The sequence below is a fragment of the Microbulbifer sp. genome (genome assembly GCF_036563125.1).
GTDB lineage: Bacteria > Pseudomonadota > Gammaproteobacteria > Pseudomonadales > Cellvibrionaceae > Microbulbifer.
The window spans coordinates 1-57,671 of record NZ_DATCMV010000009.1 but is presented as its reverse complement, the minus strand read 5'-3'; the positions used below and the strand labels follow the sequence as shown (position 1 = coordinate 57,671).

The 57,671-nt window shown below is 59.5% G+C and carries 45 protein-coding genes (1 of these 45 running past the window's edge); 35 read left to right on the top strand and 10 right to left on the bottom strand.

The genetic code is table 11. The annotated features are described in order from the left end of the window. A protein-coding gene (locus VIL80_RS00775) for a TrkH family potassium uptake protein (RefSeq protein ID WP_332034261.1) crosses the window boundary here: on the top strand, positions 1-648 show its 3' end. 804 nt of this gene lie to the left of the window's left edge; the window shows 648 of its 1,452 coding nt (coding positions 805-1,452); its start codon lies beyond the left edge, outside the window; its stop codon occupies positions 646-648. A 6-nt stretch (positions 649-654) separates the two neighbouring features. On the opposite strand, the gene VIL80_RS00770 is transcribed toward VIL80_RS00775, so the two are convergent. Together VIL80_RS00770 and VIL80_RS00765 are read right to left on the bottom strand one after the other, a co-directional pair. Then, positions 655-1,296: a CDP-alcohol phosphatidyltransferase family protein gene (locus VIL80_RS00770; RefSeq protein ID WP_332034260.1), complete on the bottom strand. Its 642-nt coding sequence runs from the start codon at positions 1,294-1,296 to the stop codon at positions 655-657. Positions 1,297-1,393: 97 nt separating this feature from the next. Beyond that, a complete protein-coding gene (locus VIL80_RS00765) occupies positions 1,394-2,278 on the bottom strand; it encodes a lysophospholipid acyltransferase family protein (protein ID WP_332034259.1) in 885 nt (294 codons plus the stop codon). Positions 2,279-2,439: 161 nt separating this feature from the next. Between VIL80_RS00765 and glyQ the strand changes: the two genes are divergently transcribed. The 4 genes from glyQ (at position 2,440) to VIL80_RS00745 (ending at position 9,531) form a co-directional block, all read left to right on the top strand. After that, positions 2,440-3,432, top strand: coding sequence for a glycine--tRNA ligase subunit alpha (gene glyQ, locus VIL80_RS00760; RefSeq protein ID WP_332034258.1), 993 nt, complete (start codon positions 2,440-2,442; stop codon positions 3,430-3,432). After that, the gene (gene glyS / locus VIL80_RS00755; RefSeq protein WP_332034257.1) at positions 3,432-5,513 is read left to right on the top strand and encodes a glycine--tRNA ligase subunit beta; all 2,082 of its coding nucleotides are present in this window, start codon (positions 3,432-3,434) and stop codon (positions 5,511-5,513) included. The genes glyQ and glyS overlap by 1 nt, the downstream gene beginning before the upstream one ends. A gap of 21 nt (positions 5,514-5,534) precedes the next feature. Next, entirely contained in the window at positions 5,535-6,095 is a 561-nt protein-coding gene (gene gmhB, locus VIL80_RS00750) for a D-glycero-beta-D-manno-heptose 1,7-bisphosphate 7-phosphatase (RefSeq protein ID WP_332034256.1), read from the top strand. A 490-nt stretch (positions 6,096-6,585) separates the two neighbouring features. Further along, positions 6,586-9,531, top strand: a complete 2,946-nt coding sequence (locus VIL80_RS00745; protein WP_332034255.1) for a S8 family serine peptidase — start codon at positions 6,586-6,588, stop codon at positions 9,529-9,531. Between the two features lie 81 nt (positions 9,532-9,612). Here VIL80_RS00745 and rimO read toward each other — a convergent pair whose 3' ends face one another. Continuing rightward, positions 9,613-10,986: a 30S ribosomal protein S12 methylthiotransferase RimO gene (gene rimO / locus VIL80_RS00740; RefSeq protein ID WP_332034254.1), complete on the bottom strand. Its 1,374-nt coding sequence runs from the start codon at positions 10,984-10,986 to the stop codon at positions 9,613-9,615. A 227-nt stretch (positions 10,987-11,213) separates the two neighbouring features. Here rimO and VIL80_RS00735 point away from each other — a divergent pair, with 227 nt between their 5' ends. Then, on the top strand, positions 11,214-12,437 hold the full coding sequence (locus VIL80_RS00735) for a class I SAM-dependent rRNA methyltransferase (RefSeq protein WP_332034253.1): 1,224 nt from the start codon (positions 11,214-11,216) through the stop codon (positions 12,435-12,437). Between the two features lie 69 nt (positions 12,438-12,506). On the opposite strand, the gene VIL80_RS00730 is transcribed toward VIL80_RS00735, so the two are convergent. Then, positions 12,507-14,669 (bottom strand): TonB-dependent receptor family protein, encoded by a 2,163-nt coding sequence (locus VIL80_RS00730; protein ID WP_332034252.1) that lies wholly within the window; start codon positions 14,667-14,669, stop codon positions 12,507-12,509. Positions 14,670-14,888: 219 nt separating this feature from the next. On the opposite strand from VIL80_RS00730, the gene VIL80_RS00725 reads away from it, so the two are divergent. Further along, complete coding sequence (locus tag VIL80_RS00725; protein WP_332034251.1) at positions 14,889-15,365, top strand: GNAT family N-acetyltransferase; 477 nt, start codon at positions 14,889-14,891, stop codon at positions 15,363-15,365. A 112-nt stretch (positions 15,366-15,477) separates the two neighbouring features. Here VIL80_RS00725 and gyrB read toward each other — a convergent pair whose 3' ends face one another. The 4 genes from gyrB to dnaA form a co-directional block, all read right to left on the bottom strand. Then, positions 15,478-17,901: a DNA topoisomerase (ATP-hydrolyzing) subunit B gene (gyrB, locus tag VIL80_RS00720; protein WP_332034250.1), complete on the bottom strand. Its 2,424-nt coding sequence runs from the start codon at positions 17,899-17,901 to the stop codon at positions 15,478-15,480. 127 nt (positions 17,902-18,028) lie between these two features. Further along, positions 18,029-19,135, bottom strand: coding sequence for a DNA replication/repair protein RecF (gene recF, locus VIL80_RS00715; protein WP_332034249.1), 1,107 nt, complete (start codon positions 19,133-19,135; stop codon positions 18,029-18,031). A gap of 144 nt (positions 19,136-19,279) precedes the next feature. Next, positions 19,280-20,389 (bottom strand): DNA polymerase III subunit beta, encoded by a 1,110-nt coding sequence (gene dnaN, locus VIL80_RS00710; protein WP_332034248.1) that lies wholly within the window; start codon positions 20,387-20,389, stop codon positions 19,280-19,282. 77 nt (positions 20,390-20,466) lie between these two features. Further along, the gene (gene dnaA, locus VIL80_RS00705; protein WP_414684507.1) at positions 20,467-22,140 is read right to left on the bottom strand and encodes a chromosomal replication initiator protein DnaA; all 1,674 of its coding nucleotides are present in this window, start codon (positions 22,138-22,140) and stop codon (positions 20,467-20,469) included. Between the two features lie 729 nt (positions 22,141-22,869). On the opposite strand from dnaA, the gene rpmH reads away from it, so the two are divergent. The 22 genes from rpmH to VIL80_RS00595 all read left to right on the top strand — a co-directional run bounded on the left by rpmH (position 22,870) and on the right by VIL80_RS00595 (position 46,098). Beyond that, a complete protein-coding gene (gene rpmH, locus VIL80_RS00700; protein ID WP_105102590.1) occupies positions 22,870-23,004 on the top strand; it encodes a 50S ribosomal protein L34 in 135 nt (44 codons plus the stop codon). Positions 23,005-23,049: 45 nt separating this feature from the next. Next, positions 23,050-23,565, top strand: coding sequence for a ribonuclease P protein component (gene rnpA / locus VIL80_RS00695; RefSeq protein ID WP_332034246.1), 516 nt, complete (start codon positions 23,050-23,052; stop codon positions 23,563-23,565). Next, the gene (gene yidD / locus VIL80_RS00690) at positions 23,562-23,828 is read left to right on the top strand and encodes a membrane protein insertion efficiency factor YidD (protein WP_332034245.1); all 267 of its coding nucleotides are present in this window, start codon (positions 23,562-23,564) and stop codon (positions 23,826-23,828) included. Before rnpA ends, yidD begins: the two co-directional genes overlap by 4 nt. Before the next feature lie 7 nt (positions 23,829-23,835). Then, the gene (gene yidC / locus VIL80_RS00685; RefSeq protein ID WP_332034244.1) at positions 23,836-25,491 is read left to right on the top strand and encodes a membrane protein insertase YidC; all 1,656 of its coding nucleotides are present in this window, start codon (positions 23,836-23,838) and stop codon (positions 25,489-25,491) included. 166 nt (positions 25,492-25,657) lie between these two features. After that, positions 25,658-27,031, top strand: coding sequence for a tRNA uridine-5-carboxymethylaminomethyl(34) synthesis GTPase MnmE (gene mnmE / locus VIL80_RS00680; protein WP_332034243.1), 1,374 nt, complete (start codon positions 25,658-25,660; stop codon positions 27,029-27,031). 781 nt (positions 27,032-27,812) lie between these two features. Next, positions 27,813-29,702, top strand: a complete 1,890-nt coding sequence (mnmG, locus tag VIL80_RS00675; protein WP_332034242.1) for a tRNA uridine-5-carboxymethylaminomethyl(34) synthesis enzyme MnmG — start codon at positions 27,813-27,815, stop codon at positions 29,700-29,702. A 78-nt stretch (positions 29,703-29,780) separates the two neighbouring features. Next, entirely contained in the window at positions 29,781-30,425 is a 645-nt protein-coding gene (gene rsmG / locus VIL80_RS00670) for a 16S rRNA (guanine(527)-N(7))-methyltransferase RsmG (protein ID WP_332034241.1), read from the top strand. Between the two features lie 207 nt (positions 30,426-30,632). Continuing rightward, positions 30,633-31,448, top strand: coding sequence for a ParA family protein (locus VIL80_RS00665; protein WP_332034240.1), 816 nt, complete (start codon positions 30,633-30,635; stop codon positions 31,446-31,448). A gap of 18 nt (positions 31,449-31,466) precedes the next feature. Beyond that, positions 31,467-32,375, top strand: a complete 909-nt coding sequence (locus VIL80_RS00660; protein WP_332034239.1) for a ParB/RepB/Spo0J family partition protein — start codon at positions 31,467-31,469, stop codon at positions 32,373-32,375. Positions 32,376-32,665: 290 nt separating this feature from the next. Continuing rightward, complete coding sequence (locus VIL80_RS00655; RefSeq protein ID WP_332034238.1) at positions 32,666-33,076, top strand: ATP synthase subunit I; 411 nt, start codon at positions 32,666-32,668, stop codon at positions 33,074-33,076. A gap of 113 nt (positions 33,077-33,189) precedes the next feature. Continuing rightward, entirely contained in the window at positions 33,190-34,113 is a 924-nt protein-coding gene (gene atpB / locus VIL80_RS00650; protein WP_332034237.1) for a F0F1 ATP synthase subunit A, read from the top strand. A gap of 100 nt (positions 34,114-34,213) precedes the next feature. Continuing rightward, positions 34,214-34,462, top strand: a complete 249-nt coding sequence (gene atpE, locus VIL80_RS00645; RefSeq protein WP_010131056.1) for a F0F1 ATP synthase subunit C — start codon at positions 34,214-34,216, stop codon at positions 34,460-34,462. Between the two features lie 54 nt (positions 34,463-34,516). Further along, complete coding sequence (locus tag VIL80_RS00640) at positions 34,517-34,987, top strand: F0F1 ATP synthase subunit B (RefSeq protein ID WP_332034236.1); 471 nt, start codon at positions 34,517-34,519, stop codon at positions 34,985-34,987. 11 nt (positions 34,988-34,998) lie between these two features. Further along, positions 34,999-35,532, top strand: coding sequence for a F0F1 ATP synthase subunit delta (locus tag VIL80_RS00635; RefSeq protein ID WP_332034235.1), 534 nt, complete (start codon positions 34,999-35,001; stop codon positions 35,530-35,532). 48 nt (positions 35,533-35,580) lie between these two features. Next, positions 35,581-37,125 (top strand): F0F1 ATP synthase subunit alpha, encoded by a 1,545-nt coding sequence (gene atpA, locus VIL80_RS00630; protein ID WP_332034234.1) that lies wholly within the window; start codon positions 35,581-35,583, stop codon positions 37,123-37,125. Between the two features lie 65 nt (positions 37,126-37,190). Beyond that, positions 37,191-38,048: a F0F1 ATP synthase subunit gamma gene (gene atpG, locus VIL80_RS00625; protein ID WP_332034233.1), complete on the top strand. Its 858-nt coding sequence runs from the start codon at positions 37,191-37,193 to the stop codon at positions 38,046-38,048. A gap of 38 nt (positions 38,049-38,086) precedes the next feature. Beyond that, positions 38,087-39,484 (top strand): F0F1 ATP synthase subunit beta, encoded by a 1,398-nt coding sequence (gene atpD / locus VIL80_RS00620; RefSeq protein ID WP_332034232.1) that lies wholly within the window; start codon positions 38,087-38,089, stop codon positions 39,482-39,484. A 71-nt stretch (positions 39,485-39,555) separates the two neighbouring features. Then, complete coding sequence (locus VIL80_RS00615) at positions 39,556-39,975, top strand: F0F1 ATP synthase subunit epsilon (protein WP_332034231.1); 420 nt, start codon at positions 39,556-39,558, stop codon at positions 39,973-39,975. 367 nt (positions 39,976-40,342) lie between these two features. Beyond that, on the top strand, positions 40,343-40,948 hold the full coding sequence (locus VIL80_RS00610) for a hypothetical protein (RefSeq protein ID WP_332034230.1): 606 nt from the start codon (positions 40,343-40,345) through the stop codon (positions 40,946-40,948). Further along, the gene (locus tag VIL80_RS00605; RefSeq protein ID WP_332034229.1) at positions 40,948-43,401 is read left to right on the top strand and encodes a hypothetical protein; all 2,454 of its coding nucleotides are present in this window, start codon (positions 40,948-40,950) and stop codon (positions 43,399-43,401) included. Before VIL80_RS00610 ends, VIL80_RS00605 begins: the two co-directional genes overlap by 1 nt. A 167-nt stretch (positions 43,402-43,568) precedes the next feature. Continuing rightward, on the top strand, positions 43,569-44,588 hold the full coding sequence (locus VIL80_RS00600; protein WP_332034228.1) for a patatin-like phospholipase family protein: 1,020 nt from the start codon (positions 43,569-43,571) through the stop codon (positions 44,586-44,588). 55 nt (positions 44,589-44,643) lie between these two features. Further along, positions 44,644-46,098 carry a tetratricopeptide repeat protein gene (locus VIL80_RS00595; protein ID WP_332034227.1) on the top strand — a complete coding sequence of 485 codons (1,455 nt, stop codon included), beginning with the start codon at positions 44,644-44,646 and terminating at the stop codon, positions 46,096-46,098. 72 nt (positions 46,099-46,170) lie between these two features. Here VIL80_RS00595 and VIL80_RS00590 read toward each other — a convergent pair whose 3' ends face one another. Both VIL80_RS00590 and VIL80_RS00585 read right to left on the bottom strand, forming a co-directional pair. Beyond that, positions 46,171-49,500, bottom strand: coding sequence for an amidohydrolase family protein (locus tag VIL80_RS00590; protein WP_332034226.1), 3,330 nt, complete (start codon positions 49,498-49,500; stop codon positions 46,171-46,173). Positions 49,501-49,777: 277 nt separating this feature from the next. Then, positions 49,778-50,671 carry a cation diffusion facilitator family transporter gene (locus tag VIL80_RS00585; protein ID WP_332034225.1) on the bottom strand — a complete coding sequence of 298 codons (894 nt, stop codon included), beginning with the start codon at positions 50,669-50,671 and terminating at the stop codon, positions 49,778-49,780. A 159-nt stretch (positions 50,672-50,830) separates the two neighbouring features. On the opposite strand from VIL80_RS00585, the gene glmU reads away from it, so the two are divergent. From glmU to glmS, 6 genes are all read left to right on the top strand, one after another. Then, positions 50,831-52,192, top strand: coding sequence for a bifunctional UDP-N-acetylglucosamine diphosphorylase/glucosamine-1-phosphate N-acetyltransferase GlmU (gene glmU, locus VIL80_RS00580; protein WP_332034224.1), 1,362 nt, complete (start codon positions 50,831-50,833; stop codon positions 52,190-52,192). A 137-nt stretch (positions 52,193-52,329) separates the two neighbouring features. Beyond that, positions 52,330-53,439, top strand: a complete 1,110-nt coding sequence (pdhA, locus tag VIL80_RS00575) for a pyruvate dehydrogenase (acetyl-transferring) E1 component subunit alpha (RefSeq protein WP_332034223.1) — start codon at positions 52,330-52,332, stop codon at positions 53,437-53,439. Continuing rightward, the gene (locus VIL80_RS00570) at positions 53,440-54,447 is read left to right on the top strand and encodes an alpha-ketoacid dehydrogenase subunit beta (protein ID WP_332034222.1); all 1,008 of its coding nucleotides are present in this window, start codon (positions 53,440-53,442) and stop codon (positions 54,445-54,447) included. Next, positions 54,444-55,595 (top strand): dihydrolipoamide acetyltransferase family protein, encoded by a 1,152-nt coding sequence (locus VIL80_RS00565; RefSeq protein ID WP_332034221.1) that lies wholly within the window; start codon positions 54,444-54,446, stop codon positions 55,593-55,595. Before VIL80_RS00570 ends, VIL80_RS00565 begins: the two co-directional genes overlap by 4 nt. Before the next feature lie 76 nt (positions 55,596-55,671). Beyond that, positions 55,672-56,433: a DeoR/GlpR family DNA-binding transcription regulator gene (locus tag VIL80_RS00560; protein WP_332034220.1), complete on the top strand. Its 762-nt coding sequence runs from the start codon at positions 55,672-55,674 to the stop codon at positions 56,431-56,433. A 24-nt stretch (positions 56,434-56,457) separates the two neighbouring features. Continuing rightward, positions 56,458-57,671, top strand: a 1,214-nt coding sequence (gene glmS / locus VIL80_RS00555) for a glutamine--fructose-6-phosphate transaminase (isomerizing) (protein ID WP_332034219.1), incomplete at its 3' end; no start/stop codon positions are given.

Genomic DNA, 57,671 nt, shown 5'->3' with positions numbered 1-57,671 from the left:
TACTGGAAGGATTCCGAGTTCCGTTTTTATGTCCTGATCACCCTCGCTGCATGTGCGATCATCGTCGGCTACCTGTATGTATCCGGCACTTTTGATATGCGCGGCAGCTTCCTGCACGGAGTATTCCAGGTAGTATCCATTGGCACCACCGCCGGTTTCGGTTCGGAAAGTTTTGCGACCTGGCCCGCGTTTCTCCCATATATCCTGCTGATGGTGGGCATCATGGGCGCCTGTGCCGGTTCCACCTCCGGCGGCATCAAGGCGGTGCGCGTGATGCTGATCATGAAGTCCGGCCTGCGTGAGCTGGACCGCCTGGTACACCCGAATGCGGTGGTGCCAATCAAGGTTAACCGCAAAATCGTACCGCCGCGGGTTACCGATGCTGTGTGGGGATTTTTCGCGATTTATATCCTGTCGTTTTTCGTGCTCACCATTGTGGTAATGGCAACCGGCGAGGATTTCGTTACTTCCTTTTCCACGGTGGCCTCCTGCCTGAGCAATATCGGCCCCGCGCTGGGCGATGCGGCGGCACACTATGGCGAGGTAAACGAGGTAGCGAAGGTTTTCCTGATTCTGGCGATGCTCGCCGGGCGACTCGAGATCTTTACGCTGCTGGTTCTGCTGACGCCCGCCTTCTGGCGGCACTGATTATCTTTACTCCAGGGTATCGTGGCGCGCGCGGATGATCTGCCAGTAGCGCGGCACAAACCGGTACAACACCCAGATTTCCAGCAGGCTGCCGATGACGGTCAGCGCCTCCAGGGTGTGGTCAAAAATATTTTCCGCGCCCGATCCCTCGTCAAACAGTTCAATCGCCAGCAGTTCGGCAAACCCCATCCCCAGCACCGCATACACCACCAGCGCCGCCAGTTTCGAAATCCAGTCCGGGGCGATATTGAACGGTTTTTTCAGCCACCCCATCAGCACCGGCATCACGCTCAGCTGTATCGCATAGCGCACCACCACCAGTGCGGTGTACAGGGGACCAATGGCATCGAAATACCACAACAGGGGAATCAGGCAGAGTACGAAAATGCGGTCGACGATGGGATCGAGAAAGGAACCGAAGCGGGTGACCCAGCCATAGCGCCGCGCCAGCTGACCATCCACCAGATCCGTCAGCGCGGCCACGCAGTAGATTACCAGCGCCCACTGGTGCTCGTGAGTCAGCGTCAGCCAGATAATCACGGGAATCAGAGCGATCCGCGAATAGGACAGCAGATTGGGCAAGTGACGCCAGCGCGACGGCGACGGGTCTCTGCCGGCGCCACCTGGGGCGCCCTTGCTTGTGGTCATCGGGGAGGCCGGGGATCTCTCGGTTTACCGCACTCCTACTACGATAGACCATCCGCATCGGATGCGATTGCCGCCACCCGAATCCGACCGTTTCAATCTATTTGCGGTAGATCCCGCTCTTGCCCTCGGGAACCCGGCGGAAGCGTTTGTACTCCCACTGGTATTGCTCCGGCGCCTCGGCGATACAGGATTCGACGCCGCGATTGAGTGCCGCCAGCGAGACCTTCACTTCCTCGCTGAAAATCGCTTGTTCTGCCGGCAGCAGCACCAGCTCGAAGCCGTCTTGCAGCCGTTTGGCAAAGCCGAATACCACCTTGCAGCCGGTGCGCTGGATCAGGTTGTAGGCCAGGGTCATGGTCAGGGTGGGATGGCCGAAGAAGGGCGCGAAGTCGCCGCCGGACAGATCCGGTTCCTGGTCCGGCAGTACGCCGACGATGCCGCCGTCCTTCAGAGCCTTTAACAGCGCGCGCACTCCGCGCACGTTGGTGGGTACCAGATGGGCGCCGGTTTTCTCGCGGCCCTCGCGAATCAACGGGTCCAGCGCGGCGATCTTGGGGGGTGCATACAGGCTGGTGGTGGGGCCGACGGTGGCCAGGAACTGGCCGAAGATTTCCCAGTTACCGATGTGCGGCGCCAGTACCAGTACCCCGCGGCCCTCTTCCACGCCGCTGGTCAGCAGCTGCTGGTTGCGCACCCGCACAATGACATCTTCTGCCCGGCTCCAGGGCTGGCGCCACAGGCTGGCGACTTCGAATCCGGTGATGGCGGTATTGATCACGCTGTCGCGGGCAAGTTTTTCCCGTTCGACTTCCGGCATTTCCGGGTAGCAGCGCAGCAGATTAATACGGCTGATGCGCAGGTTGTTGCCGCGGCTCCATACCACCACGCGTCCCACGGCACCACCTAGGCGGCGCGACCAGCGCAGCGGCAGCCTGCCCACCAGTTTCAGTGCGCCCGCTGCCAATTGGCCTTTGATATCCAAAATCGGTACTTCCTTCTCAAATCCATCGTCGCATCTCGACCCACGGTGGCTGCGACTTTTCAGCATATGCCGGTTTTGTCGCGCCCGCTGTTTAGTGCGCAACCAGCTACCGCTATACTTGCGCCCCTTGTCTTTTCACCCAGCTGAAACCGGAGAGTGTGGTGTCCGAGCAACAAACCAGCGGTTCTGCCCCTGCGCAGGATCTGAGCACCTTTCAGGGACTGATTTTTACCCTGCAGGAATACTGGGCGCGCCAAGGGTGCGTCATTCTACAGCCTCTGGATATGGAAGTGGGCGCCGGTACCTTCCACCCCGCCACCTTCCTGCGCGCCATCGGCCCGGAAACCTGGAATGCCGCCTACGTGCAGCCCTGCCGCCGCCCCACCGACGGCCGCTACGGTGAAAACCCCAACCGCCTGCAGCACTACTACCAGTACCAGGTGGTGATGAAGCCGTCGCCCGCGAACATCCAGGACCTGTACCTGGACAGCCTGCGCGCCCTGGGCATCGACCCGGCGGTACACGACATCCGCTTTGTGGAAGACAACTGGGAATCCCCCACCCTAGGCGCCTGGGGCCTCGGTTGGGAAGTGTGGCTAAACGGCATGGAGGTAACCCAGTTCACCTACTTCCAGCAGGTGGGCGGCCTCGAATGCTACCCGGTCACCGGTGAGATCACCTACGGTATCGAGCGCATTGCCATGTACCTGCAGGGCGTGGAGTCCATCTACGACCTGGTGTGGACCCGCCGCGCCGACGGCACCGCCGTGACCTACGGCGATGTGTTCCACCAGAATGAAGTGGAGATGTCCCACTACAACTTCGAGCAGGCGGACGTGGACTATCTGTTCCACACTTTCGACCACTGCGAACGCGAGAGCCAGCGCCTGATCGAGCTGGGCCTGCCGCTGCCGGCCTACGAGCAGGTAATGAAGGCGTCCCACGCGTTCAACCTGCTGGATGCGCGCCATGCGATTTCCGTAACCGAGCGCCAACGTTTCATCCTGCGTGTGCGCACCCTGGCCCGCGCCGTGGCCCAGGCCTATTTCGACGCGCGCCACGCCCTCGGCTTCCCGCTGGCCACCGAGGAGGCCCGCAATGATGTTCTCGCCCACTTACATGAAAAGCAGGACGCGCAGAAGGAGAAGAAGTAATGGCTCAGGATTTTCTGGTTGAGCTGGGCACCGAAGAGCTGCCCCCGAAAGCGCTTTCTACCCTGATGCAGGCTTTTGCCGATGGTATCGAGCAGGGCCTGAAAGACGCCGAGCTTTCCTACGGCGCGATCAAAGCCTTCGCCAGCCCGCGCCGCCTCGCGGTCGCCGTGAGCGACCTCGCCGAGCAGCAGCAGGACAAACAGATTGAGAAACACGGCCCCGCAGTGGCCGCTGCCTTCGATAAAGACGGCAAGCCGTCCAAGGCCGCAGAAGGTTTTGCCCGTGGCAACGGCGTGACCGTTGACCAGCTGGCGCGGGTGCAGACCGACAAAGGTGAGCGCCTGGCGTTTATCAGCGAGCAGAAAGGTGAGGCCACCGAAAAGCTGCTCGGCGACATCGTCAGCAAATCCCTCGCGCAACTGCCGATTCCGAAGCGCATGCGCTGGGGCGCGCGCAAGGAAGAATTCGTGCGTCCGGTGCACTGGCTGGTGATGCTGTTTGGCAACAAGGTGGTCGACGCGGAAGTGCTGGGCCTCAAGGCCGGCAACACCACCCGCGGCCACCGCTTCCACTGCAACCGCGAACTGGCAGTGGCCTCCGCCAACGACTATGTGCAACAGCTGCGCGAGCCGGGTTTTGTGGTGGTGGACTTTGCCGAGCGCCGCGAGATGATCCGCGAGCAGGTGCAGGCGGAAGCCAACAATGTAAATGGCGAGGCGGTGATCGATGACGCTCTGCTGGACGAAGTGACCGCACTGGTGGAGTGGCCGGTGGCGCTTACCGGCCGTTTTGAAAAACGCTTCCTCGACGTGCCGGCGGAAGCGCTGATCTCCTCCATGAAGGAGCACCAGAAATATTTCCACGTGGTGGACGAAGACGGCAACCTGCTGCCGTTCTTTATTACCGTCGCCAATATCGAGAGCACCGATGCCAAGCAGGTGATCCAGGGCAACGAACGGGTTATCCGCCCGCGTCTCTCCGATGCCGCGTTCTTCTTCGAGACCGACAAGAAAATCAGCCTCGAAGCGCGTAGGGAAAAACTCAAGACCATCGTGTTCCAGCAGAAACTCGGCACCGTCTACGACAAGACCGAGCGCCTCGCCAAACTGGCGGCGGCGATTGCGGAAAAAATCGGTGGCGACTCTGCTCTGGCGCAGCGCGCGGCACAACTGTGCAAATCCGATCTGGTCACCGAAATGGTGTTCGAGTTTGCGGACATGCAGGGCATCGCCGGTTACTACTACGCGGAGAACGACGGTGAGCCACTGGATGTGGCCAAGGCCATGTACGAACAGTACATGCCGAAATTCGCCGGTGACGAACTGCCGGCCACCGAGACCGGCACTATCGTCGCCCTTGCCGACCGTATCGACACCTTGGTAGGTATTTTCGGTATCGGCCAGCCGCCGAGCGGTTCCCGCGACCCGTTCGCGCTGCGCCGCGCCAGCCTGGGCGTACTGCGCCTGTTGGTGGAAAAAAATGTCGACCTGGACCTGCGCGAACTGCTGACGCTGGCCCGCGACGGCTACCCGCGCACAGCTCTGGCCGAGCACGACAATGTGGTCGAACAGACCCTGGCGTACATGATCGAGCGCTTCCGCGCACGTTATGAAGACGCCGGCATCAAGGCAGAAGTCTTCCTCGCCGTTTCCGCGCGCAAACTGTCGCGCCCGCTGGATATCGACAACCGCGTAAAGGCCGTACACAGCTTCAGCCAACTGCCGGAAGCGGAAGCCCTGGCCGCGGCCAACAAGCGCGTATCGAATATTCTCGCCAAGTTGGAAGGTCCGACGCCGAACCAGATCGAGCAATCGCTGCTGCAGGAAGACGCGGAAAAGGCACTGTATGTCGCCCTGAAAGACGCACAGGACGCGGTTGCGCCGCTGTATGCCGAAGCGCGTTTCGAGGAAGGCCTCGCCGGCCTCTCCGGCCTGCGCGAAACCGTCGACAATTTTTTCGACGGCGTGATGGTGATGGCCGACGACGAGCAGCTGCGCAACAACCGCCTGGCCCTGCTGGCGCAACTGCGCGGGCTGTTCCTGGAAGTGGCGGACATTTCCCTGCTGGCACCCGCCAAGTAAGCGCAGAGCGGTAACTGCACCATGGCCATAATCGTGCTCGACCGGGACGGCGTGATCAATCAGCACAGCGATGATCACGTCAGGTCCGCCGACGAATGGGTTCCCATTCCCGGCAGCATCGAGGCCATGGCGCAGTTGAGCCAGGCGGGCCACCAGCTGGTGATCGCCACTAACCAGAGCGGTCTCGCCCTCGGCCATTTCGATCTCGACGACCTGGAAGCCATGCACGCAAAAATGCGTGCGCTGGTGGAAGATGCCGGTGGTGAGATCGCCGCTATTTTTTACTGTCCGCACCGCGATGAAGACAATTGCCGCTGCCGCAAACCCAACACCGGGTTACTCGATGCCATCGAGGCGGAGTTCGATACCAGCCTGCACGACTGCTATTTTGTCGGTGACCGTTTGGCAGATCTGCGCTGTGCGGTGACAAAAGGCTGTAAACCGGTGCTGGTAAAATCCGGTTGCGGCGAGCAAACGCTGCAGACACTGATACAAAATCCCGATCCAGCCCTGATCGAAACCTCGGTTTTCGACAACCTCGAACAATTTTCCGATTTCTTCCTGAATTCCCCCGGCAATTAATTTTGCGACCGGTACTCCGGTACCAGTTACTCTCCTGGTTTCACGATCAGAATTGCGACAAGTTTGTGAAGCGCTCTGTTTTTTTCTGTTGAAAGAAAGCGATTGACGCCAGGCTATTGCCCGCCACTTTTGGTTACCGTAGAAACGATCCAGAGGGATCTGGTGCCGCGCTGTTTAAGGAAAGATAAAAACACGCGCGACACGCTCCACTCTGGATCAGAGGTTGACGGATCGACCGATATCGATGTTTTGCGTAGGAAGGAATCACGCTGAAATTATTGCTGCATTTTTTAGCCCGCCTCGCCGCCGCCGTTCGCTCCGTCGGATTCTCTTCCGCTTATCTCACGGAACCACCTGTTACCACTCGCCACAAGCGGGAGCGGTGCAGGTTTTTTATTTTTTTACGGGGCAAAACTTCATGAATTTTTTGTACACGACTCGCACCCGCTTAAGCGCGTGCAAGTTTTTGGGGGGGATTTTCGCTGGCCTTGTGTTCACTTCACAGGTGCTGGCCGAAGACACCAGTGCGGTTCCCGCACCAGCGGAAAAGCAGAAAAAAACCTACATAGTGCAGCTGGCCGATAAGCCGCTGATTGCCTATGAGGGCGGAATCCAGGGTTACGCGGCCACCAAACCCCAGGCCAGCCGCAAGCTGGATTTTTCCAGCAGCGCCATCAAAGGTTATAAGCAGCATCTCGCCGAACGGCGCCAACAGGCGCTGGAAACAATCCCCGGTGCGCGCAAGGTGCACGACTACCAGGTGGCATTTAACGGCTTCGCCGCACAGATGACCGCCAAGCAGGCGGAGCTGCTGCGCAATCACAAGGATGTGCTCGGGGTTTGGGAGGATCGCCTGCTGAAACCGCAGACCAATTCCACCTACAGCTATCTCGGGTTGAGCGGCACCCCCGGACCCTGGCTGCTCGGCGCCACTGGTGAGGATGTGGTGGTGGGTATTATCGATTCCGGTATTCACCCGGAACATCCAAGCCTGGAAGATACACGCACGCCCAAGCGCGGGCATATTGGTCACCCGATCCTCTATGGGCCTGCACCCGAGCACTTCACCGGTACCGGTTGCGATTTCGGCAACAGCGATTTCAACGCTGCCGATATGCCCTTTGCGTGCAACAACAAGCTGCTCAAGGCCCAGGCGTTTTCCGCCGGGTTTCTGTCGGTCAATGCGCTCGCGGATTACGAGTTTCTCTCGGCGCGCGACGCCGATGGACACGGTACCCACACCGCCACGACTGCCGCGGGTAATTTCGGCGTGGAGGGTATGATGTACGGCAATGCTACCGGTACCCTCAGCGGTGTCGCGCCGCGCGCGCGGGTTGCGGTGTACAAGGTGTGCTGGGATGCGCCCAATCCCGATAACAGCGGTTGCTTCTCCTCGGACTCCATGGCCGCGATCGACCAGGCGGTAGCTGACGGCGTCGACGTCATCAACTTTTCCATTGGCGGCTCTGGTACCAACTTCAACGGGCCAGATGATATTGCCTTCCTGTTTGCCGCTAACGCCGGTGTCTTCGTGGCGGTATCCGCCGGCAATTCCGGGCCCGGCAACGGAACCATCGGCACCCCATCCGGCGTACCCTGGGTGACCTCGGTGGGGGCCGCGGAAGATAACCAGAGCTTTGGCACCGGGCTCGAACTCAGCGTGCCGGGAGAACTTGCCGGTATTTTCGAAGGCCTGCAGGGCTCAGGTCCGGTGGGGCTGGCAGACGCCGGTGCGATTTCTGCGGATATCGTCAACGCGGAGCCGCTGCATGGTTGTAATCCGTTCAGCAACGCCGAAGCGATGAATGGCAAAATCGCGCTGGTGGTACGCGGCACCTGTTCGTTCAGTATCAAGTACAACGAGGCAGCTGCCGCGGGCGCCCGCGCGATCGTGGTGTATAACGATGGCCTGACGCCTGACCGTATGGATCCCATCACCATGTCGGCACCGGGCACAACCATTCCCGGTATCATGATCCGCCATCCTGATGGTGTTGCGCTGGCGGCAGTTGCGGAAAAGGCAGGCACCCTGAGCCCGGAAATTCAGGTATCTCGCGACAATCGCATCGCCGGGTTTTCCTCGCGCGGCGCCAACGGCGGCGCACCCGACATCATCAAGCCGGATATTACAGCACCCGGTGTGAGCATTGTTGCCGGTATTTCCCCGGTCGGCTCCGGCGAAATTTTCGGTGCCCTGAGCGGAACGTCCATGGCGAGCCCGCACATTGCCGGTGTATTCGCTCTGCTGAAACAGGCTCATCCGGACTGGACCGCTGCAATGGCGCGCTCCGCGCTGATGACTTCCGCGCGCCAGAATATGAAGAAGTCTTTTGGCGAAATCGCCGCGGACCCCTTCGATATCGGCGCGGGTATGGTGCAGCCCGCGAACGCATTTTTCCCGGGACTGGTGTATGACGCGGGCCTGCTGGATTATTTTGCGTTCCTGTGTGGCGCCCAAAATCAGCCGCAAATGTTGAGTGCCGCGGACTGCAGTTATCTAGAGGCCAACGGCTTCTCCGCCGACTCGTCGGATCTCAACCTGCCCTCTATCGGTATCGCCGAACTGGTGGGCAAGCAGACCGTCACCCGCCGGGTTACCAGTGTCGACCCCGGCACCCAATGGTACTGGGCAGAGGTGGATGCACCTGTCGGAGTCACCGTCGAGGTATCTCCTCGTATCCTGCGCTTGAAACAGGGGGAGACCGCGACGGTTGAAATCACCTTCAGTGCCACTTCCGAGGCGGTACAGGGGCAGTGGACATTCGGCGAGCTCCGCTGGTCCCAGGGTCTGCGCAAAGTGCGCAGCCCCATCGCTGTGCGACCGGTTCCGATAGCCACCGCCGCAGCGGTGACCGGCAGTGGCAGTTCCGGCAGCCTGCAGATCCCGCTTCTTTTTGGCTACGACGGCGCTTACACAGCGACGTTAAACGGCCTGGCGGAGGGTATGCCTTTCCCGGGTGCGGTGGCCGATGGTGCCAATGATCTGATTTTTTTCGAGATTCCCGCGGGTACCCGCTTAAGCCGCATTGCACTGTTTGATGCAGACACCGGAGCTGGCGACGGTGCCGATGATCTGGACCTCCAGGTTCTTGGGCCACAGGGCGCCGGCTGGCCGCTGGTCGGCAGCAGCGGCTCGCCGACCTCGTCGGAACAGGTGGATATCGCCAATCCTGCGCCCGGTCTCTACGCGGCGTTCGTGATCGACTATGCAAGTGCGCCGGGGCCGACCGCCTATACGCTGTTCAATTTCAATTTGCACGGCAGTGTGGGCAACACTGTGTTGGATGGGCCGGCAACTGCCAACGTCGGGACTTCTGGCAGTCTGGGTCTGGAATGGGAAGGACTCAGTAGCGGTACCCGCGCACTGGGTCTGGTAACACACCAGAATGCCGGCGGTGTTATTGCCACCACCGAAGTGATGATCGACACCCAGTAAGCAAGCACCTACGCCAGCTTATAAAAAAGCCCGGAGGCCGTAAGGCGTCCGGGCTTTTTTGTGGTGGGGTGGTCTGCGGGATTACAGCACTTCGGCCCACAGGTCGTATTCATCCGCATGGGTGACTTCCGCCCACACCTTGTCACCGGGGGCGAGGTTGGTTTCTCCGTTCAGGTACACCATACCGTCGATTTCCGGGGCGTCTGCCCAGGAGCGGCCGATGGCGCCCTCTTCGTCCACCTCGTCGATCAGCACTTCGATCTTGCGGCCGATCTTCTGCTGCAGGCGCGCGGCGCTGATTTGCTGCTGGTGCGCCATAAAGCGCTCCCAGCGCTCCTGCTTCACCTCTTCCGGTACCGCACCTTCCAGTTCGTTGGCCGGCGCGCCGTCTACCGCGGAGTATTTGAAACAGCCAACGCGGTCCAGCTGCGCCTCGCTCAGCCAGTCCAGCAGGTACTGGAAGTCCTCTTCGGTCTCGCCGGGGAAGCCCACGATAAAGGTGGAGCGGATGGTGAGTTCCGGGCAGATCTCACGCCACTTTTTGATACGCGCCAGGGTCTTGTCCTCGAACGCCGGGCGTTTCATGGCCTTGAGTACTTTCGGGCTGGCGTGCTGGAACGGGATATCCAGGTACGGCAGCAGTTTGCCCTCGGCCATCAGCGGAATCACATCATCCACGTTCGGGTACGGATATACGTAGTGCAGTCGCACCCACACACCCATGGATGAGAGCGCTTCACACAGCTCCAGCATGCGGGTCTTTACCGGGCGGCCATCCCAGAAGTCCAGCTTGTACTTCAGGTCCACGCCGTAGGCGCTGGTGTCCTGGGAGATCACCAGCAGCTCCTGTACCCCGGCATTCACCAGACGCTCCGCCTCGCCCAGCACCTCGCCCACCGGGCGGCTCACCAGTTTGCCGCGCATGCTGGGGATGATGCAGAAGGCACAGGAGTGGTTACAGCCTTCGGAGATTTTCAGGTAGGCGTAGTGGCGCGGGGTCAGTTTGACGCCCTGCGGCGGTACCAGGTCGATAAACGGGTCGTGGTCGGCCTTCGGCGGAACCACTTCGTGCACCGCGTTGACCACCTGCTCATATTGCTGAGGACCGGTAACGGACAGCACGCTGGGGTGCGCCTGACGAATGGCATCTTCTTCCACGCCCATACAGCCGGTGACGATCACCTTGCCGTTTTCGTGCAGTGCCTCGCCGATGGCGTCGAGGGACTCCTGCTTCGCGCTGTCGATAAAGCCACAGGTATTGACCACCACCACGTCGGCGTCCTCATAGGAAGGCACAACTTCGTAGCCCTCCATACGCAGCTGGGTGAGGATGCGCTCGGAGTCCACCGTCGCCTTGGGGCAGCCGAGGGAGACAAACCCTACCTTGCCCGGGCCGGTTTTGCCCGGCTCCACGACGGTTGCACCACCAGTCACTGATTTGTCTGCACTGCTCATGAGCGTCCTCATACCGGCGCCGCGGGGCGCCCGTCACCATTGATTAAAAAGCGGGCAATTCTAACGGGCGAAGGTGGGCTTGCATAGCACAGCGGTGAACGACATTCACCGCGATCCGGGGAAATACGCACGGTAAGTACTATGGTTGTCGCTGCAGATATGAATAGTCACGATTCCTCGGCCGGCAGTGTAATTGGCACTTGTGTTCCCCCGGTCGGATAACAACAATGGCGCCCCGCCTCAATCACCGGAGCCCTGCCGTGCAACAACTGATACTCAACCCCCGTGCCGAACGCCGCCTCAAGATGGGTCACCTGTGGATCTACAGCAACGAGGTGGATACCAAACGCAGCCCGCTCAAAGGCCTGGAGCCCGGTGAGCAGTGTGAGATTCTCGACAGCAGCGGCAAGGGCCTGGGCTATGCACTGGTGAACCCCAACCAGCTGATCTGCGGTCGCCTGGTGTCGCGCAAGGATCCCTTCACCGCCAAGCAGCTTAAGCGCCGCCTGGAGTCCGCGCTGGCACTGCGCGAGCGCTACTTCCCCCACCCCAGCTACCGCATGGTCTACGGTGACTCCGACGGGCTGCCGGGCCTGGTGGTGGACCGTTTCGGTGATTACCTGGTGGTACAGGTCAGCAGCTGGGGGATGGAGCGCATGCTCGGCGACATCGTCGATGCGCTGGTGGCGCTGGTAAAACCCACCGGTATCCTGCTGCGCAACGACCACCAGGGTCGCAAGGTAGAAGAGCTGCCGGAGGTCTGCGAGGTCGCCCACGGCGACGTGCCGCAAATGGTGCCATTCGAGGAGAACGGTGTGCCGCTGCTGGCACCGGTGTACCAGGGACAGAAAACCGGCTGGTTCTACGATCACCGCGACAACCGCGCGCGCCTGAACCAGTGGGTTAAGGGGCTGAATGTGCTCGACCTGTTCTCCTACGCCGGCGGCTGGGGTGTGCAAGCACTTGCTCACGGTGCTGCGCAGGTCACCTGTGTGGATGCCTCAGGCCAGGCGCTGGACTGGTGCGAGGAGAATGCTGCACTGAACGGGCGCAAGGACGACCTGGTGACCATCCAGGGCAAGGCGGTGGATGCCATGAAGGAACTGATCAACGAGGGCCAGCGGTTCGACGCCATCGTGCTCGACCCGCCCGCGTTCATCAAACGCCGCAAGGACCAGAAATCAGGCGAGGCCGCCTACCGCCACATCAATGAACTGGCGCTGCGGCTGCTGGAGAAAAATGGCCTGTTGGTGAGTGCATCCTGTTCGATGCACCTCGAATCCGACACCTTGCTCGAGATCCTGCGCGGCGCTGGCCGCCACCTGGACAAGAACATCAGCATCATCGGCAGCGGTGGCCAGGGTGCAGATCACCCGGTGCACCCGGCGATTCCCGAGACTCGCTACCTGAAGGCGCACTTTGTACATCTGTCTGCTGGCAGTGTCTATTGAGCGATACCCGAAATATAAAACCCGGCACTCGCCGGGTTTTTTATTTGTAGATGAGCGATGCGGACCGGATCAGAAGGTGTAGGTGACACCGACAGTGGCGGTACGCGGACGGTTGGCGCGCGCGCCATCCGGTGCGCGGTTGATGATCGCCTGCTCATCGAACAGGTTGTCCACTTTGACTGTGCCCACCAAGTCCTGACCAAAGTCATAGTGCGCGGCGAGGTCCACCACCCACAGGGATTCGGTGAAATCGTAGCGGTCAGTGGCGCCGCGGTTGCAGCTGTTGTTTACACACATTTCATCCTGATAGGCGGCACTGACGTTCACACGCCATGCAGCGCCACTGTCGATGCCAGTGGTGATGGCGAAAACATCTTCCGGCAGGTAAGCGAAGTTGTCGCCGGCCAGAATCGAGCCATCGTCGCTATTGTGGGTGACCTGGGCGTCGGTCCAGGTGTAGCTTGCACTTACCGGGACGGACCAACCGTTGCCGAGAGACCACTGGGTGCCGATGGAGGTCTCCAGCCCTTTGATTTCAGATTCGCCCAGCTGGTAGCTGCCACTTTCCGCGCCATCGGGACAGGGTACGGCAATGGAGCAATTCTGGATGGCGTTCTCGTAATCGCTGAAGAACGCCACAACCTCCGCCCGCAGATTGCCGTTATCGTAGCGTCCACCCCACTCATAGTTGGTGGAAAGTTCCGCGCCCGCGCCATTGCTGGCATCCGCACCGGGAGGCGCGAAACCGCGGTGAACCCCAGCCAGTAGGGTTACTTCCGGGGTCAGCGCGTAGGTGGCACCCAGGCCGGGCAGCCACTCATCGAGGGCATTGCCGCGGCTGCTGCCCCTTTCGTTGCGGTCGACATCGTTGTAGCGCTGCTGCGCCGTCTCGATATCCTCATAGCGCAGCGCTGCGGTCAGCGCGAGCTTGTCAGCGAGCTGGATCTGGTCGTAGACAAACAGGGAGTTTGCGGTTGCGTCCTCGACACGGTTATCACTGGCGCCGGGGTTGCGGGTGTTGCGGTAGACCAGCTCGCCATTGACCTGGCTGTAATCCTCGCTGGGCTGGAAGCGATCAACTTCGTCCCAGTGGCGGCGCACGCCAATTTCCAGCTCGTGGCCGACGGTGCCGGTGGCAAACTGCAAGTTAGCGCTTACTTGCGCGCCGCGCGCTGTGTACTCGCGGTTGTTGTGCTTGATGCTGAAGTCATAGTCCATGGTGCCATCGAGTACCGCCTGCGCATCCGCATCGCCATTGTTGGCCGCAGTGATCAGTCCACCGAGGCCAACCTTGAACCAGTCGCGCTTGAACTTGTTCTGGTACACCTGGGTGTCAACGCTGAAGTTGCCGCTAAACGCGATGCTGTGATTCAGCTGTACGGTACTGTGGCGATTTGCCATTTCGTCCAGTGCGCTGATGCCGTAGCGACGGTTCGGGTCGGCGGCGAAATCCTCGTCGGTGAGCCCCAGATAGCTCATGCCGGATTCCTCTTCCGAGTACTGCAGCTTGATATCGAGCTGCTGCGCGAACTGCGCACCCTCGGCAGACTTCAGGCGTCCCTTCAGCAGATAGTCTTCCTTGCTGATATCGGCGCTGTCAGCGCGGTCGATTTCGCGGAACCCATCCGCGTGCTGCTGATGGGTTTCCACCAGCCAGCCAGTGGTGTCAGAGCTTTCGCCGTAGTGAGCGTGCAGGCGGCGCTCGCCAAATTCACCGGCGGACAGTTTCACCGTGCCGGCCTGGTCTTCAGGAATCACGGTACTCAGCATGTTCACCGCGCCACCCACCGTGAACGGGCCGTATTTCAATACGCCGGGGCCCTTCAAGACCTCGATGGCGCTCAAACGACCTGCGGTTGGGAAGTAGTAGGCTTCCGGTCCCGAGTACGGTGCAGGAGCCACCAGAACACCGTCTTCCAGCAGCGAAATTTTTCCTGAACGACCGCCGTCGGCACCACGGATGCCAATATTTGGGCGCAGGCCGTAGCCATCCTCTTCGCGCAGGTAGATACCGGGAACGGCGCGCAGCATACGATTGATATCGACGTGGTTAAATTTTTCGAGCTCCTCAGCACTGACCAGGTGCGCAGATCCAGGCAACCGTTCGATCAGTTCGGCACTCCCCAGTACCGAGACTGTTTCCAGCAATTCTCCCGCTTCATTCGCGCTGGCGTTTACGGCGGAGACAGCCGCCACAGCAAATGTGAGCGGGGTTAGGGAAAAGCGGCGCATTGTTTCTCCAGACTTCAATTATCATTAACGTTACGAATGATAATAATTGTTATTTAATTGCGCCTCTTTATCAAGACTATAGCGATTTCAAATGAACTTTTATGGGGCATCGGCCTAGATTGTTTGATTCGTGAGCGGTAGTTGTGGCCGTCTTCGATTGGCGCTGACAGATTCGGATCCTAGTATTGCCAGCTACATTCCCCGGCTCTCGGAGAATCTATGCTAAGACCAATACAGGAATCCGATATCGAACACCTGTTGCAGCTGTGGTTGCACCTGGCCTGCAGCAGTCACCCCAGTCTGCCGGTGAAGTTCTGGTCTCCACAGGGGCGCCTGTTGCGGCGTCAGCTGGCGTCGCAGTGCCGCCATCAGCAACTCCTCTGTGGTTCAAACGGCACCGTTTATTGGGTCTATACCCGTCCCGGTAGTGATGTCGCCGAGGGCCTGGTGGCCATCACCGACAATGTGCTGGTGGAGACCATTTTCGTTTCGCCGGCGCAACAAGGGCGCGGTGTAGGCAGCGAGCTGATGTTCCAGGCCAAGTTCGGGCGACTACAACTGGCAGTCAGGGTATTGGAGGAGAACCTGAGCGGGCGCTATTTCCTGCAGCAGCACGGCTTCGCGGAAACCGAGCGCCATTTCAACCGGGCGGCCAACCAGGACGAGATCTGGATGAATTGTCGGGTGGCGGTCTGAGCGCGGGTTCCTGCGCCCATTAGTGCCTGGCCTGGAGCCAGTTATCAGCCAATAAAAAACCCGATCGGCTGTTTGCGGATCGGGTTTTTTATTGTGTGCCTATGGTGTTGATTTACACGTCGAGGTTTTCCACCGCCAGCGCGTTGCTCTCGATGAACTCCCGGCGCGGTTCCACCTGGTCGCCCATCAGGGTGGTGAAGATCTGGTCGGCGGCGATCGCGTCCTCAACCGTCACCTGCAGCATGCGGCGGGTTTCCGGATTCATGGTGGTATCCCACAGTTGCTCCGGATTCATCTCACCCAGACCTTTATAGCGCTGGATGCTGTAACCACGGCGGCTCTCGTTCATCAGCCACACCAGGGCTTCCGGGAAGCTGGTGATCGGCTGTTGCTTGTCGCCGCGCTGGATGTAGGCGCCCTCTTCCAGCAGCCCCTGCAGCTTTTCACCGAGCTGACAGATGGCGCGGTACTCTGCCGAGTCGAAGAAGTCGTGACTGACCGTGTAGCGGCTGCTGACGCCGTGGGCAACGATATCCACGGTGGGCAGGTACAGGTTGCGCTCGCTGTCGTGGCTGACGGAAACCTGATGGCGACGGCCGCCGCCCTCACCTCCCGCCTCTTCCAGCTGTGCCTGCAACTGCGCGACCCACTGCTCCATGGTGTCGCGGGATTGCAGGGCGTCAGACTTGAGGCCAGGCAGGTACACCATGCTCTTCAGCACTTCCTGGGGGTACAGGCGTGACAGGCGGTCGATGGTGGCCATTACCGAGCGGTATTCTTTCACCATGGATTCCAGCGCGCTGCCGGAGAGGCCCGGTGCTTCCGGATTCACGAACAGCGACGCGTTTTCCAGTGCGGCGTTGGTAAGGAATTGGGTCAGTGCCGCCTCATCCTTCAGGTACTGCTCCTGTTTGCCCTTGCCGATCTTGTACAGTGGCGGCTGCGCAATGTAAATGTGCCCGCGCTCGATCAACTCCGGCATCTGGCGGAAGAAGAAGGTCAGTAGCAGGGTGCGGATGTGTGCACCATCCACGTCGGCATCGGTCATGATGATGATGTAGTGGTAGCGCAGTTTGTCCGGGTTGAACTCGCTCTTGCCGATGCCACAGCCGAGTGCAGTGATCAGCGTACCCACCTCTGCACTGGACAGCATCTTGTCGAAACGGGCCTTTTCCACGTTCAGGATCTTGCCTTTCAGCGGCAGGATGGCCTGGGTGCGGCGATCGCGGCCCTGCTTGGCGGAGCCACCGGCGGAGTCACCCTCCACCAGGTAGAGTTCGGACAGGGCCGGGTCTTTCTGCTGGCAATCCGCCAGCTTGCCGGGTAGACCGGCGATATCCAGCGCGCCCTTGCGGCGGGTCATCTCGCGCGCCTTGCGCGCCGCTTCCCGCGCCCGTGCGGCATCGATCATCTTGCCTACCACGGCCTTGGCATCCTGGGGGTTTTCCAGCAGATAGTCGTTGAAGGACTGGCCCATCTCCTGCTCTACCGCCGGTTTTACCTCCGAGGAAACCAGCTTGTCCTTGGTCTGGGAGGAGAATTTCGGATCCGGGACTTTTACCGAGATGATGGCGGTCAGACCCTCGCGAGCGTCGTCACCGGTGGTGGCGACCTTGTCCTTTTTGCCCACCCCTTCCTTTTCGATATAGGTGTTGAGGCCGCGGGTCAACGCTGCGCGGAAGCCCGCCAGGTGGGTACCACCATCGCGCTGGGGAATGTTGTTGGTGTAGCAGTAGATATTTTCCTGGAAGGAATCGTTCCACTGCAGTGCAACTTCCACGGAAATGCCGTCTTCACGCTGGTTCTGGAAGTGCAGCACCTTGTTGATCGGGTTCTTGTTCTGGTTCAGGAACTCCACGAACGCGCGCAATCCGCCCTCGTACTCGTATACCTCTTCCTTACCGCTGCGCTCGTCTTTCAGCACGATACGCACACCGGAATTAAGGAAGGACAGCTCCCGCAGGCGCTTGGCGAGCTGCTCGAAGTGGAATTCGATGTTGCTAAAGGTGGCCGGAGACGGCTTGAAGTGCACGGTGGTACCTGTACCCTCGGTGTCACCGATCACCTTCAGGGGCTCGTCAGGTACACCGTGGCGGTAGATCTGCTCATGGATCTTGCCGCCGCGACGGATGGTCAGCTTGAGCTCCTCGGACAGTGCATTCACCACCGAAACACCCACGCCGTGCAGACCGCCGGAAACCTTGTAGGTGTTATCGTCGAACTTACCACCGGCATGGAGTACGGTCATGATGACTTCCGCCGCTGAAATCCCCTCTTCCGGGTGAATTTCTGTGGGAATGCCACGGCCATTGTCCGCAACACTTACCGATTCATCCGGATGGATAATCACGCGAATTTCGTCGCAGTGGCCGGCAAGGGCTTCGTCAATCGAGTTATCCACCACCTCGAACACCATATGGTGGAGGCCGGTGCCGTCATCGGTATCGCCGATATACATTCCGGGGCGCTTGCGCACCGCATCCAGGCCTTTCAATACCTTGATGCTACTGGAATCGTAGTTATTCTCTTGCGACATTCTGTTGCTCCATTAACGCCGGCACATGGCCAGGCCTGTCATATTCAAACTGTTGTCCATATATCCCCCCCGGAAACCGTGGTTTTCGGGGAGCGCGGTCGTCGCCCTGACCGTCAAAATAAGTCTCTCAATCCTTATCCAGCACTGTGGGCGTCACCTGACCATGTTCCACGTGGAACATTCTGGGTTCACACCAGGGCTGTGGTAGCGATAGCCAGGGACGCTCGGTCACCTGCCTTTCAATACCTGTTACCAGAACCTGACTGGCACAATCGCTAACCCAGCGGGCAAAGCATTGCTGGTTCTCTTCATCAAGCTCCGACGGCAGGTCATCCACCAGGAATACGGGCTTCTCGCGCCCTGAAATGGTAGCCGCCATTGCAGTCCTGAGAGCGCACACTGCCATCTTCTGCTGCCCGCGCGACAACACTGCGTGAGCAGGCTGCCCGTTAATCGTAAACCGGAGATCCGCCCGATGCGGACCGATCCGGGTAAACCCCTGGGCGAGGTCACCGTCCAGGGATTCACGTAGTGAGTCGGCCAGACTGGTATCCTTCTTCCAACCACTGCGGTAATGCAGCTCCAGTGGCTCAAAAATTTCTGCAGGAAGATCCCCAAGGCGCTCCCGAAAAAGGATGCGCAAGTTCTTAAACACCCTGCGCCGCAAAGCGTCTACCGCTTCCCCACTTTGCACCAACTGATGTTCCCAGGGAGCGAGCAAATTTGAGTCGATTTTACCACGTCGCAGCAACGCATTGCGCTGCTTAAGCGCCGATTGATACACCTTCCAGTGTTGCGCAAAAGAATGTTCCACGTGGAACACTGTCCAATCCAACAGTTGCCGGCGCACACCGGGGCCACCATCCAGGGCAGCAAAGCTTTCACTATTGATCACCTGTAACGGCAAACAAGCCGCCAACTGGGAACTGCTCTCCGCCGGGGCCTGATTGATGCGAATACGCCCCTGACCGTCACGTCGCTTCTCCACACCGAGTGTGACACCGCTACCGAGACGACCAAACACTGCCAGCGATTCCGCATCGTATCGAATGACCGTCTGGCTCTGCCGGGACCGAAATGAGCGGCCGCTGGCGAGCATGTGTACCGCCTCCAGTAACGAGGTTTTGCCGCTACCATTGGCGCCACAGAACAGATTTACTGCCGGCGCCAGAGACAGATCTGCGGCGGTAATATTGCGAAAATTGCTTAACACCAAACGGCTTACAGAGGACACAAAATACCTCCGCCCGCACTTAGCAACGACGAGCTACCGATACGAAAAAACCGCCAGCTCAATGAACTGGCGGTTTTCGGGAAGAACTTGGGATTACGAAGCGAAGTCAATGCACAGCCTCTCCCTTGACCAAGCCACAGGCCATCAAAGACGCATGGGCATGATCACGTACAGGGAATCCCCCTCTTCCGGCTGCTGCAACAGCGCACTACTGTTGGCATCGCCGAGACCGATACGAATCTGGTCACTGTGGATAGCACCCGTCACGTCCAGCAGGTAACCGACGTTAAAGCCGATTTCCAGCGGATCACCGTGGTAATCCACCATCAACTGCTCTTCCGCCTCTTCCTGCTCCGGGTTATTCGCCACGATCTGCAGCAGCCCCTCGGAAAGCTGCAGGCGAACACCGCGGTATTTCTCGTTGGACAGAATCGCCGCACGCTGGAACGCTTGGCGCAATGCCAGACGATCGGCGAAAACCTCATTGCCGGTGCTGCGCGGCAGTACACGTTCGTAGTCAGGGAACTTGCCGTCCACTAACTTGGAGGTAAACGTGAAGGGTCCGCTATGCACGCGAATATGGTTATTGCCGAGCACAACCTCAGCGCTGGCATCGGTATCTTCCAGCAGACGCGCGAGCTCCAGCACACCCTTGCGCGGCACAATGGCCTGTACCGGCGCCTCTACATTGAGACCGGGTGCATCGCGGTCACACAACGCCAGGCGGTGGCCGTCGGTCGCTACAGCGCGCAACCGCTGCGGGCGACACTCCAACAACAGACCATTCAGGTAGTAACGCACATCCTGCTGCGCCATGGCGAAGCTGGTGGCCTCGATAAGGCGGCGGATCTCACGCTGGGAGATGCTGAAACGGCTTTGCGCAGAAGTCTCTTCCTGGTTCGGGAAGTCACTCGCCGGCAGCGTGGACAGCTGGAAACGGCTACGGCCACTGCGCAGCACCAACCGCTCTGCATCGCGCTCAAACTTGAGCTCAGCACCGTCCGGCAGCGAGCGACAGATATCCAGCAGCTTGCGCGCGGGCACCGTGACCTCACCTTCCATCTCGGCAGGCTGATCCAGCTGCAGGCGGCCTACGATCTCTACTTCCAAATCGGTACCGGTGAGGGACAGTTCCTGCCCCTGCAACTGCAACAGCACGTTGGCCAGCACCGGCAGGGTCTGGCGCTTTTCCACTACACCAGCAACCAGTTGCAGCGGCTTTAACAGGGCATCACGGCTTACACTGAATTTCATATTTATTGCCTTGATCTCAATTTCGTTGTTCTGGTTTTCGCAAAACTGGTCGCGGGTAATCTGCAACCATTGGCCAATCAGGTCGTCAGCGAGCGCGTCAGCAGACGCACATCCTCGCGGATATCACCGTCGGATTCCTGCAGCTCGCGGATCTTGCGACAGGCATGCAGCACCGTGGTGTGGTCGCGCCCACCAAAGGCGTCACCAATTTCCGGCAGACTGTGGTTGGTCAATTCTTTCGCCAATGCCATAGCTACCTGGCGCGGGCGCGCCACGGACCGACTGCGGCGCTTGGAAAGGAGGTCCGCCACCTTGATCTTGTAGTACTCCGCTACAACCCGCTGGATATTGTCGATACTCACCAAGCGATCCTGCAGCGCAAGCAGATCCTTCAGCGCTTCGCGCACCAGAATATCGTCGATGGCACGGCCGGTGAACTGCGCATTGGCGATCACCCGGCGCAACGCCCCCTCGAGTTCGCGCACGTTGGAACGGATGCGCTGGGCGATAAAAAATGCGGAATCATGTGGAAGGTCCACGCCCACCTGCTCCGCCTTCTTCATCAGAATGGCAACACGGGTTTCCAGTTCCGGCGGCTCCACCGCCACCGTCAGCCCCCAACCGAAGCGTGACTTGAGGCGCTCTTCAAGCCCATCGATCTCCTTGGGATACCGGTCACAGGTGAGGATAATCTGCTGCCCACCTTCCAACAGTGCGTTGAACGTGTGGAAAAACTCTTCCTGGGAACGCTCCTTTCCGGCAAAAAACTGGATATCGTCAATCAGCAGCGCATCCACTGAGCGGTAATAGCGTTTGAAGTCGCTGATGGCATTCAACTGCAACGCCTTCACCATATCCGCCACAAAGCGTTCGGAGTGGAGGTAAACAACCTTTGCATTAGGGTTGCGATCCACAAGTGCGTTACCCACCGCATGCATAAGGTGGGTCTTGCCGAGACCCACACCGCCATAAATGAACAATGGGTTGTAAGCACCACCAGGGTTGTCGGCGATCTGCTGCGCTGCCGCCAAACCCAACTGGTTTGACTTACCCTCAACAAAGGAGGCGAAAGTAAATCCGCGGTTGAGAGAACTGCCGTGCTTAATGGCACCCTCAACTTCCACTTTGCGCTGGCCACCGGTGTGAACCACAGGGGCAACGACCTCAGTACCGGAGTGAAGATCGGCTGGCAGGCGCTCTGCCGCCGTCAACGCCTCCACACCCGCCTCTTCGGCGGCAATATTGCTGTGCGCTTCGGAGGTCAAACGCGCACCGCGAGTACCAGTCGACGCGGAAGATGGCGCAGAATCCATCCTGGAGGCGGGGTAACCACCACTTGAGTAGCCCCTACCGCCATCACGATAACGATCATCACCACCCCCGACACCGGCAGCATGACTACCAAACGCGGGCACCGGGCTTTCCAATTGCTGTGAAGGACGCGACGGCGCAGCAGTCTGGTAACCGCGGGAAGAGGTATACGAGGGTTGCGCGGGCGCACTCTCAGCGCCCGCAAAGCTGCGGCGAAAACGCGAGGTGCGTCGATCCAGCGCCACCACCTCAACGTGCAGTGAACGACCGGAAAACTGTTGCGCGAGTTCGCGGATGTGATCGAGATACTTGTCGCTTACCCAGTTCAAGACAAAGCGGTTGGGCGCCACCAGACGCAGCTCACCCTCGGAACTGTCGTCGCTGACGCACAGCGGCCGAATCCAGGTACTGAACTGCTGCGGCGGCAATTCATCCTGCAAACAAGCAGCGCACTGCTTCCACACGGAATCAGACAAGGAACCCCCCAAAAAGACGAATCGAGATGCGACGGTGCCCATATTGGCGACCAGCCGGTGAAACAAAGCTGTCCCCCCAAGAACAGCCTCCGGCCCCCGAATAAATGCCAGGGAAGCCCGCGGGCAGCACCTCAAAAGAAGGCGAACAGTATATCGTTTGCCCTCGAGGTTATCCACAATTAAACCGAAATTAATACCGGATGTCCCGGCAGAAAGCGCAGCAATTTCAAAGACTTGAACACAATTCAAGCAGGGACCCAACAACTTATCCACAGCGAAATTGTGAATATCTTGGGGTCAAACGGTGCACTCCCCGGAATACCCCAGCCAATACAATGGCTTGCGCGGGGGTGCCGATCCAAACGCACCGAAGCCGCCGATGTTTTCCCTATACTTATGCCCAATAAAGAAGAGAGATTGGCCGACAATCCTTTACCTCGAACAATGTGGAATTTCCTGCATTGAAGTCCAACGGGTGCATTGCTTTGACTGGTTTCTTTCTATACAATCCGCCGCCTTCGCAGCGCATAGCCCGCTTCGGAGTATGCCTCCAGAAATGCCGAGCAATTCCGGAGACACGCCGCCACGAGGGGTTATAGCAGCCGCAAAAAAGCAGCCGCGCCAGCCGTAAGCGGCCCAGATTTTAAAACCTCCAGGACCTGACTCCCGGACATAACTCCAGGTAGTAACAACATGAAACGTACATTTCAGCCCAGCAATCTGAAGCGCAAGCGCACCCACGGCTTCCGTGCCCGTATGGCCACCAAGAATGGTCGTAAAGTACTGGCCCGTCGTCGTGCCAAAGGCCGCAAGGTTCTGTGCGCCTAAGATTGCCGCCTAGCGAGCAACCTTTTAGATCGCATCTGAATCACTATGCAGTGCCCACGCAGCGACTTCGCATTTGCCAAGCCGCTGCGGCTGCTCAATGCGGCGCAGTATCGCGCCGTTTTTGATTCCGCGCCCGTCCGTGCGGCGCAACCGCAATTCCTGATTCTCGCCCGCCCCAACGAGCTCGGTCACCCGAGGCTCGGTCTTGTCATTGCCAAAAAGCACGTCCGCAACGCCACCGACCGCAACCGCATCAAGCGCATTGCCCGCGAGACCTTTCGCCTGCAACAGCACCAGCTGTTTCCGCTAGATGCCGTGGTACTGGCGCGCGCCGGTGCCGGCGATCTCGACAAAGACGCGCTGGCCAAGATATTCAACAAGCTGTGGCGCCGACTAGATCAGCGTGCGCGCAATCCGCAGCCGGAGCAGCAAGCGCAGCAGCGTCCGCCAAGGCCCCAGCGCGGCAAGGGTCGCAAAGGCAGCGGGAATAAAAACGCCGCCGATAAACCGGCACAACCTCCCAACTCCAATGGTGCCCGAACCCAGGAGAGTGGTTCGTGACCTGGCTGGCTATCCGCCTGATTCACCTCTACCGCCTCATTGCCAGCCCCTGGGTCGGTAACCAGTGCCGCTTCTACCCCACCTGCTCCCGCTACTCGGAAGAAGCGTTTGAAACCCACGGATTCTGCAAAGGGGGTTATTTAACCCTGCGCCGCCTTATAAAATGCCACCCCTGGCATCCGGGCGGCCTGGATTACGTCCCCCCTGCGGTACCACCCTCAGAAACTTCGGCGGCAAAACAAGAGCCACCGCAACAAGGCTAACGACATAATGGATTGGCAACGCTACACGCTGGTCGGCGGCATCGCCGCAGTCCTCCTGGCACTGGTTTACCAGTGGAATGATTTCAAGGAACAACACGCCCCGACCCTTGATCAGAAAACGGTTGTTCACCACCAAGCGGAAGAGACCACCTCCCTGCCGGGCAGCCCGTCCAGCAGTGGCAGTAGCGAATTACCGGAAGAAGGTGCGGTTCCCGAGGTAGGCGGAAGTACCCAGCCCAAGCTGATCACCGTGAACACCGACACCCTCAGCCTGCTGATCGATCCCAATGGCGGTGACATCGTCAAGGTCGCACTGCGCAAGTACTACGAGAAGCTGAATACCCCGGATCGCCCCCTGATTCTGCTGAATCAGACCCGCAGCCATACCTATGTATCGAAGAGCGGCCTGGTCGGCGGCCAGGGCAACTGCTCTGCCGGGCGCCCACTCTTTTCCAGCGATTCCAGTGAATACGCTCTGCAGGAAGGGAAGGACACCCTTACCGTTGACCTGAAACAGTCCCAGGGTGGCATCGGCTTCACCAAGCGCTTTACCTTCACCCGCGGAAACTACCTGATCAAAGTGTCCTACCTGGTGGACAACGGACGCGACAAGCCGCTGCTGGCCGGCATGTGCGGTGAGATCGTGCGCGACAGCCTGGAGCCGCCGGTGGATGTAGGCATCGGTGTGTCCCCGTTCCTGGGCGCTGCGCTGCACACCAGCGAAGAGAATTACTTCAAGCAGGACTTTGAGGACATCGCCAAGAAACCCACCACTGAAACCATTCAGGGCGGCTGGGTGGCCATGGTGCAGCATTATTTCCTGAGCGCCTGGATCCCGAACCAGGAGGAGCGCAACACCTTCAGGCTGAAGCCCGTCGGCAACGGCCTGTACAGTATGGGCTTCACCAGCCCGCAACTGCGCATCGAACCGGGCCAGCAGGGTACTGTTGAAGCCTCCTTCTATGCTGGCCCGAAAGATGTATTCGCCCTGGAAAAGATTTCTCCCTACCTGGACCTGACCGTAGATTACGGTTGGCTGTGGTGGCTGGCGAAGCCGATGTTCCGGGTACTGAACTGGATTCACGAGCACATCGTGGACAACTGGGGATGGTCCATCATCCTGCTGACGGTATTCATCAAGGCACTGCTGTTCCCGCTGTCCGCTGCCGGCCTGCGCTCCATGGCGCGCATGCGCAAGTTCGCACCGCAGATGAAGAAACTGCAGGAGCAGTACAAGGACAACCGCCAGAAACTGGCGGAAGAAACCATGAAGCTGTACCGCCGGGAGAAGATCAATCCGGTGGGAGGCTGTCTGCCGCTGCTGTTGCAGATGCCGGTGTTTATCGGTCTCTACTGGATGTTGATGGAAACCGTTGAACTGCGCCACGCGCCATGGATCGGCTGGATTCACGACTTGTCTGTGAAGGACCCCTATTTCATCCTGCCGGTATTCATGGGTGTGACAATGTGGTTCATGCAAAAGCTGAATCCGCAACCCACCGATCCGACCCAGGCGAAGATCATGCAGCTGATGCCGATCATGATGACCTTCTTCTTCCTGTGGTTCCCGGCCGGTCTGGTACTGTACTGGATTGCGAACAACCTGATCTCGATCGCCCAGACCTGGTTTATCAACCGGCAGGTAGAGGCCGCGAGCAAGTAACCGGAAACTCGCGGTTTACTCCCGGAGGGCGGGCAGCGCCCGGGATAGGTTTAGAAAACTTATCCCCGCCACCCTCCGTTCAAATCGAAGATCATTGCGCTGTAAGCAACCAAAGGGCCGCTAAATGCGGCCCTTCTTCTATCTGACTTTTGGATAAACTCAGAATATGTCCCAGCAAAGCCTGAACAAAGACACCATCGCCGCCGTTGCCACCCCACCCGGTCGTGGCGGCATCGGCGTGATTCGCCTGTCAGGCCCCAAGGCGCGGGAGATCGGTGAACAACTGGCCGGCAAGATCTTCAAACCCCGCTTCGCCCACTACTGCGATTTCACCCACGACGACCAGTTACTCGACCAGGGGCTGGCGCTGTTCTTCCCCGGCCCCAACTCTTTTACCGGCGAAGACGTGGTGGAGTTGCAGGGCCATGGCGGCCCGGTAATTCTCGACACACTGTTGTCCGCCCTACTGGAAATGGGCGCCCGCCAGGCGCGACCGGGTGAGTTTTCCGAGCGCGCATTTCTCAACGACAAGCTGGATCTGGCGCAGGCTGAGGCCATTGCCGACCTGATTGACGCCGGCAGCGCCCAAGCAGCACAGAATGCCCTGCGTTCACTGCAGGGCGTTTTTTCCGAAAAAATCGAAGAGTTATCGGAAAATTTGACCAGTTTACGCATCTATGTAGAAGCATCGATCGATTTTCCAGAAGAAGAAATCGATTTTCTCGCAGATGGAAAGGTCGCCGCGGATATACGGGCACTTTTGGAGCGGCTGGACCTGGTAGAGGCTCAGGCGCGCCAGGGAACCATCATGCGCGAGGGTATGCAGGTAGCGATTGCCGGCAGACCCAACGCGGGCAAATCCAGCCTGCTGAATGCGCTGGCGGGAAGAGATACGGCCATCGTCACCGACATCGCGGGCACCACCCGCGATGTACTGCGCGAACATATCCATATCGACGGCATGCCATTACACATTGCCGATACCGCGGGACTGCGCGAGTCACCGGATCAGGTGGAACAGATTGGCATGCAGCGCGCCTGGGAGGAAATCCACAAGGCGGACCGCGTGCTGCTGGTGGTGGACGCCGCGGAGCTCCACAGCCTGGACCCGGAGAGTGCCTGGCCGGAATTCACCCGCCAGCTCCCGGACCCGGAAAAACTTACCCTGGTGGCGAACAAGATTGACCTGACCGAATACAGCCCCGGACTGCTCGCGCACAGCGACGGCATCCCCGTCGTCGCCATCAGCGCCATGACCGGCGCCGGAGTGGAGGCCTTGCGCCAGCATCTGAAGCAGTGCATGGGATATCAGGCAAGCAATGAAGGTAACTTCAGCGCCCGTCGACGCCACCTGGATGCCCTCGCACGCGCACGCGCCTTCATTGTTCAGGGAGAAGCCCAGCTCCACTCCAGTGGCGCCGGCGAACTGCTGGCCGAAGACCTGCGCCAGGCCCAGCAAGCGCTGGGAGAAATCACCGGGGCCATGACCGCCGACGAACTGCTCGGCAAGATTTTTGGCAGTTTCTGCATCGGCAAATAAGCCTCAAGCCTCCACACAGCACCGCCCTAATCTCTGCTGGATTATCGGCGGTGCGTCCACACCACCTCCATCGACACCGCAGAAGCCCGTTGGACCAGCCTGCCCAATTGCGAGCTTCAGGGATCCATCTACACCCATTCCCCCGACAAACCACAAGAGTTGCGCACAGCAATCCACAAGGTTATCAAGATGGACCACCTATCCAGACTGGCAACACAGCTATTTATCCCGTACATCCACATGTTTATGCACAGCGACACTGCGATGCCGCCACCTTTTCAGCGGTTGTGGGCAAACCGTGGGACAAGTTACCCACAAAACCGGTACTCAGGCGGGGATAACCCGCATCGCCGCGGGAATGCTTCGAAGTTATCCCGTCCGTCCACAGCTGCCTACATGGCTTATCCGCCCCTCCACACAGGGGTTCATGACGTGGTTATCAATTGCCTAAATCGTTGTTTTGTAAGGTTTTTTCCAATTTATACATGAAATTGCCCCCCCTTAATAAAAACAACAAATACAAACACGTACTTATACGTAAGGAATGTATAACTTTATTTATGTATAGAAAGAGAGAACCGATTTCGATTTTTCCACGTGCCGCTTTTTTGCACAGCACAAGCTGCCTATAATGTGCGCCCGGATTTTTGCGTGAACGAATGGCCGCGTTTGACCTGTATCCAACAGTGCTAACAACGGTCACCGACATCGCAAAGGCAACCGGCGCCTGATCTAACGAGGCACAATTACCTGCGGCACCTGGGCCATCGAGCGGAACCTTATGGAATACCCCACACAATATGATGTGATCGTTATTGGCGGCGGACACGCAGGCACGGAGGCGTGCCTGGCGGCGGCCCGTATGGGGAGCCGTACCCTGCTGCTGACCCACAATATCGAGACCCTGGGGCAGATGTCCTGCAACCCGGCCATCGGCGGCATCGGCAAGAGCCATTTGGTGAAGGAGGTGGACGCCCTCGGCGGCGCCATGGCCACCGCTACCGATTTCGGTGGCATCCAGTTCCGCGTACTGAACGCCCGCAAAGGACCGGCGGTGCGCGCCACCCGCGCCCAGGCCGACCGCGCACTGTACAAGGCCGCGATCCGCAACATCCTTGAAAACCAACCGAACCTGGATATTTTCCAGCAGGCTGCTGACGACCTGATCGTCGAGAATGATCGTGTGACCGGAGTGGTGACCAACGCCGGCATCCGTTTCCGCGGCCAGACCGTGGTGATTACCGCCGGCACCTTCCTCGGTGGCCGTATCCATATCGGCCTGGAAAACCACTCCGGCGGCCGCGCCGGTGATCCCCCCTCCATCGCCCTCGCCCAGCGCCTGCGCGCGCTGCCGTTCCGTGTGGAGCGCCTGAAGACCGGTACCCCGCCGCGCATCGACGCGCGCTCGGTGGATTTCACCGGCCTTGAGGAGCAGTGGGGGGATGAGCCGATCCCGGTCATGTCCTATCTCGGCAATCGCGCCCAACACCCGCGCCAGGTGTGCTGCTGGATTACCCACACCAATGAATCCACTCACGACATCATCCGCGGCGGCCTGGATCGCTCGCCGATGTACTCCGGCGTGATCGAGGGCATCGGCCCACGCTACTGTCCCTCCATCGAGGACAAGGTGCACCGCTTCGCCGACAAGAACAGCCACCAGATCTTTATCGAACCCGAGGGGCTCAGCACCCACGAGCTGTACCCCAACGGCATCTCCACCAGCCTGCCGTTCGATGTGCAGATGAACCTGGTGCGCTCGATCAAGGGCTTTGAAAACGCCCATATCACCCGCCCGGGCTACGCCATCGAATACGACTTCTTCGACCCGCGGGACCTGCTGCCGTCGCTGGAGACCAAATACATCGCCGGCCTGTTCTTCGCTGGCCAGATCAACGGCACCACCGGCTACGAGGAGGCCGCCGCCCAGGGCCTGCTGGCGGGCGCCAACGCTGCGCTCAGCGCGCAGGACCGGGATGCCTGGTCGCCGCGACGCGACGAGGCCTACCTGGGCGTGCTGGTGGACGACCTGATCACCTCCGGCACCAAAGAGCCCTACCGCATGTTCACCAGCCGCGCGGAATACCGCCTGCTGCTGCGCGAGGACAACGCGGACCTGCGCTTGACTGAAAAAGGCCGCGAGCTGGGCCTGGTGGACGACGTGCGCTGGCAGGCCTTCTGCGAAAAACGCGAATCCATTGAGCGCGAGCAGCAGCGCCTCAAAGACACCTGGGTTCAGCCCGACACCGACGCTGCCAGACTCGTGGAGCAAAAACTGCCCCAGGCACTGGCGCGCGAATACAGCCTGATGGACCTGTTGAAGCGCCCCGAGCTGGAATACCAGGATGTGGCGAGCCTCAAGGGCGAACCCGTGACCGACGAGCAGGTGGCCGAACAGGTAGAGATCTCCGCGAAATACGCCGGTTACATCGACCGCCAGCGGGATGAGATCGAGCGCCTGCAGGCCTACGAGGACACTCCCCTGCCGGTAGATTTCGACTACGCAGCGGTTTCCGGTCTTTCCAATGAAGTGATCCAGAAGCTGTCGGATGCGCGCCCAGATACCCTGGCCCGTGCCGGTCGTGTGCCGGGGGTGACCCCCGCGGCAGTGTCGCTGCTGCTGATACAACTGAAAAAACGCGGATTGCTTACTCGCAAAAAGGCGGTCTGAGCCGGCGGCGAACACTTTGCAGGCCACTGAAATTTGAATTGAAGGCTCAGATACCGGGCCCGGAACCAAGAAACCCCAATGGAACATTTCCGACCCCGCCTACAGCAGGCGGCTGAGCAGTTAAACCTGGATTTGACCGGGGAACAGCAGGACCAGCTGCTGGCCTACCTGGACCTGTTCGCCCGCTGGAACGCCGCCTACAACCTCTCGGCCGTGCGCGACCCGGCGGAAATGCTCGAGCGCCACATTATCGACAGTCTGAGTGTGGTAAACCTGTGCGGCACCAGTGCTGACGATATGTCCCCGCTGATCGATGTCGGTTCCGGCGGTGGCCTTCCTGGGATTCCCCTGGCCATCGTGCATCCAGAAAGACCTATCAGCCTGCTGGACAGCAATGGCAAGAAATCCCGCTTCCAGTTTCAGGTCGCCAGCCAGCTGAAGCTCGACAATATCAATGTCGTCAACCAGCGCGTTGAGGCCTACCAGCCGGAAAAACTCTACGCCGGCGTCGTTTCCCGCGCGTTTGCCTCACTGCAGGACATGATTACCGGCAGTGAACACCTCCTCGCTCCCGGCGGCCGGTTTTATGCGATGAAAGGTAAGCTCCCGGAAGATGAGTTGAGTGCATTGCCAAAAGGGATTAAGGTCGACGAACTGCACACCTTGCAAGTGCCAGGCTGCGATGCAGAACGCCATCTGATCGTCCTCTCCCGCGCGGAGTGAACCGGCCGAGCGCCGGCGGATTCCCCGGAATGTACCGTCAGGCGTCATCGACCAAGAACGTGACATAGAAACGTGAATTCAACACCAGCGCCGCGGGCCGATGTTCGCCCGTGCGCTTAGCTGCCGCGTCTTCCGGTGCATCCGGCCTAGCGGCGAGCCCGGCAGCACAGAGGACGCTGCGCCGTCGGGAATAACAGGACCAGAACCTTGAGCAAGATTTTTGCGGTAGCGAACCAGAAAGGCGGAGTCGGTAAAACCACCACCTGCGTCAACCTCTCGGCCTCCCTTGTCGCCAACAAGCGACGAGTGCTGCTGATCGACCTCGACCCCCAGGGCAATGCCACCATGGGCAGTGGTGTCGACAAGAGCGACCTGCAGCTCTCCAGCTACGACGTACTCGCCAGCCTGCTGCCACCGCGCAAGGCCATTGTCCCCACGTCCAGCGGTTATGACCTGATGCCGGCGAATATCGACCTGACCGCTGCCGAAGTGGAACTGCTGGAAATGGACGGCCGCGAATCCCGCCTGCGCCAGGCGCTGGTGGAGATTAGCAATGACTACGACTACATCATCATCGACTGCCCGCCGTCCCTGAACATGCTCACGGTCAATGCACTGTGCGCCGCCGGCGGTGTGCTGATTCCCATGCAGTGCGAGTACTACGCGCTGGAGGGGCTCTCGGCACTGATCGACACCATCACCCAGATCCAGAAGGCCGCCAACCCCAGCCTCAAGATCGAGGGCATCCTGCGCACCATGTACGACCCGCGTAACAGCCTCACCGGCGATGTGTCCGACCAGTTGAACGAATATTTTGGCGACCGCCTCTACCGCACTTGCATCCCCCGCAATGTGCGCCTGGCGGAAGCCCCCAGCTTCGGCAAGCCGGCGCTGGAGTACGACCGCAGCTCCAAGGGCGCCATCGCCTATCTCGCCCTCGCCGGCGAGATCACCCGCCGCGAAAGTACGCTCAAGCACGACAATCACAACAGTGGTCCCCGCACCGTAGCGGAAGCGGTTTAAGACTGAGGTAAGAGACTTATGGCCGCGAAACGCAAAGGCCTCGGGAAAGGACTTTCCCACCTGATCAGCAACAATGTCAGCGAGGCCATTGCCGTCGCCACCGGCGAGCGCCAGGGCGATATCGTCGAGCGCGTGGACGGGGAGCTGAAAGAGCTGCCGATCGAATTCCTGCAGCGCGGCCGCTATCAGCCGCGCCGCGACTTCCCGCAGGAATCCCTGCAGGAGCTGGCGGACTCCATCCGCGCTCAGGGCATCATGCAGCCGATCGTGGTGCGCCCCATTGGTGAACACAAATACGAAATCATCGCCGGTGAGCGCCGCTGGCGCGCGGCACAGCTGGCGGAGCTGGACAAGGTTCCGGCGCTGATCCGCGACGTCTCCGACGAAGCGGCCATCGCCATGGCGCTGATCGAGAACATCCAGCGCGAAGACCTCAATCCAGTCGAGGAAGCGGTCGCGCTCAAGCGACTTCAGGACGAATTTGAGCTCACCCAGCAGCAGGTGGCAGAAGCTGTGGGTAAATCCCGCACTGCTGTCACCAACCTGATGCGCCTGCTCACGCTGACCGACGAGGTGCGGACCTTCCTCGAGCGCGGCGATATCGAGACCGGTCACGCCAAAGCCCTGCTGGGGCTTGCCGGTGACGAGCAGCGCGAGGCGGCGCGGATGGTGGTCGATCGCGGACTGACCGTGCGCCAGACCGAAGCCCTGGTGCGTCGCTTCCAGGAGCAAGCGGGCAAACCAAAGGCGAAAAAGCCGGAAATGGACCCGAATATCCGCCGCCTGACCGAGCGTCTGGCGGAAAAAATCGGCGTGCCGGTCAGCATTGATCACGGCGAAAAAGGTGCCGGTAGGCTGGTGCTCAAGTACACCAGTCTCGACGAACTGGACGGTATTCTCGCCCATCTGGGCTACAGCGAAGACTGAGCCGCATGTGCGGCAAACGTTACTGCTGCAACGGTTTCGCAACAAATTTGCAATTCAGTTGCAGAAGGTTGCACCAAATTGAGGCGCCCACGTGGCGCCTCAATTGCGTTATGGTGTGGAAATTCGTGTTCGTTAGTGTGCGCTCACTATCGCGTTTTTCTGTAGTAAAAGAACGCGAACGCCACACCATCTGACGGGATTTGCCAGTTGAATCGGCAGCCTTGTTCCGACATAATTCGCACGCCCAAAATTTGGGCGGAAACTAGAGACTGGCAGGCCTGTTCCCGCCTATGCGCAATCCCCCGGTAGTCAAGATTTCGCTGATTCAGCTGGCAGTAGTGTTGTTGGTTGCGCTGGTGCTCGAATTGACACAGGGGCGAATTGTCGCCATCTCCGCCCTGCTCGGTGGCCTACTCTGTGTGCTGCCGAATTTGTATTTTGGCCTGCGCGCGTTTGAGCTGCTGGGAAAAGGAAGTGACCTGCTGAAAGGTCGCCGCCAGCTGCGCGGCGCGCGCGCAAGCCAGCGCACGGTAGCCAGTTTCTACCGCGCCGAAACCGGCAAGTTTGTGCTGACCCTGACGGGATTTGCGGCGGTGTTTGCCACTGTCAAATCGCTGAATCCCGCAGTGTTGTTTATCAGCTATGGCTTGTGCGTGATTTTGCAATGGATTCTCGTGGCCCGCCTGCATGCAGCAAAGTAGCGGCGGCCCCGGAACCCCTGAAGAGTGACTGTGCAGAGATAAGGGCAGAAGTGATTGCCCGCGCAGGCAGGGGTTCCTGAAAAGTTTTTTATCTTAGAACGTGTTGAGGAACTATGGCTGCCGAACAAACCGCGACGGGTTATATCCAGCACCACCTGCAAAATCTTGCGTACGGTAAACTTCCCGCGGGCTACACCCGTGCCGACGGTACTGTGCTGACCGACTCCACCTGGACCATTGCCCACAGCAGCCAGGAAGCTGCCGACATGGGCTTCTGGGCCGTTCACCTGGATACCCTGGGCTGGTCTATCGCTCTCGGTCTTCTCTTCTGCTTCCTGTTTGTCCGCGCGGCCAAGAAGGCCACTGCTGGCGTACCCTCTGGCTTCCAGAGCTTTGTCGAGCTGGTAACCGAATTCATCGACAAGCTGGTTCGCGAAACATTCCCCCACACCAACCGCATGGTCGCCCCTATGGCGCTGACCATTTTTGTGTGGGTATTCCTGATGAACCTGATGGACCTGATCCCCGTGGACTGGCTGCCTATGGCTGCCGCCAAGATTGCGGGTGACGACCACTTCTTCTTCAAGGTGGTACCGACCACTGACCTCAACGCCACCCTGGGTATGGCGCTTGCGGTATTCGTGCTGATGATCTTCTTCAGCATCAAGGAAAAGGGATTGATGGGTTTTGTGAAAGAACTGACCCTGCACCCATTCCACTCCGGCAAGTGGTACGTGGATATTTTCCTGATCCCGTTCAACTTCCTGCTGGAAGCGGTTTCCCTGATCGCCAAGCCGGTTTCCCTCGGTCTGCGTCTGTTCGGTAACCTCTACGCCGGTGAGATGATCTTCATCCTGATCGCGATTGTGTTCGGTGTGGGCGTGCTTGGCTTCGTTGGCGCCGCACTGCTGCAGATGGGTTGGGCCATTTTCCACATCCTGGTTATCACCCTGCAGGCCTTCGTGTTCATGGTGCTGACCACTGTGTACATGGCCATGGCGCATAACCGGGAAGATGAGCACGAGCACGACCAGTAAGGTCGTGCCCCGCCCGTCTGGCAAAAAGATTTCGTTTGTACTTTAACTTTTTCATTCACTTTCAACTTCAACAACTCTCAACTTACTTTTGGAGAAAACAATGGAAGCATTAGGTCTGGTATACGTAGCTGCTGCACTGCTGATCGGTCTGGGCGCTCTGGGTACTGCTATCGGTTTCGGCACCCTGGGTGGCAAGCTGCTGGAAGGTTCTGCACGTCAGCCGGAACAGGCTCCCGCTCTGCAGGGCAAAATGTTCCTGATGGCCGGTCTGCTCGACGCCGTTCCGATGATCGGTGTTGGTATCGCCATGTACCTGATTTTCGCGGTAGCTCCTGGTCTGGCTGGTTAATTCCCCGTTCCAATTGCCCTTTAACCCTTTTTTGAAAGAGCAAGAGGTGTCGGTGTGAATATCAACCTGACTCTGATCGGCCAGTCGATCACCTTTCTCGCCTTCGTGTGGTTCTGCTGGAAGTATGTCTGGCCGGCCCTGATGGGCGTTATGCAGGAACGTGAGCAGAAAATTGCTACCGGCCTGCAGGAAGCCGAGCGCGCCGGGAAAGACCTGGAGCTGGCCCAGCGCAAAGCTGCCGAGCAACTGAAAGAAGCAAAAGCCCAGGCTGCCGAGATCCTGGATGGTGCCAACAAGCGCGCCAACCAGATTGTCGAGGAAGCCAAACAGGCTGCGCGCGCTGAAGGCGATCGCCTGAAAGCCGCCGCACAAGCTGAAATCGAACAGGAAGTGAACCGCGCGAAAGAGCAACTTCGCTCCCGCGTAGCCGCCCTGTCTGTTGCCGGTGCCGAGAAAATCCTTTCGGTCAACATCGATGCCAAAGTGCACGATGACATGATTGAGAAACTGGCAGCCGAGCTGTAAGCGAGGAACCCATGGCGGAACTCAGCACCCTGGCCCGGCCCTACGCGAAAGCGGCATTTGCCCACGCGCAACAAGCCTCCGACCTCGCCGGTTGGAGCGTTGCGCTGGCAACCGCGGCGGCGGTCAGCCAGAACGAAAAGATCGGCGAACTGCTGGATGATCCCCAGCTGACCAGCGATGCGCGCGCGGAAAAATTCCTGGCGGTGTGCGGCGACTTCAGTGCGTCGCAGCAGAATTTCATCAAGCTGCTGGCGGAAAACCACCGCATGGCACTGCTGCCGGAAATTTCCCACCTGTTCGAAGCCCTGAAAGCGGACGCGGAAGCCACTCTGGAAGTGGAAGTACTTTCCGCCCGCGCCCTCAGCGAAGAGCAGGCCCAGCGTCTCACTCAGGCTCTCAGCAAGAAGTTCTCCCGCGAGGTGCACCTGCACAGCGCGGTGGATGAAAGCCTGCTGGGCGGCGCGATCATTCGCGCTGGTGACACGGTGATCGACGGTACCGTGCGCGGCCGACTGGCCAAACTCGCCGAGGCGATGAACTCCTAAATTACCTTCCCGGCCGGCAACGCCAGCCGGGGATTCGAGGAACAGAGCATGCAGCAACTGAATCCCTCCGAGATCAGTGAAATCATCAAGAGCCGCATCGACAATCTCGATGTGAGCACCGAAGCCCAGAACGAGGGCACCATTGTTTCCGTATCCGACGGTATCATCCGCATCCACGGCCTGGCCGACGTGATGTACGGTGAGATGATCGAGTTTGAGGGCGGCGTCTACGGTATGGCGCTGAACCTGGAGCGCGATTCCGTTGGTGCTGTTGTACTGGGTGACTACAAGTCCCTGGTTGAAGGCCAGAAGTGCCGTTGCACCGGCCGCATCCTGGAAGCGCCGGTTGGTCCGGAGCTGCTGGGCCGCGTGGTAGACGCACTGGGTAACCCGATCGACGGTAAAGGTCCGCTGAACACCAAGCTGACCGACGCGGTGGAAAAAGTAGCCCCCGGCGTAATCGCCCGTCAGTCCGTTGACCAGCCGGTTCAAACCGGTCTGAAAGCGATCGACACCATGATCCCGATTGGCCGCGGCCAGCGCGAGCTGATCATCGGCGACCGTCAGATCGGTAAGACTGCGGTTGCGATCGACGCGATCATCAACCAGAAAGGCACTGGCATTAAGTGTATCTACGTTGCCATTGGCCAGAAGCAGTCTTCTATCGCCAACGTAGTGCGCAAGCTGGAAGAGCACGGCGCCATGGACCACACCATCGTGGTTGCCGCTGGTGCTGCTGACCCGGCTGCGATGCAGTTCTTGGCGCCTTACGTCGGCTGCACCATGGGCGAGTACTTCCGCGACCGCGGTGAAGACGCCCTGATCATTTACGATGACCTGACCAAGCAGGCCTGGGCCTACCGTCAGATCTCCCTGCTGCTGAAGCGTCCCCCGGGCCGTGAAGCATACCCCGGTGACGTTTTCTACTTGCACTCCCGTCTGCTGGAGCGTGCTGCGCGTGTAAACGCCGAATACGTAGAGAAGTTCACCAACGGTGAAGTGAAAGGCAAAACCGGCTCCCTGACCGCGCTGCCGATCATCGAAACCCAGGCGGGTGACGTTTCCGCATTCGTTCCGACCAACGTAATTTCCATTACCGACGGTCAGATCTTCCTGGAAACCGACCTGTTCAACGCCGGTGTTCGCCCCGCTATCAACCCGGGTATCTCTGTATCCCGTGTAGGTGGTGCCGCGCAGACCAAGATCATCAAGAAACTGTCCGGTGGTATCCGTACCGCTCTGGCTCAGTACCGCGAACTGGCGGCTTTCTCCCAGTTTGCTTCTGACCTGGACGAGGCCACCAAGGCCCAGCTGGACCACGGTCAGCGTGTAACCGAGCTGATGAAGCAGAAGCAGTACTCTCCGCTGTCTATCGGCGAGATGGCGGTTTCCGTTTACGCTGCGGACAAAGGTTTCCTGAAGAACGTGGAAGTCAACAAGGTACTGGACTTCGAATCCGCCCTGCACGCTTATATGAACAGCGAGCACGCAGAGCTGATGGCGCAAGTGAACAGCACCGGTAACTACAACGACGAAATCGACAGCGCTTTCAAAGCCGCAATCGAGAAGTTCGTCGCTACCGGTAGCTGGTAAGTACCCGTGTGCAGGGGTCGGCTCGCCCTCCCCTGCAGGACTAATCCGGCAAAAGGTAACTGACTATGGCAGGCGGAAAAGAAGTACGCACAAAAATTGCCAGCATCAAGAGCACGCAGAAGATCACCTCGGCCATGGAAATGGTTGCGGCGAGCAAGATGCGCAAGGCTCAGGATCGCATGGCACTGGGGCGCCCTTACGCAAGCCGCATCCGCGCGGTGCTTGGCCATGTCGCCAACGCCTCGGCGGAATACCAGCATGTCTACCTGCAGGAGCGTGAAGTCAAGCGCGTGGGTTACATCCTGGTATCCACCGACCGCGGTCTGTGTGGCGGCCTGAACATTAACGTGTTCAAGGCGGCCATCCGCGATATGCAGTCCTGGAGCAAACAGGGCGTTGGCGTGGATATCTGCGCGATCGGCAACAAGGCGGTCAGCTTTTTCAAAAACATCGGTGGTAACGTCGTCGCCGCCTTGCGGGATGTGGGCGATGCCCCAGAAGCAGCGCAACTGCGCGGCCCCGTGAAGGTGATGATCGACCGTCTCGCCGCCGGTGATATCGACCGTCTCTACCTGGTGTCCAACGAATTCGTGAACACCATGACCCAGAAGCCGCAAATCCAGCAACTGCTGCCGCTCAAGAAGGAAGAAGATGAGCAACAGCACCAGTGGGATTACCTGTACGAGCCTGAGGCGGTCGAACTGCTCGACGGCCTGCTGGTGAGCTACATCCGTTCCCAGGTGTACCAGGCGGTTGTGGAAAACAAAGCGTGTGAACAGGCTGCACGTATGATTGCGATGAAGAGCGCCACCGACAACGCCGGTGAGCTGATCGACGCACTGCAGCTGGTTTACAACAAGGCGCGCCAGGCAGCGATTACCCAGGAGCTGTCGGAAATTGTTGGCGGCGCCGCGGCGGTCTGAGGCGGCCGAGTAAAGATTTGAAATTTGAGGATCGGGAAATGAGTAACGGGCAAATTGTGCAAGTTATCGGCGCGGTCATCGACGTGGAATTCCCGCGTAATGCCGTACCGAACGTATACGATGCACTCGTGTGTGAGGAAAAGAACCTCACCATGGAAGTGCAACAGCAGCTGGGCGATGGCGTGGTTCGCGCTATTGCCATGGGTTCTTCTGAAGGTGTTCGCCGCGGTCTCGCGGTAACCAACACCGGCGCTCCGGTTTCCGTACCGGTGGGCGTAGAGACCCTCGGCCGCATCATGGACGTACTGGGCAACCCCATCGACGAATGTGGTCCCATCGGTGAGAAAGAGCGTTCCTCTATCCACCGCGCTGCGCCGACCTACGAAGAGCAGTCCAGCTCCACTGAACTGCTGGAGACCGGCATCAAGGTTATCGACCTGGTATGTCCGTTCGCCAAGGGTGGTAAGGTTGGTCTGTTCGGTGGTGCCGGTGTAGGTAAAACCGTAAACATGATGGAGCTCATCAACAACATCGCCACCGAGCACAGCGGTCTGTCCGTGTTCGCGGGTGTGGGTGAGCGTACTCGTGAAGGTAACGACTTCTACCACGAGATGCAGGAAGCTGGCGTTGTTAACGTCGAAGAGTTTTCCAAGTCCAAGGTAGCGATGGTTTACGGCCAGATGAACGAGCCGCCGGGCAACCGTCTGCGCGTAGCCCTGACCGGTCTGACCATGGCGGAAAAATTCCGTGATGAAGGCCGTGACGTACTGCTGTTCGTCGACAACATCTACCGTTACACCCTGGCCGGTACCGAAGTATCCGCACTGCTCGGCCGTATGCCGTCTGCGGTAGGTTACCAGCCGACCCTGGCGGAAGAGATGGGCGTGCTGCAGGAGCGTATTACCTCCACCAAGACTGGCTCTATCACTTCCATCCAGGCGGTATACGTACCGGCGGATGACTTGACCGACCCGTCCCCTGCGACCACCTTCGCGCACTTGGACTCCACTGTAGTACTGAGCCGTGACATCGCCGCCAAGGGTATCTACCCGGCTGTTGACCCGCTCGACTCCACCTCTCGTCAGCTGGACCCGCTGGTGATCGGTCAGGAGCACTACGAGACTGCCCGTGGCGTACAGTCTGTTCTGCAGCGCTACAAGGAGCTGAAGGACATCATCGCGATTCTGGGTATGGACGAGCTGTCTGAAGAAGACAAGCAGATCGTAGCCCGCGCGCGTAAGATCGAGCGCTTCCTGTCTCAGCCGTTCCACGTAGCGGAAGTATTTACCGGTGCACCGGGCAAATACGTGTCCCTGAAAGAAACCATCCGCGGTTTCCAGGGCATCCTGAAAGGCGACTACGACCACATGCCGGAACAGGCCTTCTACATGGTCGGCACCATCGACGAAGCCGTCGAGAAAGCCAACAAGAAGTAAGGCACGTGTGTGAAACCCGGAAATTTTTTCGGGTTTCACAAGGCAAACAGCTGAGAATGTGAGGTAGCCTTATGGCTATGACTGTACATTGCGACATTGTTAGCGCAGAGGAATCCCTCTTCTCCGGTCTGGTGAAGATGGTGGTTGTGAGCGGCGTAGAGGGTGAGATAGGTATTACCTATGGTCACGCTCCCCTGCTGACCGCCCTCAAGCCCGGCCCGGTCCGTGTCATCAAGGACACTGGTGAGGAAGAGGTCTACTTCCTGCGCGGCGGCTTTGTTGAAATCCAGCCCAACGTGGTGACCGTGCTCGCCGATGTCGCAGAGCGCGAAATCGACGAGGAAGCGGCACGCAAGGCGCGCGAAGAGGCGGAACACGCCCTGCGCAGTGCCCCGGCGGATATCGACTATGTCCGCGTCTCCGCGCAACTGGCCGAAGCCGAAGCGCGCCTGCGCACCCTGCAGGCGATCCGCAAGGCGGCCGGTAAGTAATTCCCGCTTCGGTGGGAAACAAAAAAAGCAGCTTCGGCTGCTTTTTTTGTTTCAGGCCGATCAAATTGACAAAAATTACCCTAAACACCGCACAAGCACTTTGCGATTACTCTCGCAAAAGCCGAATCTAATTTTCCGCTGACTCACCGTCCGGAAATATCGGTAAATTCCTCCCCTGCCCCGCAGCTCCCGTCGCCACTGGGTCAACCGCGTTTGCGGGTGTAAATGACCAAAATCATCTATTTCGTCCCTGTTACAAAGTGTTACTCAGCGCCAAAACCAACTGTGTTCTATTGATTGGCCCAGTGGCGCAGCAGCACCTGCTGGCGCCACCTGAAATAAAAATAAATCTAGTCAGGAGGTCCCCATGCAATTCGGGAAATCATTCTCGCGCATATCCCTATTGGCGTCGTTGACGGCAGCCGCGCTGCTATCCGTGTCTGCCCATGCCATGAAACTCAAAAACCAGAACCTTGAAGATCTGGTTACCGAGGCCGATAGCATTCTTATCGGTCAGGTAGTCAGCGTCACCGATGGTTTCCAGAATAACGCCCCGTACACCGAAGTCACCATTCGTGTCGGTAGTGATGCCAAGGGCAAGGTCAAAGACGACAGCGAATATAAGTTCCGTCAATTTGGTTTGATTAAGCCACGCTCCATGGGTAACGGCAAAGTCTACCTGGGTGTGACCCCGGAAGGTTTTGCCAAGTGGAATGAAGGCGAACAGGTCGTTGCGTTCATGTACAAAAAAGCCGAAATAACTGGTTTCCAGACCACCACAGGTATGGCGCAGGGCAAATTTATCGTGAGCAACGATAAGGCCACCAACGCATTCAACAACCACGGTCTGTTTGAGGGCATGGACACTTCCAACCTTTCCGCGGAAGAACAGAACATGATTACCAATCCTGGCTCCATGAGCGCCGCCACTTTCGTGGGCCTGGTGGGCAAGCTGGTTGAGGAGAGCAAATAATGAAAATGAAAAAGCTCAATATCGCAATGGCGTTGGCCCTCGCTTCCGCTGGCGCACAGGCTGGCGGCCCGCTGTATATCCACGAACCGACCATGCAGCCCTATAAGTGGGATACCTCCAAGGGTGACATTCCGGTGTACACCGACGGTGGTCCGATGGCGTTGACCGCGGACGGTGGTGAAGCTAAGGCCTTTACCCTGAATTACGACGGCAGCGTATTCCTGACCATCGACCAGGCCAATGCGGTTACCGCCAAAGCCATCGCTGAATGGTCCAATGTAGAAACCTCAACCCTGTCCATGACCATCCAGGGCACCATCGAAGAGAAGACGGGTATTGCCGACGTCAACCAGAACAACGTTGGCGAAATCTACGGCAAGGAAAACGGCTACGGTTTCTGGGTCAACTACGATACCGACGGACAGATTCTCGAGCAGTATTTCGGTGTACCAAAAAATCAGGTACTGGGCATTGCCTTCCCCGAGTGGGCAGATGAAGAGACCGGTGAAATCACTGAAGCCACCGCGCTGATGAACGGCTGGTTTGTGGACATCAGTGATACCGAAGGCGAAAAGGTTGCTGGCGTATTCACCCACGAATTCGGCCACGCCATGAACATGTCGCACTCCCAGGCCAATGGCCACTTCAGCTATATGGCCGCCAGTTACCGCCCCTATTACGATGGGGTACCCGGTTGTGATACTGCCAATGTGTACAACGGTTCGCAGCGTCCTTCCGAGGACACCATCGAAACCATGTTCCCGTTCATCAATGTGCGCGGCGAGGCGGGACGTCAGCAGTCCACCATCAGCGTGCGCGACGACATCGTCAATATTTCCGACCTGTATCCGACCGAAGCCTACAAGACCCAATACGGTTCCATCACTGGCAAGCTGTATCTGAAAGATGGCGTCAGCGAATACTCCGGTATCAATATGGTGGCGCGTAACATCGACAACCCGATGTACGACGTGATTACCCAGCAGTCCGGCAATATGACCCAGGGTATGGTAGGTCCGGACGGCTCCTTCACCATTAACGGTCTCCAGCCGGGTGCGCGTTACGTACTGTACACCGACACCATCAAGGCCGGCGGTTACCCCACCGCGCCAACTTCCATCGTGTCCGAAGCTGAGTACTGGAACGCCGGTGAAAGCGCGAACCCGGGGGAAGACCGCGCCTGTAGTTTCACCCCAATCACCGTGCAGGCTGGTGAAACCAAACACACCGATATGTACTTCAACGGTTACCAGGATGGTATCCAGTACACGCCGCTGGTACAGGCGTTCGTCACCGACCTCGCAAAGAACGGTAAGAAAGCCCTGGGTATCGTGGGTAATGGCATTCCGTTTGTTTACGACGCGGTACAGAAATCCTATGCGTTGCATCCCGATACGGACGTGCGCAGCAACGGCGGCAAGATGAACAAAAATGCCACCAAAGCGATGATCACTGCGGACCTGAATAAAAACGGCATCCTTGAGCCGGCGATGTGGGATCTGGTCAGTAACAAGCTGAAACCGATGCAGGATCTTAACGGCAACAGCTGTGGTGGATCAGGTAGCAACGGCACCCAATCCGTTGCAGTGTGGGATATGGACGACAGCGGCGAAGTCATGGTTGGCCTTGGCTACAAAGACGTCGATGGTGATGGCATTTGTCAGCGGAACGGTGCCCATGAAATGGTCCCCGTGAAGTGGGACAAGCATGGCAATATCGAGGAGCTGCCTTACGACCTGCCCGGCTATGTGCAGTGGGTACGTGCAGACCGCGTTTCCGGCGATGGCAGCGTGATCACCGGTTCCAGCACCTACAAGCAAGTCGCCTGGGTCAATGGTGAGTTCCGCGATATCTACACCGAGTTCGGTGCTAAAAACGCCACGGCGATGAACCATGACGGTAGCGTCGTCGCACTGGACACCGATTCCGGCGTCAAACTGTGGAACACCAAGACCGACGAACTGGAAGAAATTGGCGGCCTGACCTGGTGTGAAGATCTGGACTACAACCATTTCTTCTTGGGCAACCTGTGTTCCAATCCGATCTATGGTCCGGATTTCGTGCAGAACTATTTCGGACCGATCCCGGTAATGCCGACCGACATGAATGACGATGGCAGCGTGATCGTGGGTCGTGCCGGCGGCTATTTTACCGGCTTTATTGGCGGGGTTTATCTGGACGGCATCGGCTGGATCAACACCCGCGACTTCTTCAAGAAGCAAGGTGTGGTGGAAGCATCCCAGTTCCCGATCGACAACCCGCTGTCACTGAGTGGCGACGGCTCCGAGATGATGGGTAACCTGGCCGGTGCCACCATCACCTTCGATATCGACATGGACACCGCATTTGTGTGTAAAGACGGTCAGGATCGAGAAGTCAGCTTCCCCAAGCAGCTGATCGCAGAAGTTAAGGGCGGTGCCGAATTCGGTCGCTGTGCCCACCTGAACGACTAACTTTTCACTTTTCATCTCATCTTGTTAAGTCCGCCTTAGGCGGGCTATTTCATCGTAAAAAAGCAGCTTCGGCTGCTTTTTTAATGTCCGCGATTTTAATTTCGGTCGCACCGGGCCATCATTGAGCTATCGATTGAATAGACCCTTCCCCGAGCTCAAATGGAACCATGAAGGCAGACATAGTGAAAAATGGCGAGGCCCGAATCGGCCTGGCTCTTGGCAGCGGCGCCGCCAAGGGTTTTGCACATATTGGTGTTCTACGGGTACTGGATGAAATGGGGATCAAGCCCCATGTGATCGCCGGTACCTCCATGGGCGCTTTCGTTGGTGCCGCTTACTCCGCCGGCGCGCTCGACAAGCTGGAAGAGTGGGCGCGGATGCTCGACAACTGGCGGGTATTTTCACTGCTGGATATTAACTGGTCGCTGAGTGGCGGCGTGATCGGCGGTATCAAGCCATTTCGCGCATTTTTCGAGGATTTCGACTTCGAAAATATCGAAGACCTTCCCCTGCCGTTCACCGCCGTTGCCACCGACCTGCACAGCGGCCAGGAGATCTGGCTGCAGGAAGGCAATCTACAGGATGCAGTTAGTGCATCATGCTCCATTCCCGGTCTTCTCTCCCCCAAGGCCCTGGCGGGCCGTTGGCTGGTGGACGGTGCGGTGTCAAATCCGGTGCCGGTTGATGTGTGTCGGGCAATGGGAGCGAGCAAAATCATCGCGGTGGATGTCACCGAAGACACGGTTCCTTTACTGGATCGCGAGCACGGCGAAGTGCGGCGCGCCGTAAGTATGAAACCGTCGCGCGAGGAAGAAACCGAACTGGTGGCCGAGAGCATCGAGTTTGCCGCTGGCATGCACCTGACGGAGCGAGTGACAAGTCCGGCCAAAGGATTTACCAGGCTGGTAGAACAAGGAAAGGAGCAGCTTTCCCAGCTGCGTATCAAGCGCGATCCAAAGCTTACGCCGCCGGGTATGTTCGACACCATGCGCCGGGCCATGGAGATCCTCGAGCGCCGCCACAAGCGTGCGCGCATGATGGGGGCGCCGCCGGATGTGCTGATTTTGCCAAAAGTCGGCGATATCGGCGGCAACGACTATTCCCGCGCCGCAGAGGCTATTGAGGCCGGTGAAAAAGAAGCGCGCAGGCTGCGTACCTGGCTGGAGGATATGGTTGCGAGCGCGTGATCTAATGTGCAGAGTTAAATCCAGCTTTAACCGGTGAAATACTGAAGGCGGTGGTATGCGGGGGTTGTTGTTTTTACTGATGGCGCTGTTCAGTAACTGCGTAGCCGCAGACGACTGGTACGAATACCGGTCAGAAAACTTCACCGTCTATTCCGATGTTCCCGAGCGCCGGGTCAATGCATTAATGCGAGACCTGGAGCGCTTCCGCCGTGCCGCCCTCTCCTTTACCGGCCAGGAAGAAATCCCGGAAAATAAGCGCTTGCGGGTGTTCCACTTTCGCGATTCTGCCGAATTCGAAAAATTCTCCGGTGACCGCAAAATTGCCGGTCTTTACCGTGAGACCTGGGAGGGGCCGATCATCTTCTCCCGCGATGGCGACCACGGCATTTCCGGCTCCGGCCTGATTTTCCACGAGTATGTTCATCACCTGATGCGCGAGCGCAGCGGGTTGACCTACCCGCGCTGGTATTCCGAGGGGTTTGCTGAATTGCTGGCGAGCGCCGAACTGCGTCCAAAAGACGTGGTGGTCGGCGGGCTGCCGGAGTGGCGTTTGAGTGCCTGGGCAGAGGAGGATCCTCTCACCATCCAACAACTGCTGGCACCGCCGCCGCTCACCGCGCAAAACGGTGAGGACAACAGCCGCTACTGGAACAATTATTACGCCAGCGCCTGGCTCCTTACCCACTACCTTCAACTGGGCTATAACGCCGGCCATCCGGATTATCGCGCCGCCACCGCAGACTACCTGAAAGCGGTGGCGGCGGGAGAAAACCCTTTCGAGATATTTGCGGAACACTTCGGCAAGACCATCGCCGAAATCCAGCGCGAGATGCTCGCGTATATGCGTGACGACATTCATCGCCACAAACTGGATATTCCCGTGTACCAATACTCCATACCCCGTCGCGTCCTCAGCGAAAACGAATATCTATTTCTACTGGCAAGCGAAGCCGCGGATTTCGACAAACCGAAACTGGCCATGGATTACCTGAAGCGGAGCGAGCAGCAAGGCCTAGGTTGGCAGGAAAATCTGACTGCGATGGCGGTAATTGAGGCGCAGGAAAAGAGCTACAAGCTCGGCGAAAAGGTCGTTAAGGAAATTGGCGAGCACGGCCAGATCAGCCATTTGACCGCGGCAAATCTCGCCCAGTATTACCTGCTGCGCCTGCAGGCGCTGTCACTTACCCGCGATTGGAACGAGGACTTTTACCGGCAGGCGGTGAAATTCGGGAAAATCGCCGTGCAGATGGGGCCGGACTATTTGCCCGGCTACCGCAGCCTGTGGACCGCCTATCAACTGAAGGGCAACAGTGATGCGGCACTACCGGTGATGCTTAGTGCCTACCAGCAGGAGCCGAATCACCTGACCCTGAATGCGACGATCGGCCTGTATCTCGCACATCTGGGCAAGCCGGAACTGGCCCGCGAATATCTGCAGCGGGTAGTGGCGTGGTCGCACTCGGATGAACTGCGCGCTGCCGCGGAAAAGGCCTTGCAGCAGGCCAGATAATCCCGGTAAAAAACGATAAAAAAAGCCCGCAGTTTTTAGCTGCGGGCTTTTTGTTTCAGCAGCAAAAGCGGATCAGTGCACCCAGTGGTGGCGTTCCTGTTTCTCCTGGATCGCTTCCGCCGTCGGGGTCGGCATGGCGCTTACCGGCAGGCGTTCGTGGAAAAACGCCAGCCGCTGCTCGCCGTCGACCTCGTTCATGGTGGCGGCATCAAATACCTTGCCGTTGATCACGGTGTACTTGATGTTCTCCGACTGACGCAGGTTTTCCAGCGGGTTGCCATCGACCACGATGATGTCCGCGAGCTTGCCCGCTTCCAGGCTACCGAGATCCTTGTCCATGCCCAGGTAGCGGGCGCCGTCGATGGTGCCGGCGCGGAACGCTTCCCACGGGGTGAAACCGCCCTGCTCCATCATCCACAGTTCCCAGTGGGCGCCGAGGCCCTCGCGCTGGCCGTGGGCACCGATATGCACGGTCACGCCCTTGTCGCGCAGTTGCTTGGCGTGGCGCGCCACATTGAAGTGGTTGTAGTGGTTATCCGGCGATTTTTCGCGACGGATAGAGCGCGGGTTGACGATGAAGTCCGGGGTAAAGCGGGTCAGGCGCTCGTTCTTCCATACATCGGTATGGTCGTACCAGTAGTACTCGCCGGTGAGACCGCCGTAGGCCACCACAAAGGTGGGCGTGTAGCCGACCTTGGTCTGGCTCCACAGTTGTTCCACGTCGGAGTAGATATTGGCAATCGGCAGCGAGTGCTCCACGCCAGTATGGCCATCCACAATCATGTTCATATTGTGCTGGTACTTACCGCCGCCCTCCGGCACCACCATGATGCCGTGCTTACGGCCCGCTTCCAGCACCTGCTGGCGCTGGTCTCTTCTAGGCTGGTTGTAGCTCTTCACAGAAATCGCGCCCATTTCCTTCAGGCGGCTCACGTGGAACTCGGCGTCCTCGAGACTGTTGATCTTGGCGCGGTAGCCGGGACCCTTGGCGCCGTAGAGGATGGTGCCGGTGGAGAAGATGCGCGGGCCGTTGATGATGCCGGCCTTCTGCATTTCCGCCGCAGAGAAGATCTCACTGCTGTCGTTGGACGGGTCGTGAATGGTGGTGACGCCGAACGCCAGGCTGGAGTACAGGTTCCAGTTCTGCTGAGGAATGATCTCCTCGCGACCTTGGGCGCCGTGGGCGTGGGCATCGACCAGGCCCGGCAGCACTGTCTTGCCGGTAACGTCGATACGCTGGGTGCCCACGGGTATCTCTACCTCGCTGGCGGCACCCACCGCCACAATGCGATTGCCGCGGAACAGCACTACGCCGTTGTCGATGACTTCCTCGGATTTTTCCGCATCGCGCATGGTGACCACGGTGCCGCCGGTCAGGGCCACCAGCTTGTCGCTGTGGGCAAATTTCTGCGGGAAGCTGAGGTCGATACCTTCACTTACCGGCTCCGGCAGTTGCTCCGGGGCGCCGGCGATGAAATCGAACGCGTCCCTCAATTCGCGCTGGTAGAGTTTCGGGCCGTGGGCCCAGCCGAGGGTCTGGCTGTCGGCGGACCAGTGCAGGTTCTCACCGGCGCGCTTGGACACCTGGGTGACCTTCACTGCGGTGGCATTGGGGCCGATGGCCTCGGACTTGCCGGTGTGCATGAACGGTGCGGCGTAGGCCTTGAAGTCCTGGGTGAAGGCGATCCAGTGGCTGTCGGGGGACAATCGGAAGGAGGTGATTTCGGCGCCGTGCAGGTGTTCGCGCTCGTCCTTGCCATTGGTGTCCACACTCTTGAACACGCGCTTGCCACCGTCGGCGTACACGAAGTCGGAGAAGTAGACGCGGTCGCTGTTGGCACCGAAGTGCGGCTCGTAGCCGGACTTGGCGATGCGGCGCTGCCAGTCGCCGTCGGCATCGGCCAGGTAGATACCGGGCTCTAGGGAGTACTCCGGGCTCAGCAGGTAACCGCCGGTGAAGCGGCGGAAGGTGATCAACTCACCGTCGGGAGCGAAGCTCGGCTCCACGTACAGGCCCGGCTCCTTGGTGATGTTCTTGCCGCGGCCGTTGCGCGCGGAAACCACGCGTACCTGGCCGAGCTTTTCATCGTCCCAGGTTACATAGGTGATCTGTTTGCCGTCGCGGGACCAGCTGGGATATAGCTCGAAATGCTCATTCTGGCCGGTCAAACGGCGACGTTCCCCGCTGTTCACGTCCTGGATGTAGATCTTGCCCAGGGCCTGGAATGCGATCTGCTTGCCGTCCGGCGACTTTTGCGCCCAGCGGATCATCTTCACATCGAACTGCTCGGGTGCCACATCCACCGGGAAACGCACCGCGGCGGCGACTTTCTTCTCGGTCTTGATGTGGGCGACGATCTCGCGCGCGCCGCGCCCGATGCTGCTGCCATCGGCGGCGATGCGCAGGAACTTGCCCTTGCTCCACACGATCAGGGATTTGCCGTCCGGCATCCAGTCGTACTGTACATAGTTGCCGTGGGAACCGAAGGTCTCCTGCAGGTCGCGCTCCAGGTTACTGTAGAGCGGGGTTTCCAGGCCGGTGGTCAGATCCTTCACGAACAGCGAGGTGTTGAAATCCTGGCGGCGGATAAACGCCAGCTTGCTGCCGTCCGGGGAAGGTACCGGAGCAATGGAGCCGCCGGGGCCGGAGACGAAGGTCTCCTCCTTGCCGTCATTCAGGTCGTAGCGGTTGATGGCGAACAGCTGCTGGGTGGAGTTCTTGTTGTACTCCCACACGGTACCCGGGGTGGTGTCGATGGTGTAATAGATGTAGCGGCCATCCGGGGAGAACACCGCGTCGGAGATGTTCTTCTGCGCGATGTCGCCGCCCAGGCGCGCCTTGATCTGGCGACCTTCGCCACCGCCGTGGTGATACATCCAGATTTCGCCGGCGGGAATACTGCGCCCGGACATAAAGCCCTTGCGCGCCACCAGATACTGGCCATCGGGGCTCCAGTTCGGTGCGTGCACCAGGTTTTCCTTCTCGGTGGTCAGCTGGCGCAGGTTGTCGCCATTGCGGTCCATCACCCAAATATTGTCGGCGCCATCGCGGTCGCTCACGAACACGATGGATTTGCCGTCGGGACTGAAGCGCGGCTGGGTATTCCAGGCAATTTCACTGGTCAGCGCGCGGGCCTCACCGCCGGCCACCGGCACCTCGTAGATATCCCCCAGCATATCGAAAATGATGCTTTTGCCGTCGGGGCTGATGTCCAGGTTGCTCCAGGTGGTCTCGCGGGTGTCCAGTGGCACGGCGTTGAATTCGTAGGGTGGGTTGTTCACATCCCACTTATCGGCGACTTTAGCGCCCTCTTCCGCCTGCGCAGCAAACGGCAGCGCCAGTGCGATGCCGGCACTGCCAATAAGGCGCGCCAGTTTGCTGGCCTTGAAATTGTCGATCATGAATGGCTCCCAGGTGCGGGGTTATCGTTATGCACTCGGCGGTATGTCTGACGCCGCTCTCTTTTTATTCACAGAAGGTCCACAAGGTAAACCCGGGTTCAAATTACGGGAATGGCAGGAAAAGGCAACGGATCTGCGCCGAACGGCATAATCTTCGGGTTGTGAAACTTTTACCGGATATTGCACTGTCCACAAGGGATCATCGCCGGCCACGCCTCTGACTGGATTGGCGCTTCCGGGTTTGTGGGCGGGATCGGCGAATAGTGGATGGGCTGTGTCAGCCGATATAGGACGCGTCCGTGGTGAATACCACGTCAAACTCCTGCTCGGCAACAAACTCCGCCATACGCTCGGTGAGCAGTTCGCGCCACTCGTCCACCTGATCTATACAGGCATGCTGGTGCTCTTCATTCAGGAGGATACGCGCATGCAGGTACACCGAGCGACCGGTTTTGACGATGCTGAGGGACCAGTTTTGTCCCGGAATATCCACCATGGCGTCGCGGAAGGCGCGGCGAATCTCGCGCTGGATGTCGATCGGCGGTGACGCCAACAGCACTTCCATCAGGTTGCGGTACAGGGTTCGCGCGGGTACCGGCAACATGACCAGTACCATCGCGACAACCATCCAGGAATCCACAAACGGCAGCCAGCCGCCGAGAGCATCACCAAAGCGCCACACCAGGGCAAATGCGCACAGCACCACCGCGCTGAGTATGCCGTCAATCATCCAGGCAAAGGCGTCCACCTCGATCATGGTGGAGCCGGTTTTTTGGGCGATACGGCGCAACACTAGATACACCGCCAGGCAACCGGTGCTCGCGATCGCGGCGTAGATAACGGCCCTGCCCGCATCCAGGGTACGCCCCCCCTGATATAACGCGGCGACGGCAGAGGACAGCGCCATCAGCATGACCCCGAGAATCACCATGCTCTGCAGCACATTGAACGCCGGCTCGAAACTCGCGTACCCAAATGGAAAGTGGCGATCGGCATCGCGCCGGATGATTCTCGAAACCGCCAGCATCACCAGCGACATGACGAAGTTCACCAGGGAGAAGACGCCGTCGAGAAAAATGGCTTCGGAACCGGTCCAGTGGGAAAAGCCGAAACCCAGCGCCGCCATGATCAGGCAGCCCACGATCGACAGCCACAACCCGCGTGTCTCCATTTCCTGAACCCCGCACTGTATCGATAAATATTCGCAGTAGACTCAGGGATATTAGTGGCAATTCATCAGATGATTGCGGCGGTAACTTGTGGCGCTGCCGCGAAGCCGCCACAATTTGCAGCCAATCGCAGATTCAGCATCCCCATTTTCAGGAATTCCATGGCTATCGATATCGTCATCCTCGCCGCCGGCAAAGGCACCCGTATGCGCTCCGACCTGCCCAAGGTCCTGCACCCCATTGGCGGCGTGCCCATGCTGGGGCGGGTAATCGAAACCGCCAAACAGCTCGGGGACGTGAAGATCACCGTGGTCATCGGCCACGGTGCGGAACTGGTGCGCGAGCGCTTCGCGGACAGCGGCGTGCAGTTTGTCGAGCAGGAGGAGCAGTTGGGTACCGGTCATGCGGTGGCGCAGGCGATCCCACATTTCCGCGACGGCGCAACCGTGCTGGTGCTCTACGGTGATGTGCCTTTGGTGAGGGCTTCAACCCTGCGACAGCTGCTGCAGGAATCGGAGAATGGTCCCGCCCTGCTTTCGGTCATCATGGATGACCCCAGTGGTTACGGCCGCATCGTGCGCGACAAAGACGGCCAGGTGCAGGCCATCGTCGAACAGAAAGACGCCGACGCCGAGACCCTCAAGATCGACGAGATCAATACAGGCATTCTCGCTGCCCCTGGCCATTTGCTGGCGCAGTGGCTGCCGGAGCTCTCCAATAACAACGCCCAGGGTGAGTACTACCTTACCGATGTGATCGCGCGCTCCGTACGGGAAAATATCGCGGTTACCGGTGTGATCGGCAGCGATGCAGTGGAAGTTGCCGGGGTAAACAGCCGCATCCAGCAGGCGGAACTGGAACGCGCGCTGCAGCGCGATCAGGCTGAAGTGCAGATGGCGCTCGGCGTGACGCTGATGGACCCGGCGCGGTTCGACCTGCGCGGAACGCTGGAGTGCGGCGCCGACGTCACCATCGATATCAACTGTGTATTTGAGGGCAGTGTCAAACTGGGCAACGGCGTAAGAATCGGCCCCAATTGCCTGTTGAAAAACTGCCAGCTGGCAGCCGGCACAGTCGTGGAAGCCAATTCCATCATCGAAGACGCCAGCGTTGGCGAAGCCTGTAACATCGGCCCCTTCGCGCGCCTGCGCCCTGGCACCGAGCTCGCCAATGGGGCCAAGGTGGGCAACTTCGTCGAGACCAAAAAGGCGAAGATTGGGGTCGGCAGCAAAGTGAACCACCTGTCCTATATCGGCGATGCCGAGGTGGGGGACGACGTAAATATCGGCGCTGGCACCATCACCTGCAACTATGACGGGGTGAACAAGTCCAAAACCATCATCGGCGACCGCGCGTTTATCGGCTCCAACTCCGCGCTGGTGGCCCCGGTGGAAATCGGTGCCGGAGCAACGGTGGGGGCAGGCTCCACCATCACGCGGGAAGTGAGCGCTGACGAACTGGCGGTGGCCCGTGGCAAGCAGCGGAATATTTCCGGGTGGCAGCGGCCGGTCAAGAAATCCTGATCGGACTTTGGTGGCTGGCCGTTTTGAATCTGACCCGGTTGCGCGGGATCACCGGGTGCTGAGAACGAAACGCGCCCCAAAATAAGTCGCCCCCAAGAACTACACTTGCACGCATCGGAAAGAAAGGAATCCCACCGATGCACAAACCGCGCCTGCAGCTGCAGGCTTCCTTCGATATCGCCTGGCTGCAGTACCTGGATAAACAGGGGAATGCCAGCCAGTCCCTGCCGGAATTCGCCAGTCCCGACTGGCTCACCCACTGTTTCCGCCAGATGCAGCTGGCGCGGCTGGTGGACGATCGCGCGGTAAAACTGCAGCGCACCGGTCGCCTTGGCACCTATCCCTCTACCCTCGGTCAGGAAGCCATCAGTGTCGCCACCGGCAATGCGCTGATGGCGGAGGACGTCTACTGCCCTTACTACCGGGAGACCGGCGCCCTGTTGGAGCGCGGTGTTTCCATTGAGGAAATTCTCGCCAACTGGGGTGGCGATGAGCGCGGGCAGAACTACCGGCACGCGCCGCAAGACCTGCCCATCTGCATCCCGATTGCCACCCAGATGCTGCACGCCGCCGGTGTCGCCTTTGCGCTCAAGTATCGCCATCAGCAACACGGCACGCCGCTGCAGGTAGCCGTTGCCAGCTCCGGCGAGGGTGCCACATCCAAGGGGGATTTCTACGAAGCAATGAATCTCGCCGGGGTGTGGAAACTGCCGGTGGTATTTGTGGTGAACAACAACCAGTGGGCGATTTCGGTGCCGCGGAGCGCGCAGACCAGTACCCACACCATTGCGCAGAAGGCGATCGCCGCCGGTATCCCTGCGCTGCAGGTGGACGGCAATGACGTGATTGCAGTGGCCTGGGCGGTGCGGGATGCGCTGCAGCGGGCACGCGGCGGCGAGGGGCCGGCGCTGATCGAGGCCATTTCCTACCGACTCTGCGACCACACCACCGCCGACGATGCCAGCCGCTACCGCAGCGCGGAAGAGCTGCAGCAGGCGTGGCAGTGGGAGCCGGTCAGGCGGTTGGAAACCTATCTTCGCGGTGAAGGCCTGTGGAGCGATGCCAAGCAGCAGGATCTCGCGCGGGAGTTGGCGCAGACCATGGAAACGGCACTGAACAGCTGGGAATCCCGCGTGCCGGAACCGGCTACCGCCATCTTCGATCATCTCTACGCGCAGCTACCGGAAGGCCTCTACGAGCAGTACGACCAGCTGCGGGATGAGCAACAAGCGGGGGCACAGGAATAGATGGGGGAGGCAGCGAAAAGTATCACCCTGGTTGAAGCGGTCACTCAGGCGCTGGCTTACGAACTGGCCAATGACCCCCGGGTAGTGGTGTTCGGGCAGGACATCGGTGCGAACGGCGGTGTATTCCGGGCAACCGATGGCTTGCAGGAAAGATTCGGTGCGCAGCGGGTACTGGATACGCCACTGGCGGAAACCATGATCGCCGGCATCGCCGTGGGCATGGCGACCCAGGGGCTCAGGCCCGTCGCCGAATTCCAGTTTATGGGATTCATCTACCCCGGCCTCGACCACATCCTCAGCCACGCCGCGCGTATGCGCAATCGCACCCGCGGGCGGCTCAGCTGTCCCATCGTGTATCGCGCCCCCTACGGCGGTGGTATTCATGCACCGGAACATCACAGCGAGAGCACCGAGGCCATTTTCGCGCACATTCCCGGTCTGCGCGTGGTGGTGCCCTCCTCCCCGGCGCGCGCCTACGGCCTGTTGTTGGCCGCCATCCGCGACCCGGACCCGGTGCTGTTTCTGGAGCCCAAACGCATTTACCGCGCCGCCAAGCAGCCGGTGCCGGACAATGGCGAAGCGCTGCCGCTGGACCGCGCCTTCGTCCTGCGGGAGGGCGGCGACCTGACCCTGATCGCCTGGGGTGCCAGTGTGAAGGAAACCCTGGCCGCAGCCGAACAGTTATCCACAGAGGGCATCGAGGCGGAAGTCATCGACCCCGCCACCCTCAAACCACTGGATATCCACAGCATCATCGATTCGCTGGAAAAAACTCGCCGCTGTGTGGTGGTGCACGAAGCGGCGCGCTTTGGCGGACTCGGTGCGGAAATCGCCGCACAAATTCAGGAGTACGCCTTCGACCTGCTGGACGCCCCGGTACAGCGGGTTACCGGCTACGACACCGTCATGCCCTACTATCAGCTGGAACAGGTCTATCTACCGGGGGTGCAACGGATACTCGCCGGCGCACGCGCGGCGCTGGGGTATGTGCGGGAGGGTGGCCGATGAAAATCTTCAAGCTGCCAGATCTTGGCGAGGGCCTGCCAGATGCCACCATTCGCGAGTGGCAGGTGCGCGAGGGCGACAGCGTGGTTGCCGACCAGGTCCTGGTTACGGTGGAAACCGCCAAAGCCCTGGTGGAGGTGCCGTCGCCTTATTCGGGCACGGTGGAGAAACTGTTCGCCGCCGAGGGCGAAACCCTGAAAACCGGCCAGCCGCTGATCGGTTTCAAACTGTCCGGCGGCGAGACTGCCGCACCGAAACCGGCGGATTCCGGCACCGTGGTCGGCAAAATCGAATCCGGCAGCGAGGCACTTGCGCGCGAACAGTACGCCATCTCCCACCGTCCCCGCTGCGCCACACCCGCTGTGCGCGCGCTGGCGCGGCAACTGGGTGTGGACCTCAGCAGGCTCCACCCCGCCGGTTCTCGCTTTACCGAAATCGAGGTGCGTACCGCCGCCGGTCAGCCGTCCCCCGCGGCGGGCGAGGTATCTGCACAGCCGGTCGCGGCCGCAGCCAAACCGGCATCGACCGCCGGGACGAGCGCCGAACCCGCTCGTCGTGCCATGGCGCTGGCCATGAGCCACAGCCGCGATCTCGTCTGCCCTATGACCCTGTGCGACGAGGTGGATATCTCCGACTGGCCCAAGGGCAGCAATGCGACCCTGCGATTGCTCCGCGCCATCGCCCACGCCGCCGCCAGCGAACCCAACCTCAACGCCCATTTCGCAAACGACACATTGGAACCACAGGCCCCGGTGAATATCGGCCTCGCCGTGGATGCCCCCAGAGGCCTGTTCGTGCCGGTGATCAAGGACGTCGCAGCGCACAGCGACGAAGACCTGCTGGCGGCAATTTTCCGCTTCAAGCAACAGGCCAGCGAGGGCAGCATCCCCCAGAAAGACCTCCAGGGCGCCACCATCCACCTGTCCAACTTCGGCAGCCTCGGCGGGCGCTTCGCCACCCCGGTGGTAGTGCCGCCGCTGGTATGTATCGTCGGCGCCGGCCGCAGTCACAAGGCGGTACTGCCCCACAAGGGCAAGGCGCGGGTGCGCAAACTGCTGCCGCTGTCCATTACCGCCGACCACCGCGCGGTCACCGGCGGTGAACTCGCCAGATTCCTAAAAAAATTGAGTGAATTTCTCACAGAACCCTGAATTCGGGTTGGCAAGCTAAGTTTCGATTCGCTATCCTTTGGTTTCGAAACGAAAGATAAGGGTTGCATCCCTCTCCATGTCCAAACGCAACACCCAGCAGCGCCGCCACCAGATACTGGGGCATATCAATGACGCGGGCGAAGCCAGCGTGGAAGAGCTGGCGCGCCAGTTCGAAACTTCGGAAGTTACGATTCGAAAGGATCTGGCGGCGATGGAGCACAGTGGGCTGCTGCTGCGCCGCCACGGCGGCGCCATCCCTCTGCCGCGGGAACTGGTGGGTGAAGATCCCCTGTCCCAGACCAAGCGCGCCATCGGCCGCGCCGCGGCCGAACTCATCCGCGACCACAACCGCATTGTCATCGACTACGGCCGCACCACCACCGGCCTGATCCCGGAACTGGACAAGAAACGCGGACTGGTGGTGATGACCAACTCCCTGCATGTTGCCAACCAGCTGCGGGAACTGGAAAACGAACCGACCCTGTTGATGACCGGCGGTACCTGGGACCCGCATTTCGAAGCCTTCCAGGGACAGGTCGCGGAGCAGGTGCTGCGCGGTTACGACTTCGACCAGGCCTTTATCGGCGCCGACGGCATCGATCTGGAGCGCGGCACCTGCACCTTCAACGAACAGATCGGTCTTTCGCGGGTCATGGCGGAAGTCGCACGCGAAGTCATCGTCATGGCGGAATCCAGCAAGGTTGGCCGGCGGATACCCAACCTGGAATTGAGCTGGGACATGTTCGGCACTCTGGTGACGGACAGCGGCATTGACGACAAGGTCTGTGCACAGCTGGAACGCAGAGGGCTGCGCGTGATTTGCGCAGACGTGAAGTAACAACAAATTATTGAGGTTAGAGAAATGTGTGGAATCGTAGGCGCTCTCGGTCAGCGCAATGTTACCGGAATCCTGCTGGAAGGCCTGCGCCGCCTGGAATACCGCGGCTATGACTCCGCCGGCGTGTGCCTGGTCAACGGTGACGGCAAACTGCAGCTGCGCAAAACCCAGGGCAAGGTCGCCGATCTTGAATCCGCGCTCGACGACAGCCCCACCGCCGGCCAGCTCGGTATCGCCCACACCCGCTGGGCCACCCACGGGGTACCTTCGGACAAAAACTCCCACCCGCACACCTCCGGCAACTTCGCTCTGGTGCACAACGGCATCATCGAAAACTACCAGGAACTGCGCGACCAGCTCATCGCCAAGGGTTACGAATTCCAGTCCGAAACCGATACCGAAGTCGTCGTGCACCTGATCCACGACCTCGCCAAAGATGGACGCGACCTGTTACAGGCCGTCTCGGCCGCTACCAAACAACTCCATGGCGCCTACGCCCTCGGTGTGGTCTGCTCCACCGAACCCGAGCGTCTTGTCTGCGCGCGCCTCGGCAGCCCGCTGGTGATCGGCGTTGGCATCGAAGAGAACTTTATTGCCTCCGACCCCATGGCCCTGCAACAGGTCACCGATCGCTTTATTTTTCTGGAAGAAGGCGATATCGCAGAAGTCACCCGCGACAGTATTGCCGTGTGGGACAAAGCCGGCGAAGAAGTCAGCCGCCCGGTGAACAAACTGCAGGGTGGCCACGACGCCGCCGACAAGGGCCGCTACCGCCACTACATGCAGAAGGAAATTTTCGAGCAGCCGAAAGTGGTGGAGGCCACCATGGCGGGCCGCATCGGTGAGCACTCGGTGCTGTCCCAGGCACTGGGCACCGCCGCCAATGAAATCCTGCCGCAAGTGAAACAGGTGCAGATCGTCGCCTGCGGCACCAGCTATCATGCCGGTCTTGTGGCCCGCTACTGGATCGAAGACTGGGCTGGGGTGCCCTGCTCCGTGGAAGTGGCCAGCGAAATCCGCTACCGCAAAACCGCGGTGCGCCCGGGAACACTGTTCGTCACTATCTCCCAGTCCGGAGAGACTGCCGATACCCTCGCCGCGTTGCGCCAGGCCAAGGAGCTCGGCTATCTCGCCTCCATGACCATCTGCAACGTGCCCAACAGCTCCCTGGTGCGCGAATCCGAACTGCACTTGATGACAGAAGCCGGCCCCGAAATCGGCGTCGCTTCCACCAAGGC

Bases quoted from the DNA above. Each gene is read 5' to 3' on its own strand.
- rimO (WP_332034254.1), bottom strand. From the start codon at position 10,986: ATGAGCAGTGCAGACAAATCAGTGACTGGTGGTGCAACCGTCGTGGAG.
- VIL80_RS00615 (WP_332034231.1), top strand. From the start codon at position 39,556: ATGGCTATGACTGTACATTGCGACATTGTTAGCGCAGAGGAATCCCTC.
- VIL80_RS00610 (WP_332034230.1), top strand. From the start codon at position 40,343: ATGCAATTCGGGAAATCATTCTCGCGCATATCCCTATTGGCGTCGTTG.
- VIL80_RS00600 (WP_332034228.1), top strand. From the start codon at position 43,569: ATGAAGGCAGACATAGTGAAAAATGGCGAGGCCCGAATCGGCCTGGCT.
- atpD (WP_332034232.1), top strand. From the start codon at position 38,087: ATGAGTAACGGGCAAATTGTGCAAGTTATCGGCGCGGTCATCGACGTG.
- VIL80_RS00585 (WP_332034225.1), bottom strand. From the start codon at position 50,671: ATGGAGACACGCGGGTTGTGGCTGTCGATCGTGGGCTGCCTGATCATG.
- VIL80_RS00605 (WP_332034229.1), top strand. From the start codon at position 40,948: ATGAAAATGAAAAAGCTCAATATCGCAATGGCGTTGGCCCTCGCTTCC.
- glmU (WP_332034224.1), top strand. From the start codon at position 50,831: ATGGCTATCGATATCGTCATCCTCGCCGCCGGCAAAGGCACCCGTATG.
- VIL80_RS00655 (WP_332034238.1), top strand. From the start codon at position 32,666: ATGCGCAATCCCCCGGTAGTCAAGATTTCGCTGATTCAGCTGGCAGTA.
- VIL80_RS00730 (WP_332034252.1), bottom strand. From the start codon at position 14,669: ATGCGCCGCTTTTCCCTAACCCCGCTCACATTTGCTGTGGCGGCTGTC.
- VIL80_RS00560 (WP_332034220.1), top strand. From the start codon at position 55,672: ATGTCCAAACGCAACACCCAGCAGCGCCGCCACCAGATACTGGGGCAT.
- dnaN (WP_332034248.1), bottom strand. From the start codon at position 20,389: ATGAAATTCAGTGTAAGCCGTGATGCCCTGTTAAAGCCGCTGCAACTG.
- VIL80_RS00735 (WP_332034253.1), top strand. From the start codon at position 11,214: ATGGCGCCCCGCCTCAATCACCGGAGCCCTGCCGTGCAACAACTGATA.
- atpB (WP_332034237.1), top strand. From the start codon at position 33,190: ATGGCTGCCGAACAAACCGCGACGGGTTATATCCAGCACCACCTGCAA.
- gyrB (WP_332034250.1), bottom strand. From the start codon at position 17,901: ATGTCGCAAGAGAATAACTACGATTCCAGTAGCATCAAGGTATTGAAA.
- VIL80_RS00635 (WP_332034235.1), top strand. From the start codon at position 34,999: ATGGCGGAACTCAGCACCCTGGCCCGGCCCTACGCGAAAGCGGCATTT.
- atpG (WP_332034233.1), top strand. From the start codon at position 37,191: ATGGCAGGCGGAAAAGAAGTACGCACAAAAATTGCCAGCATCAAGAGC.
- VIL80_RS00660 (WP_332034239.1), top strand. From the start codon at position 31,467: ATGGCCGCGAAACGCAAAGGCCTCGGGAAAGGACTTTCCCACCTGATC.
- rpmH (WP_105102590.1), top strand. From the start codon at position 22,870: ATGAAACGTACATTTCAGCCCAGCAATCTGAAGCGCAAGCGCACCCAC.
- yidC (WP_332034244.1), top strand. From the start codon at position 23,836: ATGGATTGGCAACGCTACACGCTGGTCGGCGGCATCGCCGCAGTCCTC.
- mnmE (WP_332034243.1), top strand. From the start codon at position 25,658: ATGTCCCAGCAAAGCCTGAACAAAGACACCATCGCCGCCGTTGCCACC.
- atpE (WP_010131056.1), top strand. From the start codon at position 34,214: ATGGAAGCATTAGGTCTGGTATACGTAGCTGCTGCACTGCTGATCGGT.
- VIL80_RS00565 (WP_332034221.1), top strand. From the start codon at position 54,444: ATGAAAATCTTCAAGCTGCCAGATCTTGGCGAGGGCCTGCCAGATGCC.
- VIL80_RS00595 (WP_332034227.1), top strand. From the start codon at position 44,644: ATGCGGGGGTTGTTGTTTTTACTGATGGCGCTGTTCAGTAACTGCGTA.
- rsmG (WP_332034241.1), top strand. From the start codon at position 29,781: ATGGAACATTTCCGACCCCGCCTACAGCAGGCGGCTGAGCAGTTAAAC.
- mnmG (WP_332034242.1), top strand. From the start codon at position 27,813: ATGGAATACCCCACACAATATGATGTGATCGTTATTGGCGGCGGACAC.
- gmhB (WP_332034256.1), top strand. From the start codon at position 5,535: ATGGCCATAATCGTGCTCGACCGGGACGGCGTGATCAATCAGCACAGC.
- VIL80_RS00590 (WP_332034226.1), bottom strand. From the start codon at position 49,500: ATGATCGACAATTTCAAGGCCAGCAAACTGGCGCGCCTTATTGGCAGT.
- VIL80_RS00725 (WP_332034251.1), top strand. From the start codon at position 14,889: ATGCTAAGACCAATACAGGAATCCGATATCGAACACCTGTTGCAGCTG.
- VIL80_RS00770 (WP_332034260.1), bottom strand. From the start codon at position 1,296: ATGACCACAAGCAAGGGCGCCCCAGGTGGCGCCGGCAGAGACCCGTCG.
- pdhA (WP_332034223.1), top strand. From the start codon at position 52,330: ATGCACAAACCGCGCCTGCAGCTGCAGGCTTCCTTCGATATCGCCTGG.
- glyS (WP_332034257.1), top strand. From the start codon at position 3,432: ATGGCTCAGGATTTTCTGGTTGAGCTGGGCACCGAAGAGCTGCCCCCG.
- rnpA (WP_332034246.1), top strand. From the start codon at position 23,050: ATGCAGTGCCCACGCAGCGACTTCGCATTTGCCAAGCCGCTGCGGCTG.
- atpA (WP_332034234.1), top strand. From the start codon at position 35,581: ATGCAGCAACTGAATCCCTCCGAGATCAGTGAAATCATCAAGAGCCGC.
- VIL80_RS00570 (WP_332034222.1), top strand. From the start codon at position 53,440: ATGGGGGAGGCAGCGAAAAGTATCACCCTGGTTGAAGCGGTCACTCAG.